Source organism: Segatella sinensis, assembly GCF_040095255.1.
GTDB classification, from domain to species: domain Bacteria; phylum Bacteroidota; class Bacteroidia; order Bacteroidales; family Bacteroidaceae; genus Prevotella; species Prevotella sinensis.
On the sequence record NZ_JBBNGE010000009.1, the window covers coordinates 1 to 57,671 of the forward strand.

51 protein-coding genes (1 of these 51 running past the window's edge) are annotated in these 57,671 nt (G+C 46.1%); 34 read left to right on the top strand and 17 right to left on the bottom strand.

Annotation, left to right across the window (positions count from 1 at the left end; translation table 11 throughout):
• Positions 1-140 precede the first annotated feature (140 nt).
• The 5 genes from AAAT87_RS03960 to AAAT87_RS03980 form a co-directional block, all read right to left on the bottom strand.
• Entirely contained in the window at positions 141-719 is a 579-nt protein-coding gene (locus tag AAAT87_RS03960; RefSeq protein WP_349225705.1) for a hypothetical protein, read from the bottom strand.
• A 5-nt stretch (positions 720-724) separates the two neighbouring features.
• Complete coding sequence (locus tag AAAT87_RS03965) at positions 725-1,138, bottom strand: protein-export chaperone SecB (protein ID WP_296972890.1); 414 nt, start codon at positions 1,136-1,138, stop codon at positions 725-727.
• 3 nt (positions 1,139-1,141) lie between these two features.
• The gene (locus AAAT87_RS03970) at positions 1,142-1,405 is read right to left on the bottom strand and encodes a recombinase (RefSeq protein WP_296972889.1); all 264 of its coding nucleotides are present in this window, start codon (positions 1,403-1,405) and stop codon (positions 1,142-1,144) included.
• Between the two features lie 925 nt (positions 1,406-2,330).
• Positions 2,331-2,558 carry a DUF4248 domain-containing protein gene (locus AAAT87_RS03975; protein WP_119250464.1) on the bottom strand — a complete coding sequence of 76 codons (228 nt, stop codon included), beginning with the start codon at positions 2,556-2,558 and terminating at the stop codon, positions 2,331-2,333.
• A gap of 13 nt (positions 2,559-2,571) precedes the next feature.
• A complete protein-coding gene (locus AAAT87_RS03980; RefSeq protein WP_349225706.1) occupies positions 2,572-3,561 on the bottom strand; it encodes a replication initiation protein in 990 nt (329 codons plus the stop codon).
• 1,154 nt (positions 3,562-4,715) lie between these two features.
• On the opposite strand from AAAT87_RS03980, the gene AAAT87_RS03985 reads away from it, so the two are divergent.
• The 4 genes from AAAT87_RS03985 to AAAT87_RS03995 all read left to right on the top strand — a co-directional run bounded on the left by AAAT87_RS03985 (position 4,716) and on the right by AAAT87_RS03995 (position 7,092).
• Positions 4,716-5,354 carry an HU family DNA-binding protein gene (locus AAAT87_RS03985; RefSeq protein WP_349225707.1) on the top strand — a complete coding sequence of 213 codons (639 nt, stop codon included), beginning with the start codon at positions 4,716-4,718 and terminating at the stop codon, positions 5,352-5,354.
• 72 nt (positions 5,355-5,426) lie between these two features.
• Positions 5,427-5,531 (top strand): smalltalk protein, encoded by a 105-nt coding sequence (locus AAAT87_RS15515; RefSeq protein WP_153096588.1) that lies wholly within the window; start codon positions 5,427-5,429, stop codon positions 5,529-5,531.
• Between the two features lie 15 nt (positions 5,532-5,546).
• Positions 5,547-5,972: an N-acetylmuramoyl-L-alanine amidase gene (locus tag AAAT87_RS03990; RefSeq protein WP_295025581.1), complete on the top strand. Its 426-nt coding sequence runs from the start codon at positions 5,547-5,549 to the stop codon at positions 5,970-5,972.
• 241 nt (positions 5,973-6,213) lie between these two features.
• On the top strand, positions 6,214-7,092 hold the full coding sequence (locus tag AAAT87_RS03995) for an Rpn family recombination-promoting nuclease/putative transposase (RefSeq protein WP_431996900.1): 879 nt from the start codon (positions 6,214-6,216) through the stop codon (positions 7,090-7,092).
• Between the two features lie 552 nt (positions 7,093-7,644).
• Here AAAT87_RS03995 and AAAT87_RS04000 read toward each other — a convergent pair.
• Entirely contained in the window at positions 7,645-8,955 is a 1,311-nt protein-coding gene (locus AAAT87_RS04000) for a serine hydrolase domain-containing protein (RefSeq protein WP_349225709.1), read from the bottom strand.
• A 23-nt stretch (positions 8,956-8,978) separates the two neighbouring features.
• The gene (locus AAAT87_RS04005) at positions 8,979-10,835 is read right to left on the bottom strand and encodes a DNA polymerase III subunit gamma/tau (RefSeq protein WP_298530012.1); all 1,857 of its coding nucleotides are present in this window, start codon (positions 10,833-10,835) and stop codon (positions 8,979-8,981) included.
• A 100-nt stretch (positions 10,836-10,935) separates the two neighbouring features.
• On the opposite strand from AAAT87_RS04005, the gene AAAT87_RS04010 reads away from it, so the two are divergent.
• The 10 genes from AAAT87_RS04010 to AAAT87_RS04055 all read left to right on the top strand — a co-directional run bounded on the left by AAAT87_RS04010 (position 10,936) and on the right by AAAT87_RS04055 (position 22,985).
• On the top strand, positions 10,936-11,292 hold the full coding sequence (locus AAAT87_RS04010; RefSeq protein ID WP_089542914.1) for an FtsB family cell division protein: 357 nt from the start codon (positions 10,936-10,938) through the stop codon (positions 11,290-11,292).
• A gap of 66 nt (positions 11,293-11,358) precedes the next feature.
• A complete protein-coding gene (locus AAAT87_RS04015; protein ID WP_295023664.1) occupies positions 11,359-11,784 on the top strand; it encodes a hypothetical protein in 426 nt (141 codons plus the stop codon).
• Between the two features lie 100 nt (positions 11,785-11,884).
• Positions 11,885-12,706, top strand: coding sequence for a DUF4369 domain-containing protein (locus AAAT87_RS04020; RefSeq protein ID WP_298530015.1), 822 nt, complete (start codon positions 11,885-11,887; stop codon positions 12,704-12,706).
• 27 nt (positions 12,707-12,733) lie between these two features.
• Positions 12,734-14,113, top strand: coding sequence for a dihydroorotase (locus AAAT87_RS04025; protein WP_349225710.1), 1,380 nt, complete (start codon positions 12,734-12,736; stop codon positions 14,111-14,113).
• Positions 14,100-14,930: a vitamin B12 dependent-methionine synthase activation domain-containing protein gene (locus AAAT87_RS04030; RefSeq protein WP_349225711.1), complete on the top strand. Its 831-nt coding sequence runs from the start codon at positions 14,100-14,102 to the stop codon at positions 14,928-14,930. Before AAAT87_RS04025 ends, AAAT87_RS04030 begins: the two co-directional genes overlap by 14 nt.
• Positions 14,931-14,992: 62 nt before the next feature.
• Positions 14,993-16,225: a metallophosphoesterase gene (locus AAAT87_RS04035; RefSeq protein WP_349225712.1), complete on the top strand. Its 1,233-nt coding sequence runs from the start codon at positions 14,993-14,995 to the stop codon at positions 16,223-16,225.
• A gap of 44 nt (positions 16,226-16,269) precedes the next feature.
• Entirely contained in the window at positions 16,270-17,028 is a 759-nt protein-coding gene (locus AAAT87_RS04040) for a lysophospholipid acyltransferase family protein (protein WP_295023669.1), read from the top strand.
• Positions 17,029-17,048: 20 nt separating this feature from the next.
• Positions 17,049-17,789, top strand: coding sequence for a polyprenol monophosphomannose synthase (locus AAAT87_RS04045; protein WP_293459894.1), 741 nt, complete (start codon positions 17,049-17,051; stop codon positions 17,787-17,789).
• A 2-nt stretch (positions 17,790-17,791) separates the two neighbouring features.
• Entirely contained in the window at positions 17,792-21,238 is a 3,447-nt protein-coding gene (gene mfd, locus AAAT87_RS04050) for a transcription-repair coupling factor (RefSeq protein WP_349225713.1), read from the top strand.
• Between the two features lie 385 nt (positions 21,239-21,623).
• Complete coding sequence (locus AAAT87_RS04055; protein ID WP_089542907.1) at positions 21,624-22,985, top strand: TrpB-like pyridoxal phosphate-dependent enzyme; 1,362 nt, start codon at positions 21,624-21,626, stop codon at positions 22,983-22,985.
• A gap of 54 nt (positions 22,986-23,039) precedes the next feature.
• Here AAAT87_RS04055 and AAAT87_RS04060 read toward each other — a convergent pair whose 3' ends face one another.
• Entirely contained in the window at positions 23,040-23,594 is a 555-nt protein-coding gene (locus AAAT87_RS04060; RefSeq protein WP_295023671.1) for a glutathione peroxidase, read from the bottom strand.
• 539 nt (positions 23,595-24,133) lie between these two features.
• Positions 24,134-28,189 carry a hybrid sensor histidine kinase/response regulator transcription factor gene (locus tag AAAT87_RS04065; protein WP_349225714.1) on the bottom strand — a complete coding sequence of 1,352 codons (4,056 nt, stop codon included), beginning with the start codon at positions 28,187-28,189 and terminating at the stop codon, positions 24,134-24,136.
• 247 nt (positions 28,190-28,436) lie between these two features.
• On the opposite strand from AAAT87_RS04065, the gene AAAT87_RS04070 reads away from it, so the two are divergent.
• The gene (locus tag AAAT87_RS04070; RefSeq protein ID WP_296972875.1) at positions 28,437-29,174 is read left to right on the top strand and encodes a hypothetical protein; all 738 of its coding nucleotides are present in this window, start codon (positions 28,437-28,439) and stop codon (positions 29,172-29,174) included.
• Positions 29,175-29,363: 189 nt separating this feature from the next.
• Here AAAT87_RS04070 and AAAT87_RS04075 read toward each other — a convergent pair whose 3' ends face one another.
• Positions 29,364-29,615, bottom strand: coding sequence for a type B 50S ribosomal protein L31 (locus AAAT87_RS04075; RefSeq protein WP_089542903.1), 252 nt, complete (start codon positions 29,613-29,615; stop codon positions 29,364-29,366).
• 385 nt (positions 29,616-30,000) lie between these two features.
• Between AAAT87_RS04075 and AAAT87_RS04080 the strand changes: the two genes are divergently transcribed.
• Genes AAAT87_RS04080 through udk form a run of 3 tightly spaced genes read left to right on the top strand, consistent with a single transcriptional unit; the run spans position 30,001 to position 32,272 of the window.
• Positions 30,001-31,065 carry an endonuclease/exonuclease/phosphatase family protein gene (locus AAAT87_RS04080; protein WP_349225715.1) on the top strand — a complete coding sequence of 355 codons (1,065 nt, stop codon included), beginning with the start codon at positions 30,001-30,003 and terminating at the stop codon, positions 31,063-31,065.
• A gap of 2 nt (positions 31,066-31,067) precedes the next feature.
• Positions 31,068-31,643 carry a uracil-DNA glycosylase family protein gene (locus AAAT87_RS04085; RefSeq protein WP_349225716.1) on the top strand — a complete coding sequence of 192 codons (576 nt, stop codon included), beginning with the start codon at positions 31,068-31,070 and terminating at the stop codon, positions 31,641-31,643.
• 5 nt (positions 31,644-31,648) lie between these two features.
• The gene (udk, locus tag AAAT87_RS04090) at positions 31,649-32,272 is read left to right on the top strand and encodes a uridine kinase (RefSeq protein WP_293465337.1); all 624 of its coding nucleotides are present in this window, start codon (positions 31,649-31,651) and stop codon (positions 32,270-32,272) included.
• Positions 32,273-32,329: 57 nt separating this feature from the next.
• Here udk and AAAT87_RS04095 read toward each other — a convergent pair whose 3' ends face one another.
• Entirely contained in the window at positions 32,330-32,935 is a 606-nt protein-coding gene (locus tag AAAT87_RS04095) for a DUF308 domain-containing protein (protein ID WP_295023676.1), read from the bottom strand.
• Positions 32,936-33,163: 228 nt separating this feature from the next.
• Between AAAT87_RS04095 and AAAT87_RS04100 the strand changes: the two genes are divergently transcribed.
• Positions 33,164-33,742, top strand: a complete 579-nt coding sequence (locus tag AAAT87_RS04100; protein WP_295023677.1) for a histidine phosphatase family protein — start codon at positions 33,164-33,166, stop codon at positions 33,740-33,742.
• A gap of 84 nt (positions 33,743-33,826) precedes the next feature.
• The gene (locus AAAT87_RS04105; protein WP_349225717.1) at positions 33,827-34,579 is read left to right on the top strand and encodes an SDR family NAD(P)-dependent oxidoreductase; all 753 of its coding nucleotides are present in this window, start codon (positions 33,827-33,829) and stop codon (positions 34,577-34,579) included.
• Positions 34,580-34,629: 50 nt separating this feature from the next.
• On the opposite strand, the gene AAAT87_RS04110 is transcribed toward AAAT87_RS04105, so the two are convergent.
• Positions 34,630-36,246 (bottom strand): DUF6377 domain-containing protein, encoded by a 1,617-nt coding sequence (locus tag AAAT87_RS04110; RefSeq protein WP_349225718.1) that lies wholly within the window; start codon positions 36,244-36,246, stop codon positions 34,630-34,632.
• 620 nt (positions 36,247-36,866) lie between these two features.
• Here AAAT87_RS04110 and rfbD point away from each other — a divergent pair.
• The 8 genes from rfbD to AAAT87_RS04150 all read left to right on the top strand — a co-directional run bounded on the left by rfbD (position 36,867) and on the right by AAAT87_RS04150 (position 47,200).
• Positions 36,867-37,739, top strand: a complete 873-nt coding sequence (gene rfbD, locus AAAT87_RS04115) for a dTDP-4-dehydrorhamnose reductase (protein WP_296972871.1) — start codon at positions 36,867-36,869, stop codon at positions 37,737-37,739.
• Between the two features lie 23 nt (positions 37,740-37,762).
• A complete protein-coding gene (locus tag AAAT87_RS04120) occupies positions 37,763-38,896 on the top strand; it encodes a dTDP-glucose 4,6-dehydratase (protein WP_153091067.1) in 1,134 nt (377 codons plus the stop codon).
• A 194-nt stretch (positions 38,897-39,090) separates the two neighbouring features.
• Positions 39,091-40,053 (top strand): PCMD domain-containing protein, encoded by a 963-nt coding sequence (locus AAAT87_RS04125; protein WP_349225719.1) that lies wholly within the window; start codon positions 39,091-39,093, stop codon positions 40,051-40,053.
• Positions 40,054-40,145: 92 nt separating this feature from the next.
• Complete coding sequence (locus AAAT87_RS04130; RefSeq protein ID WP_428848563.1) at positions 40,146-41,285, top strand: BamA/TamA family outer membrane protein; 1,140 nt, start codon at positions 40,146-40,148, stop codon at positions 41,283-41,285.
• Positions 41,286-41,377: 92 nt separating this feature from the next.
• Entirely contained in the window at positions 41,378-43,108 is a 1,731-nt protein-coding gene (locus AAAT87_RS04135; protein ID WP_349225721.1) for a phosphoethanolamine transferase family protein, read from the top strand.
• A gap of 144 nt (positions 43,109-43,252) precedes the next feature.
• Positions 43,253-44,782, top strand: a complete 1,530-nt coding sequence (locus AAAT87_RS04140; RefSeq protein WP_298531626.1) for a carbon-nitrogen hydrolase family protein — start codon at positions 43,253-43,255, stop codon at positions 44,780-44,782.
• 93 nt (positions 44,783-44,875) lie between these two features.
• Positions 44,876-46,003, top strand: a complete 1,128-nt coding sequence (locus AAAT87_RS04145) for an o-succinylbenzoate synthase (protein WP_349225722.1) — start codon at positions 44,876-44,878, stop codon at positions 46,001-46,003.
• Positions 46,004-46,111: 108 nt separating this feature from the next.
• A complete protein-coding gene (locus tag AAAT87_RS04150) occupies positions 46,112-47,200 on the top strand; it encodes an AMP-binding protein (protein WP_349225723.1) in 1,089 nt (362 codons plus the stop codon).
• Between the two features lie 39 nt (positions 47,201-47,239).
• Here AAAT87_RS04150 and aroB read toward each other — a convergent pair whose 3' ends face one another.
• A complete protein-coding gene (aroB, locus tag AAAT87_RS04155) occupies positions 47,240-48,286 on the bottom strand; it encodes a 3-dehydroquinate synthase (RefSeq protein WP_349225724.1) in 1,047 nt (348 codons plus the stop codon).
• A gap of 276 nt (positions 48,287-48,562) precedes the next feature.
• On the opposite strand from aroB, the gene AAAT87_RS04160 reads away from it, so the two are divergent.
• Positions 48,563-51,496, top strand: a complete 2,934-nt coding sequence (locus tag AAAT87_RS04160) for a TonB-dependent receptor (RefSeq protein WP_296972865.1) — start codon at positions 48,563-48,565, stop codon at positions 51,494-51,496.
• A gap of 115 nt (positions 51,497-51,611) precedes the next feature.
• On the opposite strand, the gene AAAT87_RS04165 is transcribed toward AAAT87_RS04160, so the two are convergent.
• Positions 51,612-52,178, bottom strand: coding sequence for a porin family protein (locus AAAT87_RS04165; RefSeq protein WP_296972864.1), 567 nt, complete (start codon positions 52,176-52,178; stop codon positions 51,612-51,614).
• A gap of 292 nt (positions 52,179-52,470) precedes the next feature.
• On the opposite strand from AAAT87_RS04165, the gene AAAT87_RS15520 reads away from it, so the two are divergent.
• Positions 52,471-52,641 carry a DUF6722 family protein gene (locus AAAT87_RS15520; protein ID WP_412458953.1) on the top strand — a complete coding sequence of 57 codons (171 nt, stop codon included), beginning with the start codon at positions 52,471-52,473 and terminating at the stop codon, positions 52,639-52,641.
• 196 nt (positions 52,642-52,837) lie between these two features.
• Here AAAT87_RS15520 and AAAT87_RS04170 read toward each other — a convergent pair whose 3' ends face one another.
• From AAAT87_RS04170 to AAAT87_RS04180, 3 genes are read right to left on the bottom strand one after another with little or no spacing between them, the layout of a single operon-like run.
• Positions 52,838-53,260: an RNA-binding S4 domain-containing protein gene (locus tag AAAT87_RS04170; protein WP_298531610.1), complete on the bottom strand. Its 423-nt coding sequence runs from the start codon at positions 53,258-53,260 to the stop codon at positions 52,838-52,840.
• A gap of 55 nt (positions 53,261-53,315) precedes the next feature.
• Positions 53,316-53,888: an aminoacyl-tRNA hydrolase gene (gene pth, locus AAAT87_RS04175; RefSeq protein ID WP_203040299.1), complete on the bottom strand. Its 573-nt coding sequence runs from the start codon at positions 53,886-53,888 to the stop codon at positions 53,316-53,318.
• 49 nt (positions 53,889-53,937) lie between these two features.
• Positions 53,938-54,543 carry a 50S ribosomal protein L25/general stress protein Ctc gene (locus AAAT87_RS04180; RefSeq protein ID WP_153097443.1) on the bottom strand — a complete coding sequence of 202 codons (606 nt, stop codon included), beginning with the start codon at positions 54,541-54,543 and terminating at the stop codon, positions 53,938-53,940.
• Positions 54,544-54,853: 310 nt separating this feature from the next.
• On the opposite strand from AAAT87_RS04180, the gene nusB reads away from it, so the two are divergent.
• The 4 genes from nusB to coaE form a co-directional block, all read left to right on the top strand.
• On the top strand, positions 54,854-55,852 hold the full coding sequence (gene nusB, locus AAAT87_RS04185) for a transcription antitermination factor NusB (RefSeq protein WP_295025209.1): 999 nt from the start codon (positions 54,854-54,856) through the stop codon (positions 55,850-55,852).
• 114 nt (positions 55,853-55,966) lie between these two features.
• Positions 55,967-56,281 carry a preprotein translocase subunit YajC gene (yajC, locus tag AAAT87_RS04190; RefSeq protein WP_153091055.1) on the top strand — a complete coding sequence of 105 codons (315 nt, stop codon included), beginning with the start codon at positions 55,967-55,969 and terminating at the stop codon, positions 56,279-56,281.
• Positions 56,282-56,302: 21 nt separating this feature from the next.
• Positions 56,303-57,271, top strand: coding sequence for a CdaR family protein (locus tag AAAT87_RS04195; RefSeq protein ID WP_349225725.1), 969 nt, complete (start codon positions 56,303-56,305; stop codon positions 57,269-57,271).
• Positions 57,272-57,304: 33 nt separating this feature from the next.
• Positions 57,305-57,671, top strand: partial view of a dephospho-CoA kinase gene (coaE, locus tag AAAT87_RS04200; protein WP_349225726.1) — the 5' portion only. 209 nt of this gene lie beyond the right edge of the window; the window shows 367 of its 576 coding nt (coding positions 1-367); it begins with the start codon at positions 57,305-57,307; its stop codon lies beyond the right edge, outside the window.

The window sequence follows — 57,671 nt, forward strand, 5'->3', positions numbered from 1 at the left end:
GAAAAGAAAATCCATGCTACACCCAAATCATACCTCAAAAAATCTGGATATTGGAAATCAGGGAGTTACATGACGGGTGACTGCAATGTGGGTTAAAAAGCGGGGTGGGGGATTTGGCCTGTTCAGCAGAATTGTTTCATTTAAATGGTCTGTTCCGCAGCAGAATTCTTTCTATATACAATTTTGTATGGGTTTATCAGTAGTTGCTTGTCGAAAAAACAGATCTGTATCTTTTCAGCTTTCCCAAGAAAAAGTTTGTTATCAGGAAACAACACTGATGTTTTATTGAGATAGTCAGGATGTGGCCAGACTCTGATTGCACTAAAGTTGAAGTTTCCTGTCTTCTTCAAGTATTTAAGCACAACAGGAAAACTCACCCGAGATAAATTTCTTTTTTCTTTTATCAAGTCCGCACATTTAATAAACTCATCGAACTGGTCAACATTGCCTACCAAATCATATAGCAGAGGCGAATGCTGGTCGTATGTAGTGTGACAAATGATATAACCATTCCGGTTATAAACATTATTCCCCCACCAATGAGCATCACAAATTCTAGTATCCCAAAAATAGTATCCGCTACCTAACCACGGCTGTTTACTACCCTTCTTCAGGATACCATTAGGATATGTAACAGAACAAAAATAGGGACCATGCTGCTCCACTTCCTCATAGTTCTGCCTATCCTCGAGCGTCTGGTATATTTTCGTGGTCTTCATATCATTTATTCTACAATAGTTGTTTTCTCCTTCAAGCTCTCTGTAAGCCCCATAAGATTAACAGTAGGCAAGACTACGGGTCTTACATTAGCTTGCAGAGAAAGCGTACTTACAAATGCTCTGATATACGGAAATACGATAGCAAGACAATTTGGGTAGAAGTATTCCGGTATTTCGGAAATCTTAATGCGATCCTCAAAAGAAAACAATGCTACACACGAAACACAGATTACCTCTGTACTTGTTTCCTTACATTCCACCTTAACATCAAAATCCAATTCATAGGTTGCCTCCTTCTGATTAAACATACCTCTAGGGTTGAATACGATATTCAACTCTGCCTTACTAGGTATATTGAAATCCAATGACGCCTTTGTAAAGTGATATTCTTCTAATTTAAAAGCTGGCTTATTCATCATATTTTATGCTGCAAAAAAATACAGAGCGTCTGCATCTATCCTCTCCATAGCAGAATCTACAGACACGTCAAACTTATGCGTATCCAATTTCTTATCAGAATCAGAATACAACACATCTACACCAAATAGTTCCTTCACATATCTGGCGTACTCAATGACATCGGGACCAATCTCATTGAGATTCTCTACTTCTTTCCAATCATTGTCGAGAACTCCCTTCGGGGTATTCTCGAAATAATCTTTAAGACTTTCAAAAAGATTTCCCATATTTTTCCTTAATTTATTATTTATTATTCTGTTGTTTCTTTGTTATATTGTATTTTTTCTCCGTTGCAAAGATAGTGATTTTCTGCGATATATCATCTTTTTTATCTTATTAGTTACTTAGTTATACCAATTTTTAACACAAAATATCATAGAAAAGTCATAAAGTGGTGTGTGACGAGTTTAAAACTAGTATTAAACTCGTTTAAACACTTTATATTCCTATAAGCCACAGGTAGTAGCAGTATCTTCTGTTAACTAGCTTGTCCGTAGCGTCGGATATGCCTTTTCCTCCGTTAGGCGTCCAGGCGGATTTGCAATCCGCCGTCAAACAATGACCTAACCTCTTTATGCTCTGGGGATAACATATTCCCTGCAATCAGACTGTAGCCGGCATATCGATGGGATAGGGGGCAAATCTCCCAGCCCGCAGTTTGCAGGTTGGGGGAATATCAAGGATACCGGAAAGTAAGAAGGGTCTATACGCCACCTTTTCATCGTGGCATATAGACCCTTGTTGTTTCTCCATGAGGTGCGGTAAAAGTCACTGTATTAAGGACTTATACAACATACTTTTCTTGTTCAGCAGCAAACGCCAGCATATAACTTATCTATTGGAAATATCAAATCCCAATTCTTTCCCCAAACGATATTACCAAACTCTATCTTGAACTTTTTGAATTTGTTTTCATTCAAGTAAGAGTTATATTGCGGATGTGGGTGATTTCTGATAAAAGCACCTACATCTATCGTCTTAATGGTATCATCATTAAAGTGTAATTCAACTTTTAATGGCGCCACATATTTTGCAGAAACGATACTTAAATAATCTCCCCATAAGCACAGGTTCTGCAGCCTGGCTTATAGGGAAATCTTGTATAATGCTCCTTTAATTTTTATTTGGCATTCAATGATCTAGCGGGAGGAGTCAGCTTTCGTCCGGCTCTCCCAGATATTCAAAGATTACAGCTACCTGTCGGGGCGAAAAATATTGGCAGCCAACCAGGTATCCCTGCTTCTTCAACTCATCCCATAAAGGAATGCAACGCTTGATCCAATCCATCAGATGGCGGCGAGCTGTCGCCTTGCTGGTGGCTTCCGGAAAAAAGAGCAAGCCCAATTCCGTCTTGCTATACATACGATTCGATATTTCCATAAGCAAACTTCATCTACGCATGATGATCCTTGAAAAAGCCATCCAAGGCCTTGGCTATATAGGCACCGGTTCTGATCTTTTTATGCTCCACTTCACATTTGTGCAGGTAATAATCCTTGCGGATAAACCAGTCGTTCAGCTCGCCTAGCATGTCGAGAGAAAGTCGGTTGCTCAACTTGACAGCACAGCTTTCTTCTACTTTGTAGCTGAGTATCAGTCTTATTTTCAGTTTGATGCGGGCTACTACCAACTCCTCCGGAATCTTGCCGCCATCCGTTGTGTCTCCAGTACTTCTGCGGTCGTGAAGCGTAAAGGTGATGTGATCCGGCATGTGATGATGCTTCTTTTCTCCCTCTTCACGGAAGAAGGCTTGGTAGGTGAGATAGAAGTCGATGATGTGGTGATTGTAGAGGCGCTTCAGGTCTTTGCAGGCAAAGCGGATCGTCTTACGTTCCAGTTCCGACCACGAAGCATAGTAGTCTTTTCTGCCATGCATCAGCGCCATCAGGTTTTCAGGCTTGATCATAGTGTAGCCTTTCATCGCCCAGCAGTTGGAAAGGAGATAGAGCTTGATGCTCGATGCACTTTTGCACTTCTGAACTACATTCAGATCAATCTTGCTGGCACCCTTGCTGAAGCTGTAGAAGAATCGGAGCTGATTGTTGCCGAAGATGAACTTCGCCATCCATCTGCCCTGGCGGTTCTTATATACCTCGCTCTCAAACAGGCAGTCGAAGAGGCGATAACCCGTCTGATTGCCCACCTTGAAAGGCAGTTCGATAGGTTTTCTCGGCATCTGGGTAATCACCTGTCGCAACTGGGCGCAGTGCTTGCCTCCGGTGATGTCCAGCTCGGAGAGCTTCATCTCCACAATGGTGTGACCTGCAGCCAGTTGCTCAGAAGTGAAATAGAATCCGTTGTGGCTCACACGCTTTGGGATGACGTAGTTGACAATCACCTTCTGTGCATGCTTGATGAGCTGCAACATAACTTTTAGTTCCACAATGGAATAATCATTGTGGGAAAGCCCTTGCACTCCTAAGAGTGTGATGATGTCCTTTTCTGCTGGTGCAGAAGGGAAAGGTTCGGCCGATAGGGTCGAGTCTGGTTTGAACTTAATACTCATTACTATCTTTACTTTAAGATTGTTAGCGACCTGTCCAGAACTGTGGGCGAATCGTAGTTGTTTATTATTAAAGACGGCATGGAGTCAAAGTGGGAAAATAATACTGACTGAAGAAAACATTGACCTTAATAATAAGGTAATTGGCGCGCTTCCTCAACTTTATCCAAATTTGCCTACTTCTCTTCCACGCCGTTGTTTCTGAATCGAAACAACAGGCATAGAATGCCCGGTAAGCATTTCAATTTGGATTCTCTAAAAAGGGGGCCAACCCTTTGTACTTAGAGTGTATTATTGAAGTTACTTACAAAAAGCTTTTCCAATACATTGTATCGGGATGAGAAACACGTTCTCTGAGCTTTACGAATGCAAAATTACAACTTTTTTCTGAAACGAACAAATTTTTTCTCAAAAAAAAGCAGAAAAATAATCCTCCTCACGCATTACGTATGATGTAGATAGATATAAAACGTATTCATTTCCCCTATATATGTATAATGTATAAGGAGAAAATTTTTCGTAACTTTTTGAACTGCAGAATGTTGTAATGCTAGATGTCGCTTTGGTAGTGGCTGGAATTCTTCCGTTATTCTGTAATTAGCCCTGAGGGTATTCCAAACTTGCTCTGATAGTGGTATTATTTTGCGGATTTGCCCTGATTGTGATATGCTCTCTTTTCAGATGTCCATCGTTTTTATCAGTGATGACAGTCGCTCCTATCAGCGATAGCCCTCGTTCCTATCAGCGGTGGCTGCCGCTCCTATCAGCGATACCCATCATTCCTATCAGCGTGGTCTGTCGCTCCTATGAGCGATACTCATCTTTCCTATGAACGACTCTCTTCTTTCCTACGAGCGATTGGCGTGCCTGATAAAAGAGTGCAAAAGTGAACATAAGAAGGCGAAAGAGTGCAGAAGACGACGGAAGCGGACAAAAGTGTGCAGATGCCCCCTCGCCGGTTTCGTAACTTTGCCATTGCATTCGGGAAGAGTCCGATGCACGAACATTCTATCACAATTTAAATTTTTAGTATTATGTCAGTTAGTTACAGTTTGGTAAAGTACGTTCCTAAGTTTGGAAAGAATGCAGGTAAGGGTAAGTTTTATGCCCGTGCCCAGGTGAACGAGAAGACTTCGCTCAAGAAGTTCTCTAAGATGATTGCGATGCAGACCACGGTTACCTACGCAGATGTCACCGCAGTATTGGTAAGTGCGGTAGAGAATCTGATACTGGAGCTTCAGCGTGGTAACCAGGTGGAGTTTGGCGACTTGGGCAAGTTCCGTCTGCAGATTGTCAGTGATGGTGCTGACAGTGCCGCTGATTTCAAGAGCGACATTCATATCAAGGGTGTCAACGTCCAGTATGCTCCAGGTCCGGAACTCTATTCTGTATTCCAGAATATGGAGTTTGTACAGGTAGCATCCCGTGCAGTACAGCGTGCCGCATTGAAGGCTGAGAAGGAGGGTGCCAAGACGATCGACATCGAGGAGGCAAAGAAGGCTGCCAGCAAGAAGCAGAATACTTCTGGAGACAGTTCTGCAGGTGGCGATTCTTCTACCGACGGCGAGCATACCTCTGGTGGCAGTACAACGGGTGGCAGTACAACGGGTGGCAGTACAACGGGCGGCAGTACTGATGGTGAAGGCTCTGATGGTGACAATGTAAGTTTGTAGAACCATTGCATCATGGCATCATGGTAAGTATCATTTAATTTTATTCATTTAAATCTTTAAAATCTTTAGCGTATGACAGAAAAGAAGAGACAGACACTGAACGAGGTCATCAAGTTTGTGGTGACAGTATTAACCGCCCTGCTTGGGGCACTGGGTGTATCATCGTGCACCCTATAGAGAGGAGGACGGCTTATGAGAAAGATTGATATGATTGTGGTGCATTGCAGCGGTAGCCGCTGCAATCACCGTTACACTCTGGAGCAGTTGCGCCACGACCATGTGGTGGTGAATGGTTGGCGCGACATCGGTTATCATTTTTACATCACCCAGGAAGGTGTGGTTTATCCCTGCCGTCCGGTGGAGCGGATGGGTGCTCATGCCTTGGGCTACAATGCTCATTCCATCGGTATCTGCTACGAAGGCGGTTTGTCGCCGAGCGGTTGCATTTCTGATACCCGCACGCCAGCCCAGAAGGAGGCGATGAAGCTTCTCATCCTCCGTCTTCACCGTGAGTTTCCGGCCATCAAGACCATTCTGGGTCACCGCGATTTGCCGGGCATGCAGAAAGCCTGTCCCTGCTTCGATGCCACGAAGCTTCAGCCTCTGCTGGCTTCATAGCATCTCATGAAATTCCCCCAACCTGTATGTTCTGGCAGGATGGGGAATTTAGTATTATTTGACCAATAATGATGTTAATTTCATTCAAATATTTGGCGTTATCAAGATTTTGCAGTATATTTGCATCCAAAAGAATTTAAATGTGAATCAAATGGTTAAGCAATTATTAAATTAGAAAATGTTTTATCATTCTTTTAACTAGAGTCGCCCTTTGCGGCATGGATTTTTAAAACAGATGATTATGAAGCAGGTAGAAGAAAGATACATCAGCTTGCTGACCGACTTCGGTTTCAAGCGAATTTTTGGAACAGCAATGAACAAGGATTTGCTCATTTGCTTCCTCAACAGCTTGTTTAATGGCAGACAGGTTGTGAAGGACGTATCGTATCTGAATCCAGAGCATGTGGGAGATGTATATACCGACCGCAGAGCCATCTTTGATGTATATTGCGAGGGCGAAAACGGCGAGAAGTTCATCGTTGAAATGCAGAATGCCTACCAGACGTATTTCAAGGACCGCGCCCTTTTCTACTCAACCTTCCCTATCCGTGAACAGGCACCAAAGGGGAGTGACTGGGATTTCAAACTCAATCATGTCTATACCGTAGCCCTGCTCAACTTCAGCATGAACGAGGATGCCTTCGACAAGGAGAAAATCCGCCATCATGTGCAGTTGTGCGACACAGCTACCCACAAAGTATTTTACGACAAACTCGAATATATTTATGTAGAGATTTCCAAGTTCAACAAACCCCTGGAAGAACTGGATACGCTCTACGAGAAGTGGCTCTATGCACTGAAGAACCTCTATAAGCTTACCCAGCGTCCGAAGGAGCTGTGCGACAAGGTTTTCGACCGCCTCTTCGAGGAAGCCGAGATAGCTAAGTTTACTCCGCAGGAAATGAGGGAGTACGAGACCAGCATGATGGCATATCGCGACATCAAGAATTCCGTAGACACAGCCAAGCGTGAAGGTCTTGCGGAGGGTATTGAAATCGGTATGAATCAGAAAGCTCAGGATATAGCAAAGAATATGCTGGCAATGGGAATTTCTGCCGAACAGGTTGCCAAAGCTACCCAGCTGTCTTTGGAAATCATTAAGAATCTGAGCAATTCATAAAAAACATAAAGCGGAGATGCAGATTACGAATGTATGTCCTTTCCTCCGTTAGGCGTTCCGGCGGATTTGCAATCCGCCGTCAAAAACTGACCTAACCTCTTTATGCTTTGGGGATATTTTATCCCCAGCCCTCAGGCAATAGTCGGCATATCGATGGGATAGGGGGATTACAAATCCCCCGGCTTAATAGGTCGAACCTTTTCTTACGACGGATTGCAAATCCGTCGGAACGTCTAGCGGGAATAATATTTGTTATTACGGCTATTTGCAAGCTATAAAAAAGTGCCGATAGGATTTCCTATCGGCACTTTGAATTATCAGTTAGGATAATATTTCCTGTATTTCCTCCTCTCCGATATTCAATGTCTTGGCTATTCGCTCGTCTTCCATCATATACTTGAAGACGGCATCGTAAAGTGGGTTGGCTACGTATATCATCATATTCTATCCTCCATAATTAATTAAACATATATGCAAAGATACGCTGAATATTTGTAACCTCCAAATTTTAAGCTGTTTTTTTGCTTTGAAGATTACATCCCTCTGTCCTTCTTACAGGAAGAGATCACGCTTAGGCATCTGCGGCATATATTTCTTGCGCAGCTTCTCGAAGAATGCCATGGTGTCGTTGCTGAAGCCATGACCCTTCCAGGTGGAGGTGTTGGTGATGAGAATCCAGCACTGACCGTCGGGATATTTCAGAATCAGCGCAGAGGTGCCGGCAAGGGAACCCGTGCGGATCCAAGGGCGGTTGCTCTTCGGCGTGTAGTTCCAGCCTATGGAGTACTGATGGTTAGGCTGTTCCTGCGTCATAAACTGCACACTCTTCCTGCTCAGGATATCCTTGACATGAGGTATGCCGTCGATGCTCGCAATGAATCTCGACAGCTCGGCTGCCGAACCGCACCAGGCTCCTGCTCCCGAAAGTCGGGGAAGATCGGTATCGCCATAGCACTTCTCTACCATCCTGCCGCTGTTGTTGTACTCATAAACCGGAATGCTGCCCTGATGCATGTAATACTTCGTCTCGTTAGGACGGCGGTCCTTGTAATAGGTGCCCGCTATGTGCATGTCGAAACAGCCGGCTGGCTGGAGCACATACTTCTGGATGAAGTTCTCGTATTTCATTCCGCTCTTCTTCTCCACGATCATCGAGAGAATCATATAGCCCAGATTGCTGTAGCATTTGCCCTCGCCCGGCGTATAACCCAGATGACGCTTCAGGAGAATCCTGAGCAGGGTAGGGTGGTCGGGAGGGGTGGTGAGGTGGTTCTGCATCATGATGTAACGGGTGGAGGATACCGGGTCGCCGGCATAGTTGTTGAAACCTGCCTGGTGGCGCAGCAGCTGCTCTACGGTGATGTTGTAGTAGCGCTGGTCCTTGATACTGTTGTTATAGGTGGTATCGCAGAGGATGCCCTTCTGTCCGAACACCTTGTCGCCCATGTGCAGCTTCTTCATCTCTACGAGCTTCATGATGCCGGCAGCCGTGATGAGCTTGGATACGGATGCAAAGCGCATCAGCATGTTGGGTTCCATGCGGATGCCCCTTTCCTTGTCTGCCCATCCGAATCCACGGGCATAGAGCAGGGAGTCGTTGCGGGTGATGACGAGCTGGGCACCGTTGATTTCCCATCTCTTGAGGTATCTCTCGATGACGGAATCCATCTCCTGGTATGCCTTTCCCTCGGTGAGGGCATTGGTGATGGAATCGTTGATATGTACCGTAGGCAGTGAATCTGCAGATTTCTCCTTGTCGGATGAGGTGCAGCGCGATACGCAGCTGTGGGTGGTCCATCCGATGAGGGCTGTAAACGTGAGCAGTATCACGGCTATACGCTTCTTTCTAAGTCTTCTTGCCATTATTGTCTTACTATTCTGTTTGTTTATGCCATGACTAACCGTAGATCCTGGGTCAGTTTGCCGATGGCAGGGTTTTCCTTTATCATATTCTCAAGTATCTCTCGCTTGGAAAGGATTCGGGTTACTTCATCCGTTTCTGCAAGACGGTAGTCGAGGGTTACCTGGCTGTTGTTCAAGCCGATTCTGAAGGTCTGCAGGATTCTGCCCTTGATCTTGACCACGTCGTCGAGCAGCAGCTTGTTGTCGATGACTACCTCGATATGCGGAAAGTCGGTGATGGTAGGTACGATCGGTTTCATGCGATTGGCAAGTCCGATGAAGTCCTTGATGCCTTGCATTCTCAGACACATGCTGATCCACTGGCCTTCTACCTGTTCCTGGGTGAAAGGCTGGTCGTGGTTGGCGGCAGCTCCGGTTGATGCCGGTGTTTCTTCCTTGAGCTGGTCGATAGGATTGTAGATGCGCTGGCTGTTCTGCTCCGTCTTCTCCAGGTTGGCGAAGCTCATGCCGATGCCTTTCAGCTTTACCTGAGCCGGCGACTTGAGAATGGTCTTTGCCTTCGGCGATGCTGCGGAAGCAGCCTCCTCTGGGCCGTTTTTCTCTGTTGATATAGGCGCAGCAGTAGCTGCAGCGACAGGCTGTGCTCCTGTAATGGGAGCCTTGCTGCCGCTCTCTTGCCCGGCACCTGCACCCTGAGAGGCAGGCTTAAGCTGGGCAACGATTTTCTGAAACAGGGATTTTAGTCTGTGGGGCGTACGCCCCGCACTAGGCACATCCTGGTCTTCCGGCTGGGTAATCTGACCAATCTGTATCAGGGTCAGCTCTACGAGCAGTCGCTTGTTGGAACTCTGTCGGTACTGTACATCGCAGTTGTTCATCAGCTGGAGTGCCTTATATAAGAAAGGTGTTGGGGCCTTCTTTGCCTGCTCCACGTATTTTGCCTTCTGCTCTTCGCTGGTTTCCAGCAGCGGCAGGGTCTGGGTATCCTTCGCCATCATCACGTTGCGTACGTGCTGGGCGAGTCCCTGAATCATGTTTCCGCCGTCGAATCCCTTGCCCAGGATATTGTCGAGCAGCAGCATCATCTGGCTCACCTTGTTCTCCAGGGCGAGGTCCACGAGCTTGAAGTAGTTGTCGCTGTCGAGCACGTTCAGGTCTTCTATCACCTTCTGGTAGGTGATGTCGCCCTGGCAGAAGCTGGCAGCCTGGTCGAAGATGGAGAGGGCATCTCGCATACCTCCGTCTGCCTTCTCGGCGATGACGGCAAGCGCCTGCTCCTCGTATTGGATGCCTTCCTTCTCTGCCACCATCTTGAGGTGGGCGATGGTGTTGGGCACGGTCATCCGCTCGAAGTCGTAGATCTGGCATCTACTCAGGATGGTAGGCAGAATCTTGTGCTTCTCGGTGGTGGCGAGGATGAAGATCACGTGCGATGGTGGCTCCTCCAGGGTCTTGAGAAAGGCATTGAAGGCGGCGGCACTGAGCATGTGGACCTCGTCGATGATGAACACCTTGTATTTGCCTACCTGAGGCGGGATGCGGGTCTGCTCCATCAGGGTCTTGATCTGATCGACACCATTGTTGCTGGCGGCATCCAGCTCGAAGATGTTGTAGGAGCGCTGCTCATTGAAAGCCTGGCAGCTCTCGCAGGTATTGCATGCCTCGCCGTCCTCGCGAGGGTGCTCGCAGTTGATTGCCTTGGCAAAGATGCGGGCACAGGTGGTCTTTCCCACACCTCTCGGACCGCAGAAAAGATAAGCGTGGGCAAGCTTGCCACTCTTCACTGCATTCTTCAATGTGGTAGTCAACGCACTCTGTCCAACCACCGAATCAAAGGTCATCGGACGGTATTTTCTAGCCGAAACTATGTATTCTTCCATTCTTTTTTGCTTGAATATACGTTCACTTACATTATTTTTTCTTAATTGTGATGCAAAGATAACAAAAAAATATTATCTTTGCAAACAAATTCGGAAATTAATGAGTCAAAAGTTAAGTATTATATGGAATTATCTCGCTCACTATAAATATCTTATAGTGATAATTGCGGGTGTTTTGATAGTGGGTGTCATTGACGACAATAGCATCCGCCAGCATATCAAGTATCAGATTGAGATAGCCACGCTGCGTTCTGAGATAGAAAAGTACAGAACGGAGTATGACCGGGATCTCCGCATCCTGAAGGAAATGCGCAAGGGACCGGAAGTCTTCGGCAAGATAGCACGCGAACGCTACTTCATGAAGGCTGACAATGAGGATATCTTCGTGCTGAGCACGGACCTGCCCGGTTCGGTGGAAATAGATGAAAACGAGGAGGACAAGGATTCCATCCGGTAACGCTATCTATATAGCGCTTTCTATATATAATAAGGTGTGAACGAACAGAAAAAGAAAGTAAGAAAGATGAAACAGTTGAATAAAATACAGAGTGCTTTGCTTTTGTTGGGCGGCGTGCTGATGGTTGTCGGTGCGTGCAGCTTTGTGCTGAAACAGATTTATCCTTGGCTGGTGGAAACCACGAGCTGGGTGTTCCTTCTGGGCACCGTGCTCTTCAGCGTGATCCAGTCGATGCAGACCTACGAGGGCAAGTCGCCTGTCATCCATCGCCTGAAGCGCATCCAGAATGTAGCCAACATCCTCTTTATCTTTGCCGGCATCTCGATGGTGGATACAGTCTATACCTTTACCGAGAAATGGCTGGGCAATCCGCAGCTCTTTTACTCCATCTTCTACGGCAAGTGGATCGTGGTGATGCTGGTGGCATCTATCCTGGAACTCTACACCACCTTCCGCATTTCGCACGAAATGAAGGGGGGAGAATGCAAATAAAACATAAATACTTGTAATATTCAATTAAATTGCATCAATTTATTTCGGTACTTCAAGAAATGATTGTACTTTTGTTCACTGAATGTGAATTATAAAGCTTATGAATAAGATATTTTACGCACTTATCACCTTGGTGGCGCTTACCTCATGCGCCAGTAGCTACGATATTTCGGGTACTTCCAACGTGAGTACCCTGGATGGCCGTATGCTCTACCTTCAAATCTTAAAGAATAACGAATTCAGCAAGATCGACTCCTGTGATGTGGTACATGGACAGTTCCATTTCCAGGGAACGGTAGATTCTGCAAGAATGGCAAATGTATTCATGGACGATGAGCCTGTTCTGCCGCTGGTGCTGGAGGCTGGAAGCATTACCGTGAAACTCGACGATGTACAGCAGGTAGTAAGTGGAACGCCACTCAACGACAAGCTCTTCGGATTCTTCAAGAAATACCAGCAGCTGCAGAGTCAGCAGCGGGAACTGGTGCATAAGCACGACCAGGCCATCATGAATGGAAGCGATATGCAGGCGGTGACTGCCCAACTGAATGCTGAGGCGATGAAACTCTCCGAGCAGGAGGACAAGCTGGTGACTACCTTCATTACCGACAACTTCGAGAATGTCTTGGGACCAGGCGTATTCTTCCTCGTAACCATGGGCAACCAGTATCCGATGCTTTCGCCATGGATAGAGGATATCATGAGCAAGGCTACAGAGCACTTCAAGAGCGATCCATACGTGAAGGATTACTACCAGAAAGCACAGGAAAACCAGGCTATCATGAACGGTACCCACGAAGCACAGATGGATCCAAGCATGCAGGCTGGACAGATGGAGGTTCCGCAGACCGATCCGAATGCGGCTCCTGCACCAACGCCTAACGAACTGGCGAAGCCAAGCATTCCTGAAGCAAAAGAGTAAATTCAAAGTTTAGAAAAAAGAAATACTATGTCTAAAATGTTAATTAAAGGCGGAACTATTGTCAATGAAGGTCGCTCATTCCTGGGTGATCTTCTTGTCGATGGTGAAGTGATATCTGATATATTTGAAGGCATGGCTCCCCGTGGCATCTACGATGAAGTAGTGGATGCTACGGGGTGTTTCGTTTTGCCGGGTGTCATAGATGACCATGTTCATTTCCGTGAGCCGGGACTTACCCGCAAGGCGGACATCGAGAGTGAGAGCCGTGCGGCTGCCTATGGCGGCGTGACTTCCTATATGGAAATGCCGAATACCGTGCCGCAGACTACCGAACTGCAGGTGTGGAATGACAAGAGAAAGCTGAGCGCAGAGAAGAGTCATGTAAACTACAGCTTCTTCTATGGTGCCACCAATGACAACGTGGATTCCTTTGCCCAGCTGGATATGCACCATGTGCCTGGCATCAAGCTCTTCATGGGTTCCAGCACCGGTAATATGCTGGTGGATAAGATGGAATCGCTGAAGCGCGTCTTCAAGACGGCTAAGGACCTGAACCTGCCGGTGATGACGCACTGCGAGGATACCGGAATCATCAACCGCAACATGGCAGAGGCTAAGGCTAAGTACGGAGAGGATCCTGCCGTGGAGCATCATCCGGAAATCCGCAGCGAAGAGGCATGCTATGAGAGCAGCAAGCTCGCTGTGGAATTAGCCCGCGAGTTTGGTACCCGTCTGCATATCGCCCATGTTACGACAGCCCGGGAGCTGGAGCTCTTCGCCCATCAGAACGGAATGGCGAATGAGCATTCCGGAGATGGCATCCCTCTTTCTCAGATTACCGGAGAGGCGGTGATTGCGCATCTCGTCTTCTCGGATGCCGACTATGCTACGAAGAAGGCACTCATCAAGTGCAATCCTGCCATCAAGACCCTGGCAGACCGTGATGCCTTGCGCAAGGCGCTCAGCGACGGAACCATTGCCACTATCGGTACCGACCATGCTCCACACGAGTGGAAGGATAAGCAGGGGGGATGTGCCAAGGCGGCTTCGGGTATGCCGATGGTGCAGTTCTCGCTCGTTTCCATGCTGGAACTTGTAGATGAAGGCGTGCTTACCATCGAACGGATGGTTGAGCTGATGGCACATCAGCCGGCTCTGCTCTTCCGGGTAGCCCAGCGTGGTTTCCTGCGCAAGGGTTATCAGGCAGATATCGTCATCGTGAAGCCTCATTCTCCATGGACCGTTACAAAGGATGTCATCCAGAGCAAGTGCAAGTGGAGTCCGATGGAGGGACATGAATATCAGTGGCAGGTGGAGCAGACCTTCTGCAATGGTCACCTGATCTACAACAAGGGTGCTTTTGATGCTGCTTATCGTGGTGAGGAGTTGACTTATGACAAAAGATAGAATCATTAGGCAATACAGAATATCAGAGCTGGTGCCCTATATCAACTGGCTCTATTTCTATCATGCCTGGGGATTGAGCGGAAAGCCACGCTGCGACAAGGAGAAGATGCAGCAGGAAGCGCTGGATATGCTTGCCTCCTGGGAGGACAGGTTTCACTGCCATGCCATCTTCCAGCTCTTCGATGCCAACAGCGATGGGGATGATATCCTGTTCCAGGATCAGCAGCTCCGTTTTCCGATGCTCCGCCAGCAGCATCCTTCTGCTCCGGGCGCACCGAATCTCTGTCTGGCTGATTTCATTCGCCCGCTGGCTCACGGGGAGAAAGACCAGATCGGGGTGTTCTGTTCTACGGTAGATGGAGAAATCATGGATGCCTACCGGCACGATGATTATTTCAACATGCTGGCACAGACCCTGAGCGACCGACTGGCAGAGGCTACTGCCGAGAAACTGCACGAAGAGGTAAGAAAGACCTACTGGGGCTATGCACCCGATGAACATCTTACCATCGAACAGCAGCATCGGGAGGAGTATCAGGGCATCCGACCAGCCATCGGCTATCCTTCGCTGCCGGATACGAGTGCAAATTTCCTCATCGACCAGCTTCTCGATATGAAGCTGGTGGGCATCCGACTCACGGAAAGCGGAATGATGACACCCCATGCCAGTGTGTCGGGACTGATGTTCGCCCATCCCATGGCTAGATATTTCGAACTGGGTAAGATTGGGGATGACCAGCTGAGGGATTATGCCCGCCGCAGGGGCGTTCCCGTGAAACTGATGAAAAGGTTCCTGCAGTCGAGCCTGCTGAAATAGAAGGTGAGAAGATGTTGTTAGTAATCAGAAGTTAGAGAAGATAAAAAAGATAGTTTTTAACAATGATAGCTAGATTATTGATTCCCGTGATTGTGCTCACGGTATTGCCCTATCTCTGGATAGACCGGAAATACCTGCATATTCCTAAGGGAAAACGAAAGATACTATATTGGTTGCCTGCTGCCATCGTGATAGGATACACTGCCTATCTCACCCTGGAGCCTGACTTCCTGCCTGCCAATCCGGTGTTCATAGACATCTGGTTTGTCATGATGGCACTGCTGGCTGTTCCGCAGTTTGTCTTTGCCTTCACCAGTTTTGTGGGATGGGAATGTATGAAGCTCTCCCGCCGCTTCAAGGCAAAAAAAGGGGATGGCAGGTTTGGAGGCAGTGTGCATCGGGCACGCAACTGGGGAAAACTGGTAGGAATCATCCTTGCCGTATGGGCTTTCTTCAGTTTCATCTATGGCTTTACGATGGGGGTACGACAGTTTCAGGTGAAGCATCTCACGGTCTATGTGCCCAATCTGCCTGAGGCATTTGAGGGTTACCGCATCGTGCATTTCAGCGATATCCATGTAGGTTCCTATTATGGATGGCGCAGACACATGCCTCAGCGGGATGTAGATAGCATCAATGCCCAGCATCCCGACCTGATCTGCTTTACGGGTGATCTGCAGAATGTGAGACCGGAGGAACTGGTTCCTTTCAAGAAGACATTGAGTGGTCTGAAGGCGAAGGATGGCGTGGTGAGCGTATTGGGCAATCACGATTACACCTATTATATGAATGTGGATGACGAGGCTGAAATCCGCAGGATAGAAGAAAAGGTGCAGCTGACGGAACGGGAGATGGGATGGCATCTGCTGATGAATGAGCACTTTGTGCTGCATCGCGGCAAGGATTCCATCTATGTAGCCGGTACCGAAAACTTCAAGAAGCCTTCGCGTGCAGAGGTGGCACAGGCACTCTATGGTATTCAGAAAGGACAGTTTGTGCTGATGCTCCAGCATATTCCGGAGATGTGGAAAGACATGACGCCTTCGCGTATCAACGAGATATATGGTTCGAAGGACAGCGTGCTGGTAGCTCCGCAGCTTACCCTGAGCGGACATACCCATGCCGGACAGGTTTCTGTTCTCGGCTTGCGCCCGTCTATGTTCTCGACTTTCGATTACGGACTCTATGAGCGCGAGGGATGCCAGCTCTATACCACAGCCGGATTGGGAGGAACCATTCCGATCCGCATCGGGGCAACTCCTGAAATAGTAGTCATCACATTGAAACGAAAATAAGATGACCAAGTCACGATCTTCCAATAATTCATGAAATTGCGATTATGAAATACTTATATCGATTATATCAGCTTTTGATATGTTTGCCGATTCTTGTTCTGGCGAGCATTCTGACCAGTCTTGCTACCGTGATAGGCTGCAGACTGGGCAATGGTCACTTCTGGGGATATTATCCCGGCAAGTGGTGGTCTATCCTGTGGATCCGTATCCTTCTGCTGCCGGTGAAGGTAGAGGGTAGGGAACATCTGAAGAAGAATCAGAGTTATGTGTTTGTAGCCAATCATCAGGGTGCTTTCGACATCTTCCTGATCTACGGCTTCCTGGGACGTAACTTCAAGTGGATGATGAAGAAGGGTATCCGCAAGATTCCTCTGGTAGGTTTGGCTTGTGAGTATGCTCATCATATCTTTATCGACAAGAGTGGACCTTCCAAGATCCGTGCTTCCTATGACAGGGCGCGCGAGGTATTGAAGGAGGGTATGTCGCTGGTGGTATTCCCTGAGGGTGCCCGCAGCTTTACCGGTCACATGGGCGTGTTCCGCCGAGGTGCCTTCATGCTTGCCGACGAATTGCAGTTGCCGGTATGTCCGCTTACCATCAATGGCAGTTTCGACGTCAAGCCCCGCATGAAGGATATCTACTGGGCATTCTGGCATCCGCTGAAGCTCACCATCCATGAACCGATTGATCCGATAGGCAAGGGTCCTGAGAATATCAAGAACCAGATGACCAAGAGCTATGATGCCATCATGGGTGGACTGGTGAAGGAATATCAGGGATTCGTGGAGAATCCTGACCAATAAATATATTAAATTAGAACATTATGAGTGACAGTATTGTAATCATTCCTACATACAACGAGAAGGAAAATATAGAGAAAATCATCCGTGCCGTTTTTGGCCTGGAGAAGAAATTCGACATCCTTGTTATCGATGACGGTAGTCCGGACGGAACAGCTGCCATCGTTAAGAAGCTGATTGCCGATGAGTTTGCCGACCGTCTCCATATCCTGGAGCGTTCGGGTAAGCTGGGCTTGGGCACTGCTTATATCATGGGCTTCAAATGGTCACTGAAGCAGGGTTATGACTTCATCTTCGAAATGGATGCCGACTTCAGCCACGATCCTAATGATCTGCCTCGCCTCTATGCGGCTACCCACGATGAGGGCTATGATGTAGCCATTGGTTCCCGTTATGTTTCGGGAGTCAACGTGGTGAACTGGCCTATCGGTCGCGTATTGATGAGCTATTTCGCTTCCAAGTACGTGCGTTTTGTTACCGGTTTTCAGGTACATGATACCACCGCAGGATTCGTCTGCTATCGCCGCAAGGTATTGGAGACCATCAATCTTGATGCCATCCGCTTCAAGGGCTATGGTTTCCAGATTGAGATGAAGTTCACTTCCTATAAGATTGGTTTCAAGATCAAGGAGGTGCCGGTTATCTTTGTGAATCGCCGTGAGGGAGTGAGCAAGATGAGTGGCGGTATCTTTGGAGAGGCTTTCTTCGGCGTGATGAGACTGCGTCTCGATGGATGGTTCAAAAAATATCCGAAATTGAAGTAAAAGTGACTTTACAGGAAATTGCAAAACTATACGGGCGTTCGCCACAGGCGAATGCCCTCTTTGATTTATTGAAGAAGAAGTCGGTTCATTCTGTCTTTCTTCAGGGATTGGTGTGCTCTTCTGCCTCGGTGTTCTTCGGTTCGCTGCAGGCTAAGATGAAGCGCACCGTGCTTTTCGTGCTCAATGATGCAGATGAAGCGGGGTATTTCTATCATGATCTTACGCAGATGCTGGGACAGGAGAGCGCCTTTTTCTTTCCTTCCAGCTACCGACGCGCCATCAAGTATGGTCAGCGGGATGCGGCTAACGAAATCCTGAGAACGGAAGTGCTGGCACGATTGTCGGCTGGCAAGCAAATCTATATAGTTTCTTATCCGGATGCCCTGGCAGAACTCGTGGTTTCCAAGCAGATTCTGGATGAGAGGATTCTCAAACTTGCTGTCGGACAACAGATTGCACAGGTAGATATCGTGCGTCAGTTGCGTGATTTCGGACTTCAGGAGACTGATTACGTCTATGAACCGGGTCAGTTTGCCGTTCGTGGAAGCATCCTCGACGTCTATTCCTACAGTTGCGAATATCCGTTCCGTATCGATTTCTTCGGTGATGAGATTGATACCATCCGCACCTTCAACATCGAAGACCAGCTTTCGAAGGATAAGCGTGATGCCATCGAAATCGTTCCGGAACTTGCTGCCGAACAGAGCGTGAAGCAGTGTTTTCTCCATTTCCTGAATGCGGATGCACTCGTGGTGATGAATGACTATACGCTGCTGCACGACCGCATAGAGCAGATTTACAAGGATGGTTTCTCTACCCAGAGTCTTACCGAACAGCTGGAAGGTGCCACCGAGATGGAGGCTGAGAAGATCAGAAGGGAGATGAAGGCTGAGCTGAATCTCGTTTCCGCTTCAGATTTTCAGCATGCGCTGGTTGAGCACGTGCGTATTGAATTCGGTAAGCAGTCTGAGGGTGATGTTGCCAGGAAGCAGGAGCATCTGTTGACAGCCAAGGGTGATAACCAGGCTCTCATCGCTTTTGATATGGCGCCGCAGCCGCTGTTCCACAAGAATTTCAATCTTCTCGCCCAGACTCTTGAAGATTATCAGCTCCAGGGCTATACCTTATATATATTGGCAGACAGCCAGAAGCAGCAGGAACGACTGAAGGATATCTTCGACAGTGAGGAGCTGAAAAGGTATCAGATCCGGTTTACCCCTGTAGAGAAAACCATCCACGAGGGATTCGTGGACCATGAGAAGCATGCCTGCTTCTTTACCGATCACCAGATCTTCGACCGATTCCATAAATACAACCTCCGTTCAGACTCGGCAAGAGCCGGAAAGATGGCGCTCACCATGAAGGAGTTGCAGGAGATGGATTATGGCGACTTCATCGTGCATGTGGATTATGGTATCGGAAAGTTCGGCGGACTGGTGCGTGTGCCTACCGGCGACAGCTATCAGGAGATGATCCGCATCGTGTATAAGAACAACGACAAGGTGGATGTGAGCATCCACTCGCTCTATAAGATCAGTAAATACCGCAGAAGCGATACCGGTGAACCACCACGCCTCTCTACCCTGGGAACAGGTGCCTGGGACCGGTTGAAGGAGAAGGCAAAGAAGCGAATCAAGGATATCGCCCGCGACCTGATCAAACTCTATGCGCAACGCCGGCGTGAAAAGGGATTTGCCTATAGTGCCGACAGTTATCTGCAGCATGAGCTGGAGGCTTCATTCCTTTATGAAGATACGCCCGACCAGAGCAAGGCTACGGCTGACGTGAAGAAAGACATGGAAAGCGGTAGGCCGATGGACCGTCTGGTGTGTGGAGATGTGGGATTCGGAAAGACGGAAGTTGCCATCCGTGCTGCCTTCAAGGCGGCTTGCGATGGAAAGCAGGTGGCTGTGCTGGTGCCTACCACGGTGCTTGCCTACCAGCATTACCAGACCTTCAAGCATCGACTGGAGGGACTTCCTGTTTCCCTGGAATATCTGAGCCGTGCCCGTACTGCCAAGGATACCAGGCGTATTCTGGAAGAACTGAAGGAGGGCAAGGTGGATATCCTGATTGGTACCCACAAACTGATCTCGAAATCTGTACAGTGGCACGACCTGGGACTGCTGATCATTGATGAGGAGCAGAAGTTTGGTGTATCTACCAAGGAAAAGCTTCGCCAGCTGAAGGTGAATGTGGATACCCTTACCATGAGTGCTACTCCGATTCCGAGAACCCTGCAGTTCTCGCTGATGGGAGCCCGCGATATGAGTATCATGCGTACACCGCCACCTAACCGTTATCCTATCCAGACCGAGGTAATCACCTTCGACAAGTCGGTGATTGCCGATGCCATCAATTTTGAGATGAGCCGTAACGGTCAGGTGTTCTTCGTCTGCGACCGTATCGCCAAACTGACCGAGCTGAAATTGCTCATCGAGAAACTGGTGCCAGACTGCCGCGTAGCCATCGGACATGGACAGATGAAGCCGGAGGAACTGGAGAAGATCATCATGGGATTCATCAATTATGACTATGATCTGCTTCTTTCTACTACCATCGTAGAGAACGGAATCGATATTTCCAATGCCAATACCATCATCGTGAATGATGCCCACCGATTCGGATTGAGCGACCTGCATCAGATGAGAGGTAGGGTAGGACGTAGCAACAAGAAGGCTTTCTGCTATCTGATAGCTCCGGCTAAGATCTATCTTTCTCAGGATTCCCGTCGCCGTCTGGAAGCACTGGAAACCTTCAGCGACCTGGGTAGCGGTTTTAATCTGGCTATGCAGGATTTGGATATTCGTGGTGCAGGCAATCTGCTGGGTTCTGAACAGAGTGGATTCATGGAAGACCTGGGTTATGAGACTTATCAGAAGATTCTCTCCCAGGCTGTCACCGAGTTGAAGAACGAGGAGTTCAACGACCTGTATCAGCAGGAGATGGATGAAGGAAAATTGCTCACGGGTGATGACTTCGTGGATGACTGTGCCGTGGAGAGTGATCTGGAGACCTATTTCCCAGATACCTACGTGCCGGGTAGTTCTGAGCGAATGCTGCTCTACCGCGAACTCGACCATCTGCAGAGTGAAGAGGAGGTGGCTGAATTCCGTAAGCGAATGATCGACCGTTTCGGTCCGGTTCCTAGGGAGGCGGATGAGCTGATGTGTGTGGTAGGTCTGCGCCGACTGGGCAAGTCGCTGGGTTGTGAGAAGATTATGCTCAAGCAGGGTACCATGCAGCTTCAGTTTGTGAGCAATGTGAACAGTCCGTTCTATCGCAGCGAGATGTTCTCCCGTGTACTCGCTTATGCCACTACCCATATCCAGGATTGTGCCTTGAAGGAAAAGAACAACAAGCGATTCCTTCGCATCCGTGATATGAAGAGTGTGGAACAGGCAAAGAATCTGCTGAGTTTCATTTCTCAGATCAAGGTGAATGACTAGAAGTGAAACTTCTGCAAGTTTTTCAGCGTGAACTGAAATCAATAAAAAAAGCATTGGAATTCTGATTCTCTTATCAGATATTCCGATGCTTTATATTTTTTGTATAAGTAAAAGATGATGAATAGCGTTTCACAACGCCTTTATTTTAACTGATGCAAAGGTACGAAGAAAATGAAAAACATAGGGGGAATAATTGTTGTTAGTAGGGGCGAAAACTGATAAAAGTACACTTATAAAACATTAAATAATCCTTATACGATAATAATTACTCCTATTTTATGCTCAAAATACATCAAATTCGTTAAAAAAACAGGGAATATTTCTGTATTTCATTTTTTATTTGTACTTTTGTGCCTAGAATTAACAATTTAATAAAAACATATACATGAGACAGAAAAAGTTTATTCTCCAGGAGCAGGATATCCCTACTCAGTGGTACAACATTCAGGCAGATATGCCTAATAAGCCTATGCCACCGTTGAACCCACAGACTCACAAGCCGCTCAGTGCAGACGACTTGTCTCACATCTTTAACAAGGAGTGCTCTAAGCAGGAGCTTGATACCGAGCACGCTTGGATTGACATTCCAGAGGATGTACAGGAAAAGTATGCGTTCTACCGTTCTACACCATTGGTTCGTGCCTACGGATTGGAGGAAGCATTGGGTACTACAGCACATATCTACTTCAAGAATGAAAGTGCAACACCATTGGGTTCACATAAGATCAACTCTGCCATTCCTCAGTGCTACTACTGCAAGCAGGAGGGGGATACCAATGTTACTACAGAGACGGGTGCCGGACAGTGGGGTTGTGCCCTTTCCTATGCTGCCAAGCTCTACGGACTGGAGGCTGCCGTTTATCAGGTAAAGATTACCATGCAGCAGAAGCCATACCGTTCCAGCATCATGCGTACCTTTGGTGCTACCGTTGAGGGTTCTCCTAGTATGAGTACACGCGCCGGTAAGAACATCATTACCCGCGATCCTCATCATCCAGGTTCTCTCGGTACAGCCATTTCTGAGGCTGTAGAGTTGGCTACCACCACTCCTGGCTGTAAATATACCTTGGGTTCTGTTTTGAATCACGTGGCTTTGCATCAGACTGTCATCGGTCTGGAGGCTGAAAAGCAGATGGAGATGGCGGGTGAGTATCCTGACAAGGTGATTGCTTGTTTTGGTGGCGGTAGTAACTTTGGTGGACTTGCCTTCCCATTCATGCGTCATAACCTGAAGGGTGAGAAGCATACTGAGTTCATCGCTGCAGAACCAGAGAGCTGTCCTAAGTTGACTCGTGGAAAGTTTGAATATGACTTTGGTGATGAGGCTGGATATACTCCGCTGTTGCCTATGTTTACCTTGGGTCATGACTTCAAGCCTGCCAACATCCATGCAGGTGGTCTCCGTTACCATGGTGCCGGCATGATTATCTCTCAGTTGGTTAAGGATGGTTATATGCATGGTGTAGATGTAGCCCAGACAGAAGCTTTCGAGGCAGGTATGCTCTTTGCCCGTGTAGAGGGTATCATTCCAGCTCCAGAGAGCTGTCATGCCATTGCTGCAACAATCCGTGAGGCAAAGAAGGCTACTGAAGAGGGTAAGAATACCGTGATTCTCTTCTGTCTTTCTGGTCATGGTCTCATTGATATGCCATCATACGAAAGCTATCTCAATGGAGATTTGCATGATTATAGGGTGAGTGATGAGGAAATCAATAAGTTCCTCCAGACTGTACCTCAGGTAGATTAAAGATTAAAAGAAATAAGAAAGCCAGCCTACAGGAATGTAAGCTGGCTTTTGTTTTTATGCTTGAAGCCACTCTTCGATGGCCTTTGCGATAACGTCAAAGCTGGTAGTAGGTTCGAAGCGAGCCACCACCTGACCTTTCTTGTTAACGAGGAACTTGGTGAAGTTCCACTTGATGTCTGCGCTTTCCTTGTAGTTAGGATCAGCCTCAGAGAGCATCTTGTCGAGAACAGGGTAGAGCGGATGAGTCTCGTCCCAGCCTGCGAAGCCTTTGCATTCCTTGAGGAATTTGAAGAGAGGAGCGGCATTATCACCATTTACCTTGATCTTCTTGTAGCGCTGAAATTCTGTGCCGTATGTAAGTTTGCAGAACTGATGGATGCTTTCATCAGTACCAGGAGCTTGCTGACCAAACTGATTGCATGGGAAGTCGAGTATCTCGAAGCCTTGCTGGTGGTATGTCTCATAGAGCTTTTCCAGCTCCTCATACTGAGGAGTAAAGCCACACTTGGTGGCTGTGTTAACGATGAGCAGTACTTCGTTAGCGTACTCTTTGAGGGAAACTTCCTTTCCCTTTCTGTCCTTAACGGAGAATTCGTAAACGGTTCTCATTTTTAATTTGTATCTAATTTTATGTTTATTTCTATCCCTTTTTCTTCGACTTTGGAGAAGTTCCTTTATCGCCGAATCATTATCATTGTGCAAAGGTACTATTTTTCTTTTAGAAATAGTAAATAGTTTGCATAAATTTTCTAAAAAAATAGCCTGAGTTATCATTTGTAAGGTGCATAGGGGGGATAAAGGTGGTTGGGTGAAATAAAAAGAGTCCGGGAATTTCACAATCCCCGGACTCTTTCGTCTTCTTTCCTAACTCAAAATATAAAATAGGAGAGAAGCCTTACGATTAATCTATCATTTAACTTTTCTAAGAACTTGGTGCAAAGATACACATTTTTTCTTTAAGTTGTATCATTAACAATATTAATTTTTATGTATTTCGTCTTAAAAAGTATTAAATGCCCTGTTTTTGTTCTCTTCTGCCATTTTTTTTGCGCTTTATACGCTTTTTTTTTTACCGAATAAACACAAAAATAGGCAGAACAAAAAGTTCTGCCTATTCTATAGATTTATAGAAGACAATTTCCAGTCTTTTATTCCTTGGTTCGTTCGCGATATTCGCTAGGAACAATACCCAGTTCTTTCTTGAATACCTTGGAGAAGTACTTAGGGTCGCTGAATCCTACTTCGAAAGCGATGCTGGTAAGCGGATCATTGGTCTGCTGCAGCAATTCGCAGGCTCTCATGATTCGGATATGGCGCACGAAGTCGATTGGTGTCATGCCTACAGCCTGCTTGATTTTGTTGTAGAGTACACTTCGACTCATACCGATGGCATCTGCGATGTCGTCTATCTTCAGGTCTGGACTGCCCATATTGTCGGTCACGTACTTCAGAATCCTACCCATGGTCTTGTCGTTGATCTGACTTTCCATGAATGCATAGCTCTTCAGTTCCGACTTTTTCTCCTCAGCCATTCTTTCCTTTTCCTGGATATCGAAGTTCAGCTCACTGAGCGTCTTTCTTGGCTCTGTAGCTGGTTGGAAGATTTCTGCTGCTTCGGCATTTCCTGAATTTTCATTCTTTCCAGCATATCCAACTTTTCCGTTCTGCTTCATCATCTTGGCTATGTCTGTCTGCGTAGCCTTGCGTTTGTTGATGGCAGCCTCGATACGTCCTATCAGGTAGGAGGTAGAGAATGGTTTCGTAAGATAGCCATCCACTCCCTGTTCGAATCCCTTCAACTGGTCTTCCACACTGGCTTTTGCCGAGAGGATGATGATAGGTAAATGCGAGATGGTACGGTCTTGCTTGATTTCACGTATCATCGTGATGCCATCCATCACAGGCATGGTTACATCGGTGAGGATAAAGTCTGGCATCTCTGTACGAGCCTTATAGAGACCCACCTTGCCGTTTTCTGCCAGGAGCACATTGTACTTTTCTTCGAGTACGCTGTTGAGATATAGGCGCAGGTCGGAGTTGTCTTCCACAACAAGAATGGTGAGGTTCTTGCTTGGTTTGTTAGAGGCTGTACCCTTCTGGTTTTCCTCCTCTTCGTGCTTTGCCTTTTCTTTTTTCTTTTCTTCTTCCAATTCCTTCAGGTACTTGGATACGGTGGTGTCGTCTATTTCGCCTTCAACTTTTTCCATCTCATTGCCTTCCTCATTGACGTTTTCGTTGAGTCCGCCGTTGACCAGGAAGTTGGCATTGTCGTCGAATCTCAGTACCTTGTTGAGCATATTCAGCATTTCTCTTGAGTTCTTCAGGGCAATGACGAGCATTTCCCTACTGTTTCGGGTGATGCCGTGCTCTGTTTCCAGGACGTGTTGCAGTGGTCCGCCAATCAGGGTCAGCGGGGTGCGCAACTTATGGCTGGCATCGCTGAAGAAGTCGTTCTTCATCAGACTCATTTCGTGCTCCAGCTTTTCACGCTGCTTCCTGTTATAGGAGTAGAATATACTTGCCACTACTGCAGCGAGCATTAGCAGCAGGGTGAATCTGCCCCATACACTTTCCCAGAAAGTAGGACGTACCTCGATAGGAAGTTCTGCAATGTACTTGCTCCATACACCATGGGAGTTGGTGGCTGATACCTTGAGAATATAGTCTCCCTGTGAGATTCGGTTGAAGCCGATAGTATTGCTGCTACCATTGTCAATCCATATTCCTGGAGGAGTTTGTCCCTCCAGTCGATAGCGGTATTTCATCTGATACTTACGTGAATAATCGAGCGAAGCGAAGCTGATGGTCAGGTTTCGCTTGTTGGCTGGAATCACGATCTTCTCGCTATGCAGGATAGGGATAGACTCGCTTTCGCCGGTAAAGTGCAGCGAAGTGAAGATGATATGAGCCTGGTATTGACTCTTCTTCAGGGTAGCTGGATTGAAGGTCAGCCATCCGAATGGAGTTCCTACGGAAATGTCGTTCGTGGCTGGATCATGGGTAGGGCGAGCCTCGGTGAAGGAGATGTTGTAATCGAAGTCGTTCGGACCGAAAACGGTGGTCTTTCCTGTCTTCAGATTACATTTGTCGATACTCGACTCACGGATTACCCATAGGTTGCCCTCGTTATCTTCTATCATGCTTTGCACGATACCCTCATTATAGTTGATGTTCTTGAAATACTTTGTTTTCAAGTTGTCCTGCAGCAGTTTCTTGTTGACGATGCTTTCCAGAATTCCTCCTAACTGAGAGAAGTAGGTCTTGCCATTGCTATGCTCTATGATAAAGTTGACATCGTTGGCTGCCAATGATGTGGTATCGTTGGGAATATAGCAGGTTTGATAGAACTTGATCTGTTGCGGATTCCTGAAGTTATCGCCGAATGTAATGAGACCGTCTGTGGTACCTACCAGAATTTCTCCTGTAGGGGTACAGAAAACGCATCGTATATTTGCAAAACTATTCTGAGGCCATGGCAAACCAAAGTTCCTGTTGTAGAAGAATAGACCAGTTTCGCCTTCTTGGGCAAGAGCCAGTCCGCCACCATAGGTGGCAACCCATATTCTGCCATGGCGGTCAGCTACTACATCATAAATGTCGTTGTGCGGTAACGATGCCTTGTTGGCTGGATTGTGCTCGTAATGGCTTACGCCTTCATGCGACCGGACATAGAGTCCGTCGCCTTTGGTTCCTATCCACATCCTGCCCCGTGTATCACAGAAGATTGAAAATACTGGATATGGACAGAATGGCACCTGGTTAGGTACAATCTGACCGCCTGGAGCCAGATAACCTACGGTTTGATACTTACTGTCAGTTACTTGCACGACACCATTCGCATAACCGGTCCAATGGTATCCTTCTGGAGTATTGCAGAGTGCACGTACTTCTGCTTCTCCATTCTCCAGTTTGTTTAAGCGATACGTATGGTTCTTGAAGGCTACCTGGGTAAGATCGTGAGTGCCTGCTATCCAGAGGATTCCCTGATCGGAAAGGAAATGCTTTCCGATCGTAGGCACACGGTAGTTGCCCGAAGAGTTGCTCCTCAGGAGATAAGGTACCAGTTTGCCGGCTTTGCGGTCGAAGTAGCTGAAGGTTCCTCCATTCGGCACAATCCATAGAGTCTTGTTTTCATCTTGGGTGATGAAGAAACTGTCGGAGGTGGTGCGGTCCATAGGATCCTGTTGGTCGGCAAACAGCCATTGCTTGGTTGAAGTCTTTGGATTTACCAGGGTTACACCCATACCATCCGTAAATACCCATACCATACCGAAATCATCCGTATAGATATTCTTTACCTCTGCTAATGGCTGGCCAGGGCTTTGTACGTTGATGATTTCTGTCTTGAAGGTGCGTGGATTGTAGATGATCATTCCCAGGTTAGTAGCTATCAGGAGCTGATAGCCAGTGTTCTTGAGCTGATTGATGCGGGTTACTCCGGCTGGGAGTGGTATCATATTCAGCTTGTTGTTCTCATCGAATACGGCGAGGCGTCCATCTTGGGTGGCAAGGAAGATATTATCGCCCACTTCTCTTACCCATTTGAAGGGGATGGGGGTGCTGAATTGATGGTGGTAGATGGTAGTTCCCTTGTCGGTGAGAATCCATTCGCGTTTTTTCTTATCTGCCCGGATATGCCATACGTTTCCGCTTCGGAGTCCGTCTTGTCCGACCTTGATGAGTTCTGGAATATTTCCCTCTCTCTGGAGTCCATTGATACGTATCAGATAATCGCCTGACTGGGTTGTTACCCAGGTGTTGCCTTGTTTGATTGGATAAATCTTATCTACGCGCAGATCGATGTTATATGTTTTATTGATGATGTCACCTACAGGAATAAAGGTACACAATATGGTCTCGTAGGCATAGAGGCGTCTGCTCGCAGTGATACACCACACGTTGTTTCTGGCTGTTGCATAGATGCCCATGAAGCGGTTGGTGGAAAGAAGATCGATATCGTCTGCCTCATCACGGAAGGTATGGAATGAATTTCCGTCATAATAGGAGATTCCATTCCATGTGCTGAACCACATCAGGCGGTCGGGTGTCTGGGTTATGCCGGAAATCGTGTTGGCGGCAAGTCCGTCGATGATGGAGAATTTGCGAACATCGCAGTAGGGGAGTCCCATAACCTTCAGTGAGGTTATGAGTATGAGGAGTATGCTATAAATGGCTCTCTTAATCATATTATCTGTTTTTGACATTCTGTTTGTTAGCCTTTGTTGGTAAATATGCATAAATATTGATGCAAAGATAGTGTATTTTTTTGAGAATGACAAGGTTTTGTAGGGAAAAACTGTTATATAATAGGGATTTTCCCCTAGATTATTCCTCTTTTCCCTTTGCTAGGTGTAAAAATTGCCTTATCTTTGCACCATCATTCAAGGAACCAGATCTGTTAAGGGTCTGAGTTCTGTACGGATATTAACAATAAAATAAAAATCTTACGATATGAGAAAAATGAGACTTTTCGTGATGCTGATGGCGATAGCTGCGGTATCCTTTACGTTTACCAGTTGTGATGATGATCCTTGGGATGATGATTATTGGGATGATCCTTATGGATGGTACGATGATTACAACCATGGTGGCTGGGGATGGAACCAGGATTATTGGTATGAAGGTTCGCAAGGATCACATGATGATGATCTGATCGATGAGGCGATGACCTTGGTTGGTGAGTGGTATGGTCCGGTGAAGTATTCCTATATCCAGGATGATGGTATGTCAAGAGGCTATGATGAGTTTTATGCCAATATGATATTCTATCAGAGCGGAAACCAGAGCGATGCCCTGAGTGGAAGTGGTGTGGAGATAGATGAGGTTTATGATAATCAGGGAAATGTTACCGATCAGGAGACCCTGAAATTCTCCTGGTATATCGATAACAATGGAGATATCTACCTGAAGTATGCCAGTGGTGCCACCTTCGTGTTGGATGCAGGTGCTAGCCAGTACGGTTTCCATCTCGGTGCCGAGAAAGGCAAGAATTATAATACCTTCTATGGTTATATGATTGGTACCGGTAAGGTGAAGGGGGATATCATCTACTTCGATTTATCTGAGGTTTCTACTACCGGTTATGCCAAGAAGCTTACACGTTCTGCATCAGCTGTAACTTCATTCGGCAGTGGAGTAACCATGAAGCCAATGGCTGGCACGGTGAAGCAATTGAACAAGAGAAGATAGTTTTACTGAAAGCTTTTATTTCACATAGTATGGAGAGTCAGGATGGGATAGTCCATCTTGGCTCTCTTTTTGTTTGAATACCTGATTGGTATAAACACAAAAAAGTGCATTCCTACGTATATGCAACTACGTTGGAATGCACTTTCTATCTTTCGATATTATATATCCTTATTAAAAAAGGTATATATATTACTTCTTCAACTTAGCGTAACGGCTCATGAAGCGGTCAACGCGACCAGCAGTATCAACGAGCTTGCTCTTACCTGTGTAGAATGGGTGAGAGGTGCTGGAAATTTCAATCTTAACAACTGGATAAGTCTCGCCCTCGAACTCTACAGTGTCGTTAGTCTTGCATGTTGACTGAGAGAGGAACATATCGCCGTTAGACATATCCTTAAATACTACAGGACGATAGTTCTCTGGATGAATACCTTTTTTCATTTTTCTTTTATTTATTATTAATTTGTTAAAAAATAGACGTTATGGGGATGCTTTCACATCATTTCATGTCCCTCTTCAGGGCATGCCCATTATAGCCTTTACCTAATTCAGGGTGCAAAGTTACTGCTTTTTCCTGAAATCACCAAATATTTCCTGGTGTTTTTTAGAAATATTGGGGATTTAGATGTCTGTGTGTATATAAATAAGGTGGAAAATGATCTTTTAGAGTGGTAAAAAGGGGGCTGGATGTGTTAAAAATGAATGAAAACTCAAAATTTTATTCCCATTTATGATGATAATTGTAATTAATGCGGTATCTTTGCATATTAGTTTGAGAACATCAGATGATGTATCATATAGTTATAACTTTAAAGCGAGAAAAAGAATGAAAAGACAAATGCTATTATTGGCAGCCCTGCTCATGGCTGGCTTGGGTGCTTGGGCGCAGAAAGCGGAGCAGAAATTCAACCTTAAAAAGTTCCAGGTTTATGCCGTTGGATTCTATAATCAGGAGAATCTCTTTGATACCTGTCATGATGCCGGCAAGAATGATGATGAGTATCAGCCTGCTAAGGGATGGAATAGCGAGAAATATACGAGTAAGTTGAAGAATATGTCTCGTGCCTTGGCTGATATGGGTACGGATGTGCTGCCTGATGCAGGTTGCGCCTTCATCGGTCTTGCCGAGGTTGAGAATGCCAATGTACTGAGAGACCTTACTGCCCAGCCGCCTTTGAAGGCTCGCAATATGCAGTTCTGCCATATCGAAGGTCCGGATAAGCGAGGCATCGACTGTGCACTGCTTTATAATCCGGCTCTTTTTACGGTGAAGAATGTGAAGCTGGTTCCTTATGTGCAGGAGTTGGCAAAGGATTCTGCCTTTTATACCCGTGGCTTTCTTACGGTGAGAGGTGAGATGGCGGGGGATGATGTGGCGGTCATCGTTTGTCACTGGCCAAGTCAGTTCTCCGGTTCTTTCTATCGTGAGAGTGGTGCCCGTCAGACCAAGGCTGTGAAAGACTCCCTGCTTCGCCTGAATCCTGAAATGAAGGTGTTTGTGATGGGAGATATGAATGATGATCCTACCAGCAAGAGCATGTATGAGGTTCTCCGTGCCAAGCCGGAAATCTCAGAAGTAGGTGAGGGGGATGTGTATAACCCTTGGTATAACATCCTGGCAAAGGAAGCAAAAGGAACTCTTTACTACAGGGGAAAATGGAATCTCTTCGATCAGATTGTGCTGACTCCTAATCTTCTGAACAAGGATGGAAAGAAGAAGGGCTATCGCAGTCTGAAGTACTGGAATCATCAGGTGTTCCGCAGAGATTATCTCATCCAGCAGGAGGGTCGTTATCAGGGAGCGCCGTTGCGTACCAAGGCTGGCGGTAAATGGCTGAATGGATATAGCGACCACTTGCCAGTAGTACTGTATCTGGTAAAAAAGAAGTAGAAATGTTAGAGTCTCATCCTTTTGAACCATGGTTGCCGGGCAATGCCAGGTTGCTGATGCTCGGAACCTTTCCGCCGGCAGAAAAGCGCTGGTGTATGCCCTGGTATTATCCTAATTTCCAGAATGATATGTGGCGAATCTTCGGTATCATCTACTTTGATGACAAGTTTCATTTCGTAGATGTGGAGCACAAGACTTATCGCCTGGATGCCATCAAGGAGTTCCTGATGCAGAAGGGGGTGGCTATCTATGATACTGCCCAGCAGGTGATCCGTACCAAGAATACGGCATCTGACAAAGACTTGCAGGTGGTTCAGCCTTCCGACCTGGACGGCATGCTCCGTTCCCTGCCTAATTGCACGGCGGTACTTACTGCTGGACAACTGGCAACCAAAGTCTTTTCCGATCACTTCGGTATCAGGGAAAAACCGGAGATGGGAGGATTTGTGGAGTTTGAATTCGAAAACCGTAAGTTCCGTCTCTATCGTATGCCTAGCAGCAGTAGGGCTTATCCGATGGCTGTAGAGAAGAAGGCGGAGTATTATCGGAAAATGTTTAATGATATATTGGAAAAATAAGAGATATGGCAGAAAATAAAGTAACAGTGATCGGTATCGCTGGTGGTACCGGATGCGGTAAGACTACCGTAGTCAAGAGATTGGTGGAAGCTTTGCCTCCTCATTTCGTGGCAGTTGTTCCTCTGGATTCTTATTATAATGATACAACCCACATGACTGAGGAAGAGCGTAGAGCCATCAACTTCGATCATCCAGATGCCTTCGATTGGAAGTTGCTTCATCAGCAGCTTGCCGACCTTCGTGCCGGTAAGGCAATCGAGCAGCCTACCTATAGTTATCTGAAGTGTAACCGCGAGAAGGAAACGATTCATGTAGAACCTAAGCCAGTGATAATCATAGAGGGAATCATGACTTTGGTGGATAAGGAATTACGTGATTTGATGGACTTGAAGGTGTTTGTGGATACAGATGCCGATGAGCGCCTGATCCGTAACATTCAGCGTGATACCATCGATCGGGGGCGTACGGTTTCCATGGTGGTAGATCGTTATCTGAAGGTGCTCAAACCAATGCACGAACAGTTTATCGAACCAACCAAGCGCTATGCAGACATCATCATTCCTCAGGGAGGAGAGAATGCTACCGGTATCGGTATTCTCTGCAGATATGTAGAGGGATTGGTAGATTAAAACCATAAAAGCTTCTATCATTCGGATATGAATCCCATGATGGAAGCTTTTTTCGTATTATCTCTTTTGTATTTCCTGTGTCTTCTGCCATCTGCGTCGGTTGTTGGAAACCTTCAGGGCATTGACGGCTTCTACTACGCCATATACCAGCATTGCCCATCCGATAACGAGTAATGGGGCAGAGGCAATGGATGATGGGCTGAAGAGGGTGAACAACCCCAACAGCAGCAGGAGTGTAGGCATCAACCAATATACAATGCCCACTCTGCCCATCTTGGCTGCAGATACCAGATTCGCCATTTGGGTAAGGGCGCCCATAATCAGTATTGTCGAGAGAATAAACATCAGCCAGGCAATGAATACATTTGGCATCAGTGCCAGTACCAGGCCGAAGATGAGAGAACCGAGTCCTACAAGAGGAAAGTTAGGGCGCATACCTATGATATGGTTGCCTTGTGCATCGTAGAGATACTGTCCCTTCATTTTCTCTGCATTTCGCTTGGCACTCATATAACTGAGTAATGAGAATACGCCTGAGAGGAAAAACAATACACCGATGGCAATGGTAATCCAGGTGACTGTCTGTTCTCTGTATTGTATGAGTAGAGCACCTACAATGATGGCGCATAAGGCTCGAAATAATGAACTTTGTATTACTTTCATATCAATTGATTTATAATGTTGTGTTGCAATATTGCGTTTCCTTTTCTTGAAAAGTATTTCCATTCTATTGCAAAAGTACGAAAGATTTTTGATACCACAAGTTTTTTCTCTCGCTTTTATATCATATTTAACGCAATTTATTCCTTCATTTCAATTATTATCAGTAATTTTGTAAGCAAAAATAAAATAGATGGGTGAATGGCCATCTGATGATGATCAATATTCAATATGACAAAGCTATATTTAGTTCGACATGGTGAGACCATGGATAATGCCGCCCAGATTATGCAGGGGCAGACTCCAGGAAGGCTGAATGACGTGGGCATTCAGCAGGCTGAAGAAGTGGCAAGGAAAATGGCAAATGACCACATTGACGTCTTCGTTTCGAGCGATCTTTATCGCAGCATGCAGACTTGTGCCATCATTGCCCGTCCCCATTTGGAGGCAGAAATGCACTTGAAGGGAACTGCAGATGCTTCTACATTCTTGACGGAAGACGATATTCTCCAGAGAATAGAGACGACTCCTTTAATCAGAGAACGTGACTGGGGAGATTTTACGGGTAAGTTCATTCCTTCTCTTCCCAAAGATCCGAAGGATTGGCCGGATAATGTCGAGACCCTGGAGCGGATGAAGTCGAGGGCACAGAACTTCCTCACTTGGTTGAAGGTGGCGTATCCAGATAAGACGATACTCGCAGTTGGTCATGGTATCATCAACAAGGCGATTCAGAGTGTGTATTACAAATGCCCGATGAATCAGATAGAGAAAATGGCGAATGCCGAAGTGAGAGTTCTCATCCTATAATGGAATCATAGAGAAATCAGGAAGATTTTGCTCCAGGCAAACTAATCATAAAGTTCAAAGTTCAAATATCAAAGTTCAAAGTATATGAAAATTGCTCTTATCACAGGTGCAACCAGCGGAATTGGCGAGGGTTGTGCACGCCGCTTTGCAAGAGGTGGCTACGATTTGATCATTACGGGTAGAAACACCGGAAAACTGGAAATTCTCAAGAAAGCGTTGGAGGCAGAGGGGGTACAGGTCCTTGCTCTGGCTTTTGATGTGCGTAACCGTGAAGCGGCAAGAAAGGCTGTGGATTATATTCCGCAGGGTTGGCGCAATATTGATGTGCTGATCAATAATGCAGGCTTGGCTCGTGGTCTGGAACCTGAGTATCAGGGTAGTTTCGAGGATTGGGATCAGATGATTGATACCAATATCAAGGGACTCCTCACCATGACTCGTCTGATTGTTCCTGGTATGGTGAGACGTAATCATGGACACATTATTAATATAGGTAGTGTGGCTGGTGATGCGGCTTACGCTGGTGGCAATGTATATTGTGCTACCAAGGCTGCCGTCAAGGCTATCACCGATGGCTTGCGTATTGATGTGGCTCATACCAAGGTGCGTGTTACCAATGTCAAGCCCGGCTTGGTGGAGACGAATTTCTCTAATGTCCGTTTCCATGGAGATAATCAGCGTGCTGCCAGTGTTTATCAGGGTATCGAACCCTTGAATGGTGATGATATTGCGGATGTGGCTTTCTATGCTGCCAGTGCTCCGGAACATGTGCAGATTGCAGAAGTCCTGGTTCTTGCTACCCATCAGGCTAACGGAACCGTTATCCATCGTGACTAATCTTTTATAAGTAAGTTCCGTACGCCCTCAGGGCGTGCGGAACTTACTTATTATATAATGTGGCAGAGTCGGTTGATATCCGACTCGAAGGTTTCCCTGTTGAGCGCCTTGGCTCTCATTCCCGACTTGTAATTGTAGATGGTCTGGGTAGAGTAGTACAGCAGGGTTGCTATTTCCTGGCTATCCGTTACGCCCAGTCTCATCAGGGCATAGATTCTTACTTCGGTTGTCAGCTCATTAGAAGGTGGCAGCACGATATGGTGCTCAGGCTTGAGAAGTGTATTCAGTTCCTCAACGAAATTCGGATACAGTTCCATGAAAGCCTTGTCGAAACGGATGTAGAACATAGACGATTCCTCTTCTGCCAGCTTGAAACTGTTGATGCTCTTCAGTAAGTCGTCTGTCTGCTTGGCTTTTACTTTTCTGCTCACCAGTTTTCTGTAGTCATCCAGTTTGCGGATATACAGGGCACTGATATCCATAAAGAGAGTCATGTAGGTTTCACGTCGCTTATTGGTATCCATCAGTCGCTTGTTGAGTTCAGCCAGCTGTTTGTTCTGTGCCGCAATCTCCTGTCGGTTTTTCTTCAAACTGTTTTTCTGTTTGGTGTTGGCTATCGTAAGACTCAGAATGATGGTTAAGATGATGCAGGCACAGATGAGTCCAATCTCCATTCGGGTACGGGAACGTTCTGCAGCCTGCTGGTTGCTTGTAGTAATCACTGGCAGGATGTTTGAAATCTCTATCATACGGAGGCGGTTGTTGAAAAACTGGGCATCCTCCATGGAATGCTGAATATATCGGGTGGCACGCTTGCTGTTGTCTTTGTCCGTTTCGTAGAGAAAATAGGCAAGTTTTTGAAGGGCTATTGTCTCCTTGAGTTGGCAAATCCCATCAGACTCTATAGCCTCTACCAGATACTTCAAATACAGATCATACCGTTCGAGGCCTTTGTAGTAACGTGCTATGCCGTATGCAGACATAGGATGCAGTCGGTCATTTTTAGCCGTCTTCTTGAAAGCATTGAGATAGTGGTCTAAGACGCTTTTGTGGGTAGGAGAGCTGAGAAAGATATATTCTCCCTTCAGATACTGGTAATAAGCCGACTTCTTGCCTTTTTCATTGAAGTTATCAAGCAAAATTCTCATATAATACTTCTTCTTGGCTTTGAAATCGTTTGCAAATTCCGATTTGGCAGCGTAAGATTCCCAGTAATTGAACAGCCAGGCATAGGTGAAGTAGTAATACAGCTTTTGTTCGTAGGGCATTTGTTTAGGGTCGAGTGTTTTCAGAATGTTTTCCGCCTTGGCATAGAATCCTCCCACCGAGAGTGCGGATGCCCGGTGTATCTTAAAGCAAGTAATATAAAAGGTGTTATGGGTAGCTTCTGCCAGTTGGAGTCCTTTACTCACATAGGCACATGACGAGTCGTAGCGATAGTTACTATAGGCTCGATAGAGACTGTCGAGGTAGCATAACCTTTCCTCGTCAGTGATTGCATCGCCTGCCAGTCGTCTCAGTCGTTTGAGCTCCTTCTCTTTCTGTTGCTTGTAGTGGCTGTCCATTTCTATGGCGTGGTCAACCCGCTCCAATAGCTTTTCCTCATCGGTCTTGCCATAGGAGAGAAGTGGTATCATGATGAATAATAAAAGTATGTACTGCTTCATTTTTTATCCTTTTGTACGATTTTTGTTGTTTACGCTGCAAAGATATAGAAAAGATTTCTAATAAAAGCATTTACTTTGATAAAAATACTTAAATGGGTTAAAATACTGATAATCGGTAGGTTATATATCTAGCAAATCTATATTTTATTTACTATACGCCTACTAGGGTGTACAGATAGCCAAAAAAGTACGTATCTTTGCAGCGGAATTCAAAAAAGCAGTAAAAATAACTTTGGTTTAAAAACCACTTCAAGTCTTCTAAAGTTTAAAGGTATATAAATATTCCTTTTGTTGATTTAGTATGTTGATTTAAATAACAGTATTAGTTTCTTAGGGGAAAGATTGATTGAAATAGGAAGCCTGCTTGATTGAATCTATTTGCTTTCAAAAAAGCAGCAATGCTTTACTATTATGTTTAGGAAAGACTCGTCGTTTTCTTGTGAAAGAAGGCGGCGGGCTTTTTGTTTTTATAGGGTTGTACTTCCTTAAAGTATAATTTATGTTACTATGAATCTTTTTGTCTTCATAAAAGTTGTGTAGCTCGGAATAATTCATTATCTTTGCCACATATTTTATATATATATATAATGTATTATCATTAACTAGTATCACAGCAAAATATGAATATATTAGTTACAGGTGCTAATGGTCAGCTCGGTCATGAGATGCAGATTTGCGCCAAAAACAGCAATCACAAGTTTGTCTTCACCGATGTGGCTGAAGGCTATGAGAAATTGGATATTACTAACCTTGACGCTATCCGCGAAAAGGTGAAGGAAAATGATATCCAGGTTATTGTTAACTGTGCTGCCTATACCAACGTGGATAAGGCGGAGAGCGACTTCGATCTCGCCAACCTGCTCAACAATACGGCAGCAGGCAACTTGGCTCAGGCGATGAAGGAAGTGGAGGGAACCCTGATTCATGTGAGCACAGACTATGTGTTCCAGGGCGACAAGAACATTCCTTGCAAGGAAGACTGGGAAACCAATCCGCTCGGCGTATATGGCAAGACCAAGCTCGCCGGAGAAAAGAGCATCGAGGCTACTGGCTGCAAGCACATCATCATCCGTACGGCTTGGCTCTACTCTCAGTGGGGTAAGAATTTCGTGAAGACAATGCAGAACCTCACGGCTAGTCACGACTCCCTGAAGGTGGTATTCGACCAGGTGGGTACTCCTACCTATGCCGGCGACCTGGCTGCTGTCATCTCTCACATCATCGAGACCAACCAACTCGACAAGACTGGCATCTATCATTTCTCTAACGAGGGTGTATGCTCTTGGTTCGATTTTGCCAAGATTATCTGCGAACTCAGCGGCAATACCTGCGATATCCAGCCTTGCTACAGCGAGGAGTTCCCAAGCCCAGTGAAGCGTCCTCACTTCTCAGTGCTCGACAAGAGCAAGCTGAAGCAGACCTTCGGTTTCAAGGTGCCATACTGGACAGACAGTTTGAAGAAATGTATCGCCGAATTGGCGGAAGCAAAATAATTATAATATAAAAAAGAATTGAAATGAAGAATATCATTATCACGGGCGGTGCTGGTTTCATCGGCTCACACGTAGTAAGACTTTTCGTGAACAAATATCCTGAGTATCACATCATCAACCTCGATAAGTTGACATACGCAGGTAACCTGGCTAACCTCAAGGACATTGAGGACAAGCCTAACTATACTTTTGTTAAGGGTGATATCTGTGATTTCGACCTGATGTTGAAGCTGATGCAGGACTACAAGGTGGATGGCATCATCCATCTCGCTGCCGAGAGCCATGTAGATAGAAGTATCAAGGATCCATTCACTTTTGCTCAGACCAACGTGATGGGTACCCTGTCTCTGCTCCAGGCGGCAAAGATTTACTGGGAGAGTCTTCCAGAGGGTTACGAGGGCAAGCGTTTCTACCACATCTCTACCGATGAGGTGTATGGTGCATTGCAGATGACTCATCCTGAAGGCGTTCCTGCTCCTTTCACCACCAAGGCATCCAGCGGTAAGAACCACGAGGCTTACGGCGAGGAGTTCTTCCTGGAGACAACCAAGTACAATCCTCACTCTCCATACTCTGCATCCAAGGCAAGCTCAGACCACTTCGTGCGTGCTTTCCACGATACATACGGTATGCCAACCATCGTGACCAACTGCTCTAACAACTACGGTCCATACCAGTTCCCTGAGAAGTTGATTCCGCTGTTCATTAACAACATCCGTCATCGCAAGCCATTGCCAGTATATGGTAAGGGTGAGAATGTCCGTGACTGGTTGTATGTAGTAGATCATGCCCGTGCCATCGATATGATTTTCCACAAGGGTAAGATTGCCGAGACTTACAACATCGGTGGTTTCAACGAGTGGAAGAACATCGATATCATCAAGGTGGTTATCAAGACCGTTGACCGTCTGCTCGGCAGAAAGGAAGGCGAGGATATGGATCTCATCACTTACGTAACAGACAGAAAGGGTCACGATATGCGTTATGCCATCGACTCTCGCAAGCTTCAGAAGGAACTCGGTTGGGAGCCATCACTCCAGTTTGAGGAGGGTATCGAGGAGACCGTAAAATGGTATCTCGATAACCAGGAATGGATGGACAACGTAACCTCTGGTGATTACCAGAAGTACTACGACAACATGTATTCTAACCGTTAATAGACACCTGTAAGAGCAAAAGCTTTCACTATCCCAAGCTTTTGCTCTTGCGGGGCTTTTTTTGTTTTTCATCGATTAAAATCCCCTAAATATATTATTATTTCTTAATATTTCATTTTTTAGTACTTTGAAAACCCGAAAGTACGAAAAGTTTTTCTATCTTTGCAGCATCTAGAAAGATAAAAGTAATAGATATGAAAAAACAGGTAATTTTCGGCATAGCATTAGCGCTTGCTATTTTGTTATGCCTTCCTATGCAGGGACAGGAAAAAGTGGTTCCTCTGAAATATGGAAACATGGACCACTGGGTAATCAGAAATATCAAAGAGTCGGCTATCATTGGTGGTAATCAGAAAACCATTTATGCCGTAGGACCTAATATGACTATCCATGGCAATACTCCATATACCAATAAGGGTGGGTCTCCTTGGGGCTCATCCAATGTTCTTGCGCATGTTTCCGGCATTTACAAGACCAATAATTCGGTTTATCGCGACAGGCACGGCAGTGGCTATTGCGCCAAACTGGAGACTCATATAGAAAAGGTAAAGGTGTTGGGACTTATCAATATCAAGGTACTTGCAGCTGGTTCCCTTTTCCTGGGAGATGTTCGTGAACCGATCACCAGTACCAAGGATGGTCCAAAGGCTATCAACTGGGGTATTCCGTTTACGGCTCGTCCTAAGGCTTTGCGTTTCGATTACAAGACCTCTCTTCCTAATGTTGCCAACCGTATCAAACAGAATGGATTCAGTGGTGCCTCTACTGTGGCTGGAAGAGACCATGCCATCGTGGTGCTCTATCTTCAGAAGCGTCACGAGGATGCCAAGGGTAATATCACAGCCAAGCGAGTGGGTACGATGGTGGTACGATACGGCAAGAGTACGAATGGATGGGTGGAAGATGCAACCTATACCATCCACTATGGTGATATTCGTCACATGGCTGGCTACCATGCCGCAACGATGGGACTCCGTTCTACCGATTATGCCCGCAACAGCAAGGGTAAGAGTGTGCCCGTAAGAGAAGTGGGATGGGCTGCTGCCGATGAAACGCCTACTCATCTCATTCTCCAGTTCTCTTCTTCGGATGGCGGTGCCTATATCGGAACACCAGGCAACACCTTGTGGATAGATAATGTGTCACTGGTATATTAATGATGTATCACAGGTTTATTAGTAAATGACGAAAAAAGAATCAACAGGAAAATATTGACTTTATGAAGCATATTCTAACCATACTTTTTGCGATGATGGCATTAAGCAGCTATGCCTCGGATCCAATTTCTTCAGATACTCTCTCTTCAGAGAAGGTGGATACAGCCCAGCAGGTCAAGAAATCGTGGATGACGCGATTCCTAGACTACTTCAATGATGCCAACAAGAACAAGCAGCATAAGCGGTTCGACTTCAGCGTAATTGGAGGTCCTCACTATGCTTCTGATACCAAGTTTGGTCTGGGAATGGTGGCTGCAGGACTTTACCGCACCGATCCTAACGATAGCATTTTGCCGCCTTCCAATGTATCGCTTTTCGGTGATGTCAGTTCGGTGGGCTTCTATATGTTGGGTGTTCGGGGCAATCATATAGCTCCTGCCGGTCGTTACCGCATTGATTATCATCTCTATTTCTATTCCTTCCCTTCCGATTTCTGGGGAATCGGTTACGAGATGGGCGATAACGATGACAACAAGAGTGATATGAAGCGTTGGCAGGCTCAGGCAGAAGCCAGTTTTCTGTTCAGGGTAGCCGATAACTTCTATGTGGGACCGATGGCAGCTTACGACTATGTGATAGGCAAGCAGATAGAGTGCCCGGAATTGCTGCAGGGGATGGATAAGCATACCTGGAATGTAGGAGTGGGCGTATCTTTGGTTTATGACAACCGAGATAATCTTACCAATCCGCACCGGGGTATCTATCTGAATCTGAAGCAGATGTTCCGGCCAGAATTTATGGGTAACGATTATGCCTTTAGTACGACTCATTTCCGTTTTGATGCCTATCAGCGACTGGGCAAGGGAACGATTCTTGCCGAGGATTTCGGAGCCAATCTCAATTTCGGCAATCCTTCATGGGGTATGATGGCGGAACTGGGAGGTACCAGTTCGATGCGTGGCTATTACGAGGGCCGCTATCGCGACAAGCATTCCCTGGAGGCTACCGTGGAGTTGCGCCAGCATGTCTGGAAGCGAAATGGTATTGTGGTCTGGGCTGGAGCAGGTACAGTTTTCCCTAAGTTCTCTGCGTTGCGAAGCAGACTGATTCTGCCGAATGCGGGAGTAGGCTATCGCTGGGAGTTCAAGAAGAATGTGAATGTACGATTGGATTATGGATTTGGAAAGTCGGGACAGTCTGGCTTCCTCTTCAATATCAACGAGGCATTTTGATGAGACTTTTTCATGATGCATTCACGATGCTTTCACGATATGCTCATGAATTCTTTTCACGATTTGCTCTATATATATAAAAGGTGTAGTCTATGAATCATTCTATATGTAATACTATATATAATAAGGTGTCTTCGGGCACCTTCCTTTACTGGTATGCGGTGGTGGCATTGCTGCTGCCCAACATCGCCCTGTGCTTTACCGAAAGATTGTCTTTCTGGGCGGGCGCAGCCAATGTGCTGTTGCCTCTGGCTCTGTATATGTGGTTCTTTTCCGTAGCCAGATGTCCGGGCAAGATGGTATGGTGGGCATTTCTCTTTGTCTTTTTCGCAGCCTTCCAGCTGGTGTTGCTCTATCTCTTCGGTACAGGAGTGATAGCGGTGGATATGTTCCTGAATCTCGTGACTACCAATCCAGGAGAGGTGATGGAACTGCTGGACAATCTGGTACCTGCCGTGGTAGGTGTTTTTGTGATTTATCTTCCCTTGCTCATTCTGGCTGTCATCCATATCAGGAAGAAGCGTCAGTTATCTGTCTCTTTTCAGCATCACGTTCGCAAATGGCTGATGGAGGTGGGGGCTATCGGTCTCTTCTGTCTGCTGGCATGCTATGTGGTGGTGGATGATTACCGGATGCGCAATCAGCTCTATCCTGTCAACGTCTGCTACAATCTCTATCTGGCTTTCGAGCGCAATGCGGCATCGGAGAATTACAGGGAGGTAAGCCGTAACTTCCGGTTTGATGCCCGGAGTGGGCACGATGTGGAAGCTCCTGAGGTGTATGTGATGGTAGTGGGAGAGACGGCACGAGCCCATAACTTCAGTCTCTATGGTTATCCTCGGAATACCAATCCTCTGCTTTCCAAAACGCAGGGTATTATGGCTTTCCCTGATGCAACCACGCAGAGCAACACCACCCACAAGAGTGTACCGATGCTTCTGTCGGCTGCTTCGGCAGAGGATTTTGAGCGCCTTTTTCATGAGAAAGGCATCTTGGTGGCCTTTAAGGAAGCCGGATTCCATACTGTGTTTATCAGCAACCAGTTGCCCAATCATTCGTTTATCGATTTTTTGGGAGAACAGGCTGATGAACATTATTTTCTGAAGAAAGAGGATGCTTTGCAAGGTAATCATTATGATGAGGATTTGTTGCAGAAACTGGATGAGATATTGCCCAAGGCTGATGCTTCCTCGTCTGCCCATTACCGTTATCGCAAGCTCTTTGTCGTTCTTCATACCTATGGTTCTCACTTCAATTATCAGGAGCGTTATCCCCGTAGTTTCGCTTATTTCAAGCCCGATAGCAGGAGTGAGGCAAAGTCGGAGAATCGGCGTGACCTCCTGAATGCCTATGATAATACCATCCGATATACAGATTATATCCTGCATGGTATCATTGAACGTCTGCAGAAATGGGAGGGGATACAGACTAAGACGGATGGGGTATATGGTCAGCCTATATCAGCGATGCTCTATACCAGCGATCATGGAGAGAATATTTTCGATGATGAGCGCTGCCTCTTCCTTCATGCTGCTCCGAAGGCTTCGGATTACGAACTGCATGTGCCTTTCATCATCTGGACTTCTGAAGGATTCAGTAAACAATATCCGGATATATTGAAGGCATTGGGAGAAAATCGGTCAAAACAGGTACAGAGTAGTCTTTCGGCTTTTCATACCATGTTGGGCATCGGTGGCATTCAGACCCATTATCGTCAGGATGAATATTCGGTGGCAAGTGATAAATATCATCCGGTAAAGTTGCTCTATCTCGATGATCATGACGAGGCAATACCGCAGGAAGATGCCAAGTTTTTGCGTTAAATTCTAAGCCAAAAGGCTTTCTTACAGCAAAATATATGAAAAGAGTTTTCGTAAATATCAATTATTTGCGAAAACTCTTTGTCGTATCTATAATTTGCTGTATCTTTGCACCCGGATTTAGATAATAATAAAAATACAGTTGTTATGGAGCCAACTCGAAAAATCGAAAAGGTGAGCATGCGCAACCTCCACATGGAGGATTATGACCAGCTCGCCAAGTCGTTTAAGCGTATTTACGCAGACTCAGATGTATTCTGGACAAAAGAACAGATTAAGAAACTCATTACTATCTTCCCTGAGGGACAGGTGGTTATCATCGTGGATGATAAGATTGTGGGCTGTGCGCTCTCTATCATCGTCAACTATAATATGGTGAAAGGCGACCATACCTATGCTCAGGTGACAGGTAATGAAACCTTCAATACCCACGATCCTAATGGAAACATCCTTTATGGTATTGAGGTATTTATCCACCCAGACTATCGTGGCTTGCGATTGGCTCGCCGTATGTATGAGTATCGCAAGGAACTCTGCGAGAAGCTCAACCTGAAGGCTATCATGTTTGGAGGTCGTATTCCAAACTATCATAAGTATGCCGACAAGATGCGCCCTAAGGAGTACATCGAGCACGTAAGAAACCGTGAAATCTATGACCCGGTTCTTACCTTCCAGCTTTCCAACGACTTCCACGTTCGCCGTGTCATCCGCAACTATCTTCCTAGTGATGAGGAGAGCGAACACTGCGCAACCCTCTTGCAGTGGGATAACATCTACTATCAGCCAACTACGGATTCTTATGTAGATAGAAAGCCAACCGTGAGAATCGGCTTGGTACAGTGGCAGATGCGTCCATACGCTTCGGTAGACGACCTTTTTGAGCAGGTAGAGTTCTTCGTGGATTCCGTGAGCGACTATAAGAGCGATTTCATCCTCTTCCCAGAGTATTTCAATGCGCCATTGATGGCGAGATTCAACGATTTGGGTGAGGCACAGAGCATCCGCATGATGGCTCAATATACTGATGAAATCCGTGACCGATTCCGTGAGTTGGCCATCAGTTACAACATCAACATCATCACGGGTAGTATGCCTTATCTCAAGGATGATTCCCTCTACAATGTCGGTTTCCTTTGCCGTAGAGATGGTAGCGTGGATATGTACGAGAAGATTCACGTAACTCCTGATGAGCAGAAGTGCTGGGGATTGAGCGGCGGTAGCCATATCCAGACCTTTGATACTGATTGTGGTAAGATTGGTATCGTGATCTGCTATGATGTGGAGTTCCCTGAACTTTCCCGTCTGATGGCAGAGGATGGTATGCAGATCCTCTTCGTTCCATTTATGACCGATACGCAGAATGCTTACTCTAGAGTGAGAGTCTGTGCCCAGGCACGTGCCATTGAGAACGAATGCTATGTAGCCATTGCAGGTAGTGTGGGTAACCTGCCACGTGTTCACAATATGGATATCCAGTATGCCCAGAGTGCCGTATTCACTCCTTGCGACTTCGCCTTCCCTAACGATGGCAAGCGTTCGGAGGCAACACCGAATACCGAGATGATTCTCGTATCAGATGTTGACTTGAATCTCCTGAATGAGCTTCATACCTACGGTGCCGTTCGAAATCTTCGTGACCGTCGCAAGGATCTCTACGAATTGAAACAGAAGAAGTAGGTTAAGTGAAGAGCACTTCTTTTTAGTGAAGAATGAAAAGTGAAGAACGAAGAGTGAAGAATTCGATAGTATTGATATATAGATATATAAAGAATGTATAAGATAGACATCTCGGAGCGCACGCTCCACTTCAAGCAGCCGGCAGGCACGTCTCGTGGCGTATATACCACGAGACACAGTTATTATCTCACCCTTACATCGGATGAATTGCCGGGAGTGGAGGGAGTGGGTGAGTGTGCTACGCTCCCTGATCTCAGTTGCGATGCCAAACCGGAATATGCTGTCACCCTTCGACAGGTATGTCAGATGGTGGAGCAGATGGGACGCATCCCATACGATATGATTCGTGCTTACCCTAGCATCACCTTCGGCTTGGAAACTGCCTTCGCTTCGTTCTTCGATGCGGCGAAGAAGTTTTTGGAGATTGTTCCTGCTGAAGGAGCATCTTCTTCTTCAGAAATGTTGAAGCAGAAAGGGGTCTCTGTTCCTGTAGGAATGGAGAACCTGGTAGATCTCTTCGACTCTCCTTTCGGAAAAGGAGAAGAGGGTATCACCATCAACGGACTGGTATGGATGGGTACTTACGAGGAGATGCTGGCACGACTGGAGGAGAAGCTCCAGGCGGGTTTCCATTGTGTGAAACTGAAGATTGGTGCCATTGATTTCTTCAAGGAACTCGATCTCATCAAGCGCATTCGTGATGTCTATACCCAGGAACAGGTAGAACTGAGAGTGGATGCCAATGGTGGTTTTCTGCCAGAGAATGCCATGAGTCAGTTGGAGGCTTTGGCTAAGTATGATATTCATTCCATCGAGCAGCCTATCAGGCAGCATCAGTGGCCTAAAATGGCGCAGCTCTGTAGGGAAACTCCGCTCCCCATCGCCTTGGATGAGGAGTTGATTGGCGTGAATGTGAGAAGCATGAAGGAGGCTTTGCTCGATACCATTCGTCCACAGTATATCATCCTGAAGCCTTCGCTCCATGGTGGAATCTATGGTTGCAACGAGTGGATCCAGTTGGCCAGTCAGCGTGGTATTGGCAGTTGGATTACCTCGGCATTGGAGAGTAACATCGGGCTGAATGCCATCGCCCATTATGCAGCCAAGGTATATGGTCCGAATGTAGAGATGCCTCAGGGCTTAGGCACCGGTCAGCTCTTTACTGATAACATCCCAATGCCATTGGAAATCCGGGGGGATAAACTCTTTATTGTAAAATAATATAATATAGTATTTTACCCCTATTTGTTTCGGCGGATTTGCAATCCGCCGCATCATTGGGTAACTATTGCGGATTTGTAATCCGCTAAGCAGGGTATAATTTAAATTATGACTTTAGAAGATTTCTTTTCTGAATGGAATAACGATAGCGACCGGGTACTGGTGCATACCAGTGGCTCCACGGGAAAGCCCAAGCCGATGATGGTGGAGAAGAAGCGAATGCTCAACTCCGCCCGCATTACTTGTGATTTCCTGGGATTGAAGCCTGGTGATAGCGCTTTGCTCTGTATGTCGCTTGATTATATCGCAGGTAAGATGGTGGTGGTGCGCAGTATCGAGCGTCATCTCCATCTTATTTCTGTTTCTCCTAGTGGTCATCCGCTGAAGAATATAGATTTGAAAGATGTAAATGGAAAAGATGTAAATGGGGAAATCACTTTTGCCGCCATGGTTCCGATGCAGGTGTATAATACCCTGCAGGTCCCTGAGGAGCGGGAGCGACTTACTCACGTACGCCATCTGATTATCGGAGGTGGAGCCATCGATGCATCCTTGGAAAAGGAACTCCAGGCTCTTCCTGGCAATATCGCTATCTGGAGCACCTACGGCATGACCGAAACCTTATCTCATATCGCCTTGCGAAGAATCAATGGCGCTGAGGCTAGCGAATGGTATCAGCCTTTTGATAGCGTGAAAATCAGTCAGACCGAAGAAGGCTGTCTCGTCATCGATGCCCCTCTTGTTTGTGCCGAAACCCTGGTAACGAATGATATTGTGGAAATAGAATCCTATATATATAATAAGGTGGAAAAACATGATGAGGTGGAAAAAAATGAAGTGGTGGAAAAACTTCGTTTCCGAATCAAGGGCAGAAAGGATAATGTTATCTGCAGCGGTGGTATCAAGATTCAGATAGAAGAAGTGGAGGCTCTCTTGAAGCCTCATCTTGAAAAACCTTTCATGATAGCCAAGAAGAAAGATGAGAAGTTTGGAGAAATCGCCGTTCTCCTGACAGAGGATGAGGATCTCAAAAAAGTAGAGGCGACTATCCGCCGCCTCTTATCTGGTAAATCAGATGATTCAAACAAATCATCTGAATCTAAATGTCATAAATATTGGATTCCAAGGGAATACCGATATGTAGAGCATCTTCCGCTTACCGAAACCGGAAAGCCGAAGCGCTGCTGTTTGGCATAAAGATACAATAATGGCGGGTTGATAGCCCGCCATATTATATTATCCTTCTCTGAAGAAGTCGAGTGCTTCCTTGATTTCTTCTGTTGTAGCCGTCTGGTTGATGCGGATGTCTCCGATGGCTCCCAGCATGGTGAAGTTGATGATACCATTCTGGTTCTTCTTGTCGTGATGCATCAGCTCAATCAGCTCATCGTAGTCATCGCAGGTGATGTTCAGCGTACCGTAGTTCTCCTTGATGAAGTTCACGGTCTGTCGCATCTTCTCGGTTGGGAATCCTGTCTTTGCCACACTGAGATAAAGCTCTGGGATGAGACCGAATGCCACGGCATAACCATGAAGGATTGGCTTGCGCTTCAGCGCCCAGCTCTCGAAGGCATGACCGAAGGTATGTCCCAGATTCAAAGCCTTGCGGATGCCCTTCTCATGAGGATCCTGTTCCACGATGCGCTCCTTTACCTTCACGCTGTCGCCCACCATTCGCTGCAACTGCTTCAGGTCTGGGGTGGCAAGGTCGAAGCTTACCAGCTCTTCCCACATCGCCTCGGTAGAAATCAAGCCGTGCTTCAGCATTTCGGCATAGCCCGAACAGATATTCTCGGCATCCAGGGTCTTCAGGAACTCGGTGTCGAGAATCACGAACTTAGAATCGTTGAAAACACCCACCTCATTCTTCAAACCTCCGAAGTTGATGCCGGTCTTTCCACCCACAGATGCATCTACCATCGCCAGCAGGGTAGTAGGAATATTGATGAAGTTGATGCCGCGCTTGAAGGTGCTCGCAGCAAAACCGCCGAGGTCGGTTACCATACCTCCTCCGAGGTTGATCATGCAAGAGTGACGTGAAGCGCTGCCTTCCTGCAGTCCCTTCCATACCATCATCAGGCTTTCGATGTCCTTATGACTGTCGCTAGCCGGAATCGTTATCACCTTAGCTTCCTTCATGCAGTAGAATTTCTGCAAAACCGGAAGGCACATTTCCTGTGTGGTAGTATCTGTAAGCACAAACAGCTTGTCGTGCTCGCATTCTGAGAGAGCGCTTACCAGTTCGTTCTCCAGATGGGTTGATATGATTACTCTCTGATTCATAACATATATACTTTTAAAAGAAACTGACTTTCAGAGTCACCTTTTGTGGGCAACTCATCGTAAATTCGCTTGCAAAGGTACGTTAAATCAGAGACAAAACAAAATAAAAAGCACTTTTTTATCTATAAAAGTTTAAACCTTGATATATTTTATGCGTCAAAAGAAGCAGAATGCCCCAAAAAGAGCAGCTGTTTTTTACAATTGCGCTTTTATAGGGTCTAATCATGTAAGTAAGTCAAATATATAAGTAAGAAATAATAATAACGTTTATAATTAATGAAAAGATCTATTCTGATGATGCTTCTGGTGTTCGTAACCATGGCATCTTTTGCTCAGGATCGCTTGATTACCGGTGTGATTACCGACCGTGATACCAAGGATCCCGTAGAACAGGTAACGATTCAGTTACTCAAGACCGACAGTACCTATGTGTCGGGTGCCATTAGCAACGAGAAGGGACTCTTCCATCTCAATGCACCTGCCAATGGCAAGTATTTACTCAAGATTTCGAGTGTGGGTTACAAGACTACCGTGAAGCGTGTGCAGATTGCCGACGATAAGAATCTGGCAATGGGCAATGTGGTTCTCGGTGCAGATGCCATCATGCTGAAGGGTGCCGTGGTTACTGCCATGGCGCAGAAGGTGAACCTGAAGGAGGATACCTTCGTCTATAACTCGGCTGCCTACCGTACACCGGAAGGTTCGGTGGTAGAGGAACTGGTGAAGCGCCTGCCGGGTGCTGAGGTAAGCGACGATGGTACCATCAAGATTAATGGTAAGGAAGTGAAGAAGATTCTCGTGGATGGCAAGGAGTTTATGACGGGCGATACCAAGACTGCCCTGAAAAACCTGCCTACCAGCATCATCGACAAAATCAAGGCATACGATGAGAAGAGCGATCTCTCTAAGGTAACCGGTATCGATGACGGTGAGGAACAGACCGTGCTCGACTTCGGTGTGAAGAAGGGTATGAACAAGGGTTTGATTTCCAATATCGACCTGGGTGTGGGCAACGAGAGCCGTTACAGTATGCGTGGTATGGGTGGTTACTTCAATAATAACAACCGGTTCATGCTCTTTGCCAATGCCAATAATACCAGCGACCGTGGATTCGGTGGCGGTGGACTAGGCAGAGGTTTCGGTGGTGCCAATGGCTTGAATGCCAGCAAGATGATAGGTGCCAACTACAACTATGAGTTGAAGAACAAGTTCAAGTTCAATACTTCCCTCCGCTGGAACCATAGCGATGGCGATGTATGGAGCAGTCGTTCCAGCGAGAACTTCATGGGAAGCAGCAGCTCTTTCAGCAATAGCCTGAGCCAGAGTTTCTCCCGCAGTAACAGCTGGAATGGCAACATCCGATTGGAGTGGATGCCTGATTCCATGACCAATATCCTCTTCCGTCCTTCCATCTCCTGGAGTACCAGCGATGGATTGAGTGGCAGCCAGTCGGCTTCTTACAACAAGGATCCTTATACCATTACCTCCAAAGACCCTCTTTCTGAGGAAGGTATTGAGGAGTTGGATAAGGCTGAGGCTATGGTGAACAGTCAGTTGACTAACGGAATCACCTATTCTGATAATAACAACATCAATGGTATGTTGCAGATCAACCGCAAGTTGGGCAACAAGGGACGTAACATCACCTTCCGTGTGGATGCCAAATATACTGATAATGACAGCAAGAGCATCTCGCTCAACAATGCCAAGCTCTATCTCGTACAGACGGCAGAGGGTAAGGATTCTACTTATCAGACCAACCGCTACAACCTGACTCCTTCGAAGAATTACAGTTATGCGGGACAGTTGACCTATAGTGAGCCACTCTGGAAGGCTACCTTCCTGCAGTTCAGCTATAAGTTTACTTACAGCTACTCTAAGAGCGACCGCAGCACCTACGATTTCAGCAAGTATGCGATGAGTGGTAATCAGGAGTACCGTGGTTGGGACAGCTATCTGAATCCGTTTGCCGGTCATCTCGAAGATTACAAGGATGATAATCAGAGCCGTTTCTCTGAGTATCGCAATTACAATCATGATATACAGGTGATGATGCGATTCATCCGTCAGAAGTACAACCTGAACTTCGGTGTGATGGTTCAGCCACAGCAGTCTAAGTATATCCAGGATTATCAGGGAGTTCATGTAGATACCGTTCGCAATGTGGTGAATATGAGTCCAACGCTCGATTTCCGCTATCGCTTCTCAAAGATGAGCAACCTGCGTGTGAACTATCGTGGTACCACATCTCAGCCAAGCATCTCGCAGTTGCTTGATATCACCGACAACAGTGACCCGCTGAACATCTCGAAGGGTAACCCTGGCTTGAAGCCATCGTTTACTCAGAACTTCCGATTGTTCTACAACAACTTCGTGCAGAGCCACAACAAGGGTGTTATGACCTTCATCAACTTCTCAACCACCAGCAATAGCATCAGCAATAAGGTGACCTACGATGAGAAGACTGGTGGAAGAATCACCCGTCCGGAGAATATCAATGGTAATTGGAATGTGATGGGAGCCTTCATGTTCAACTGCTCTATCGATAGTGCCGGTGTGTGGAACTTGAATACCGACACCAACTTGGGTTACAACAACTACGTGAGCTATCTGAGTCTCGACAAGCAGTCTGATTCCCAGAAGAATACCACCCGCAGCACCACTTGGAGAGAACGCCTCTCATTCAGTTATCGCAACAACTGGCTGGAGCTTTCGCTTGATGGAACATTGAATTATAACCATGCCAAGAATAAGTTGCAGCCTAACAGCAACCTCGATACTTGGCAGTTCTCTTATGGTCCTAGCATGACGCTTACAGCTCCTTGGGGAACCAGCTTGAACTCAAGCCTCTCTATCAGCAGTCGCCGTGGATATAATGATAGCAGCATGAACACCGATGAGTTTGTATGGAATGCGCAGCTCTCTCAGAGTTTCCTGAAGGGCAAGCCATTGACCATCATGCTCCAGTTCTACGATATCCTTCGTCAGCAGAGCACTTTCTCTCGTGCCATTTCTGCTACATCCCGTACGGATACGGAGTATAATGCCATCAACAGCTATGCGATGCTCCATGTGGTATATCGCTTGAATCTCTTCGGAGGCAAGCAGGCTCGTCAGGGTGGTTCTGATGGCCCTGGAGGACCTGGTGGTCGTCCTGATTTCAGTGGTCGTCCATTCAATGGTGGTCGTCCTGGTGGAAGAATGTTCTAAGTGAAGTTTAAATAGATATGACAAAAAGAAATCCCCGCTCTTCATGATGAGGAGCGGGGATTATTCTTTTCTATGTTAAATAGCGAGGGGGGAATCGCTATCTTCATTTCCCTGATTAGAGAGCGAACTTGTAACCTACAGTAATCTGGATTACGTTGTTGTAGTGATCGTAGTTATCTGCAAGCTTAGTTACACCGATGTTGTAACGAGCATCGAAAACGATACCCTGGTACTCGTAAGAGAGACCTACTGGGATAGAGAGATCTACGGTCTTTGCATCGTCCATATCATCCTTATTTACCAAGAAGCCTGGCTGCAAACCTGCCTTGAGTGCAAGACCAGCTACTGGGTAGTAGTTCAAAGTGATAGGCACATTGATGTAGCCTGGATTCCACTTAAAGTCATTCTTGATAGTTCCGCTTCCGATAGGAGTGTCAATATCTACATCCTTGCCCTTGAAGCCCTGTACAGAATAGAGGGCACCTACTGCGATACCGAAGTTGTCTGCAGCCTGATACTGCAATTCTGCACCAGCTGCGAAACCAGCCTTCCAGTCGTTATCTCCGATTGTAGCAACATTCAAACCTACCTTAGGCTGGAGAGTTGTTGTACCTGCAGCCTGCTGTGCGAAAGCACCTACTGAAGACAGCACCATAGCTGCCATAACAAATAATTTTTTCATAATCTCTAAATTCTAAAATTAATAGTATGTTAATTCTCACGATGGAGTAAGATGGTAATCAGCTTATACTCTGATACCATAAATAACCGATTGCAAAGATATAGGTTTTCTCTATTCGCTCCAAATTTTTTAAGCTTTATTTTCCATCATATTACAAAATGTAGCATACTTGTTCCCATATCGTATGTTTTTAGAAATTATTATCCCCTTTTTCTTGCATTGTATCATAAAAAGTTGTATCTTTGCAGAGATAAAAGTATAGCGTATGGGACTAGAATTTGGAAAATGATTAATGGACGTTGCCAAATATATACTGACGGCGCTCTTGCTTGCGACTTTCTTGGGGGATATGAATTCCGCAGGTACTATTATAGCCTCTATAGTTTTGATGTTAGGAATGCTTGGCATCGGATTGTGGCTGGTTAAGAAATCAAGTAATAATAATAAAAAGAAAGGAAAATAAAAATGGATGCTCATGAACTTAATACTTGGCTTATATTAGGAACCCTTTTCTTGCTTTGTTTGGTAGGATTAGGAATAGGTATCTATGATACAATGAAGCAAAAGAAAGAAAAAAGCCTTTCGGCTTAAAGGAAAATAATTATGACTACACAAGAAAACTCCCCCTATACTCTTTGAAGTGTAGGGGGAGTTTTTGTTTATTCTTCATCTTCGTCCCAGTCTTCTTCATCGAATCCAAACATGGCTGGATCAACGAAGGCATCCAGGGCACGGCGTTCTTTCTTGGTTGGGCGACCAGTGCCTCTTGCTCTATCTACGAATCCGCTGATGCGACTCATCTCCAGCAGTTCATACTGCTTAGGATCAGTCACGTTCTTATAGACTCCGAAGAGCATTTTGGCTCCTACACGCTGCTCTATGCAGTCGAGTACCTCAAAAGAGTAGGTAATCGGGGCTTTCTTCACGCTCACCACGTCGCCACGTTTAATGATGAAGGAGGGTTTGCGGGTTACGCCGCCTACAGTTACTCTGCCATTCTTGCAGGCATCGGCAGCAATGCTGCGAGTCTTGTAAATGCGGGCTGCCCAAAGCCACTTGTCTATTCTTGCTGATTCTTTCATGATTTCTAATGCTTATAGAGATTAATCACTAATCATTAATAATTAATCACTATAATTATTTCTTTCCTAGCTTGTTGTATTGGTTCATGGTGATGTCGATACCAGCCAATACGAAGCTCTTGATAATCTCCACACCCAGGTCGATGGCAGGCTGAAGCTGCTTCATGTCTTCCTCAGTGTATTTACCCAGTACCCAGTCTATCTGTCCGCCACGTGGATAATCGTTGCCGATACCCATGCGCAGGCGGGCGTAGTTCTGACCGATAAGCTGCTGGATATGGCCCAGTCCGTTGTGACCACCATTGCTTCCGTTAGCCTTCAGGCGGAAAGCGCCGAGAGGCAGGGCTAGCTCATCGCTGATTACCAGGAGTCGGCTCTGGTCAATCTTTTCCTGATTCAGCCAATATCTCACGGCATTACCACTCAGGTTCATGAAGGTGGTAGGCTTCAGCAGGATAATCTTTCTTCCCTTGAGCGTGGTCTCGGCAATGAAGCCATATCGCTTATCCTCAAAATGAATATTGGACGCTTTAGCAAAAGCGTCCAATACCATAAATCCTGTGTTGTGCCTGGTATCAGCGTATTCATCGCCAGGGTTACCAAGCCCACAAATCAAATATTTATCCAATGTTTGATAATGCTTTACTCAGGTTCGTAAAATCTTTGATGACTATCGATTAAGCCTCCTCCTCAGCAGCAGCCTGTGCAGCGAGCTGAGCGTTACGTGTCATCTTGATAGAGCAAACTACAACAGCCTTGCTTGTAGCCAACTCGAGACCCTCGAATGAGAGGTCACCTACCTTGATGCTCTTACCAATCTTCAACTCTGTAACGTCGATATCGAGGTGCTCAGGAATAACCTGATAAGGAGCTGTAACGTTGATCTTACGGATAGAGAGGTTCATACGACCACCATCACGTACACCCTGTGCAAGACCTACCAACTTAACTGGGATACCGATAGTGATAGGCTTCTGGTCGTTCACCTCGTAGAAGTCAACGTGCAGAGGAGCATCTGTTGTTGGGTGGAACTGGATCTCCTTCATGATAGCTGTGTGGCTCTCACCGTCGATGATGAGGTTGATTACATATACATGAGGAGTGTAGATGATCTTACGCAACTCAGTGAATGGAACTGCGAATGACATAGCCTCAGGAGCACCGTTTGCATCCTTCTTCTCACCATAAAGGTTACATGGGATGAAACCTTCCTTACGCAATGACTTAGAAGCTTTCTTGCCAAGGTCTGTACGCTTCTGACCTGTTACATTAATCTCTTTCATTTGTGTTACTCTAAATTAAGTTGTTAAAATAATAATTTTGCCTTAACTCGCCATCACACGGATTAGCTTTGTTTGAAGCATGCCTCGCGAGTGTTTCTCGTAAAGCGGGTGCAAAATTACTACTTTTATTTGGAATATGCAAATTTCTGGGCGATATTTTCTCCAAAATGCCCGTTAAATATCTAAAACTCATCACCTAACCTTAAAAAAATAGAAATTATTGCCCCTTTTCTTGCATATTATATATTAAATATGTAAATTTGCATTGTTTTAGGTAATTATATAAATAAATCTTTTAAATTATTAGAGAATGATTAATAGGGATTTGATAAGACGTAAGATTGTGCAGTTAACCTACGCATACTATCAGAACAGCAATCATAATATTGATAATGCTGAAAAGGAGCTGTTGTTTGCTCTTTCTAAGTCGTATGACTTGTACAACTATATGTTGCAACTCATTGTAGCTCTTACCCAGGAGGCACAGAAGCGCTATGAGGTAGAGGTAGCTCGTGCTCAGCGTGAGGGTGCTCCAGAGCCTTCTTCAAGATTCGCATACAATAGATTTGCTGTGCAGTTGGAAGAGAACAAGATGCTCGCCGACTGGGCTGATGTGAAGAAGTCTTCTTGGGAAGAGGATATCGAAACAGTACGCAAGATTTATACTGCCATCGTCTCCAGCGATCTCTATGCCAGCTATATTGACGGTTCCATGACCAAGGATCATGAGGAGGAACTTACCGATTATGCATACGACCGCGAGTTCTGGCGCCGTGCTTACAAGACTTTCATTCTGAACAATGATGAACTCGATGCTTTGCTCGAGGAGAAGAGCCTCTACTGGAATGATGACAAGGATATCATCGATACCTTCGTGCTGAAGACCATCAAGCGCTTCGAGCCAACCAGCAAGGCTGATCAGGAATTGCTTCCGGAATATAAGGATGAAGAGGACCGCGACTTTGCCCGCAAGCTCTTCCGTGCTACATTGCTCAACTGCGATGCTTATCAGCACTATATCGGTGATGCTTGCCGCAACTGGGATTTCAACCGCCTGGCTTATATGGATGTAGTAGTCATGCAGATTGCCATTGCCGAGCTGATGACTTTCCCTGGCATTCCTGCTACGGTTACCATCAATGAGTATGTAGATCTTGCCAAGCTCTATAGTACTCCTCGCAGTGGTGGCTATGTAAACGGCATGCTCGATACCATCGCCCGCTTCCTCATCTCTCGTGGCTTGATCCAGAAGGAGTTGCCTGAGCGCAAGGGTGGTCATCATGGACCTCATGGACATAAGGAAGGCTAATATGTAGAGAGTATATATATATTAATGTACGCGCGTACATTATATATATGAATACTTTCGATCATATATAGTGATATTCAAGAATAAACAACATTAATCAATTAGAATAAAGACATGACAAATTTAGTATTGCAGGCTGCTGCTGGTGGTAGCAGCATGAGTTTCCTCATTATGATGGTAGCTATCTTCGCTATCATGTGGTTCTTCATGATTCGTCCTCAGCAGAAGAAACAGAAAGAGATACGTAAGTTCCAGAATTCTTTGGCAGAGGGTACAAAGGTGGTTACTGGCGGTGGTGTGTATGGCACAGTTAAACGCATAGATCTTCAGGCTAATACAGTAGATGTAGAGATTGCACGCGGTGTTGTCATCACTGTAGCTAAGGGTTACGTTTTCGCAGACGCAGCTAGCCAGACTCCTAACGCATAGTAGTCTATTCATAGGATTCTGATGCATAGTATTGGAAACATATTGAAGGCTGTCAGAAACTTCCTGTTCAGTGGCCTGAATAAGGAGTTTCTGATTTTTTTGTTCTTTCTCGCTCTCAGTGGCGCCTTCTGGTTGATGATGACGCTCAATGAGACCATGGAGAGGGAATATAAGATTCCTATGCGCCTGGTGGGAACACCACGTAATGCCGTGATAACAGGAGATTTGCCTGATACAGTGCGTATTACGGTGCGTGATAAGGGATTCACCCTGATAACCTATGCTTTCCGTCCGCTTAATTTCAAGTTTAACAACTATGCAGATGAAACAGAGGGACAGGGTGTGATTCCGGTAGCTGATGTCCAGAAGCAGATTCTCTCGCAACTCTATGGTTCGAGCAAACTCCTGCAGGTAAAGCCGAGCAAGTTTGATTTCTACTTCACCTATGGTGCTTCCAAGAAGGTGCCGGTGGTGTTCAGGGGAAAGATTACGACCAGCAAGAGATATTATCTGGCGCATACCGAGTTTTTCCCTTCTACGGTTACCGTATATGCCAACAACCGACAGCTCGATGAGATCCAGTCTGTAGAGATCGTACCTTTCTATTACCGCAATCTCCAGGATACCATCCGGGAAAATGTACGCATCAAGAAGATTCGAGGCGTGAAGGTAATGCCTGATATGGTTCGATTGGCTGTATATCCGGATGTCCTGACCGAGGAAATGGTGGATGTTCCGATTACGGCTATCAATATGCCGCCTGATAAGGTACTCAGAACTTTCCCGTCCAAGGTGTCGGTGAAGTTCACCATCGGAGCTAGTCTCTTCAGAACCATCAAGCCTAGCCAGTTTACTGTGGTAGTGGATTATAATGAAATCGCTGACAATCCTTCAGATAAGTGTACCCTGCAGTTGCGTAGTGTGCCTCGTTCGGTAAGCAAGGCATCGCTGGAAATGGAAACGGTGGATTATCTGCTGGAACAGCAATGATGATTGATAATTGATAATTTACAATTCATTGTTATGAAGATAGCTATAACGGGGGGCATAGGTAGCGGAAAGAGCTATGTGTGCAGAATCCTGGAGAAGCATGGCATCAGGGTTTACGACTGCGATGCCGGGGCTAAGCGGTTGATGAGGCAGGATGCTGACTTGCAGGCGGGCTTGAAGAAGTTGGTCGGCGAGGAGGTGTACAGTGCCGACGGTATCTTGCAGAAACCGATGCTTGCCCAGTTTATCCTGACAGGCGAGGCAAACAAGCAGGCGGTAAACGATGTGGTGCATCCCGCAGTGGCACGTGATTTCGAGCAGAGCGACTGTGAGTGGATGGAGAGTGCCATCCTCTTTGATAGTGGGTTCCATCGTCGTACCCATTTCGATAAGGTGGTAT

Coding starts and splice junctions, on each gene's coding strand:
- AAAT87_RS03960 (WP_349225705.1), bottom strand. CDS start 719: ATGAAGACCACGAAAATATACCAGACGCTCGAGGATAGGCAGAACTAT.
- AAAT87_RS03965 (WP_296972890.1), bottom strand. CDS start 1,138: ATGATGAATAAGCCAGCTTTTAAATTAGAAGAATATCACTTTACAAAG.
- AAAT87_RS03970 (WP_296972889.1), bottom strand. CDS start 1,405: ATGGGAAATCTTTTTGAAAGTCTTAAAGATTATTTCGAGAATACCCCG.
- AAAT87_RS03975 (WP_119250464.1), bottom strand. CDS start 2,558: ATGGAAATATCGAATCGTATGTATAGCAAGACGGAATTGGGCTTGCTC.
- AAAT87_RS03985 (WP_349225707.1), top strand. CDS start 4,716: ATGTCAGTTAGTTACAGTTTGGTAAAGTACGTTCCTAAGTTTGGAAAG.
- AAAT87_RS15515 (WP_153096588.1), top strand. CDS start 5,427: ATGACAGAAAAGAAGAGACAGACACTGAACGAGGTCATCAAGTTTGTG.
- AAAT87_RS03990 (WP_295025581.1), top strand. CDS start 5,547: ATGAGAAAGATTGATATGATTGTGGTGCATTGCAGCGGTAGCCGCTGC.
- AAAT87_RS03995 (WP_431996900.1), top strand. CDS start 6,214: ATGAAGCAGGTAGAAGAAAGATACATCAGCTTGCTGACCGACTTCGGT.
- AAAT87_RS04000 (WP_349225709.1), bottom strand. CDS start 8,955: ATGGCAAGAAGACTTAGAAAGAAGCGTATAGCCGTGATACTGCTCACG.
- AAAT87_RS04005 (WP_298530012.1), bottom strand. CDS start 10,835: ATGGAAGAATACATAGTTTCGGCTAGAAAATACCGTCCGATGACCTTT.
- AAAT87_RS04010 (WP_089542914.1), top strand. CDS start 10,936: ATGAGTCAAAAGTTAAGTATTATATGGAATTATCTCGCTCACTATAAA.
- AAAT87_RS04015 (WP_295023664.1), top strand. CDS start 11,359: ATGAAACAGTTGAATAAAATACAGAGTGCTTTGCTTTTGTTGGGCGGC.
- AAAT87_RS04020 (WP_298530015.1), top strand. CDS start 11,885: ATGAATAAGATATTTTACGCACTTATCACCTTGGTGGCGCTTACCTCA.
- AAAT87_RS04025 (WP_349225710.1), top strand. CDS start 12,734: ATGTCTAAAATGTTAATTAAAGGCGGAACTATTGTCAATGAAGGTCGC.
- AAAT87_RS04030 (WP_349225711.1), top strand. CDS start 14,100: ATGACAAAAGATAGAATCATTAGGCAATACAGAATATCAGAGCTGGTG.
- AAAT87_RS04035 (WP_349225712.1), top strand. CDS start 14,993: ATGATAGCTAGATTATTGATTCCCGTGATTGTGCTCACGGTATTGCCC.
- AAAT87_RS04040 (WP_295023669.1), top strand. CDS start 16,270: ATGAAATACTTATATCGATTATATCAGCTTTTGATATGTTTGCCGATT.
- AAAT87_RS04045 (WP_293459894.1), top strand. CDS start 17,049: ATGAGTGACAGTATTGTAATCATTCCTACATACAACGAGAAGGAAAAT.
- AAAT87_RS04055 (WP_089542907.1), top strand. CDS start 21,624: ATGAGACAGAAAAAGTTTATTCTCCAGGAGCAGGATATCCCTACTCAG.
- AAAT87_RS04060 (WP_295023671.1), bottom strand. CDS start 23,594: ATGAGAACCGTTTACGAATTCTCCGTTAAGGACAGAAAGGGAAAGGAA.
- AAAT87_RS04065 (WP_349225714.1), bottom strand. CDS start 28,189: ATGTCAAAAACAGATAATATGATTAAGAGAGCCATTTATAGCATACTC.
- AAAT87_RS04070 (WP_296972875.1), top strand. CDS start 28,437: ATGAGAAAAATGAGACTTTTCGTGATGCTGATGGCGATAGCTGCGGTA.
- AAAT87_RS04075 (WP_089542903.1), bottom strand. CDS start 29,615: ATGAAAAAAGGTATTCATCCAGAGAACTATCGTCCTGTAGTATTTAAG.
- AAAT87_RS04080 (WP_349225715.1), top strand. CDS start 30,001: ATGAAAAGACAAATGCTATTATTGGCAGCCCTGCTCATGGCTGGCTTG.
- AAAT87_RS04085 (WP_349225716.1), top strand. CDS start 31,068: ATGTTAGAGTCTCATCCTTTTGAACCATGGTTGCCGGGCAATGCCAGG.
- udk (WP_293465337.1), top strand. CDS start 31,649: ATGGCAGAAAATAAAGTAACAGTGATCGGTATCGCTGGTGGTACCGGA.
- AAAT87_RS04095 (WP_295023676.1), bottom strand. CDS start 32,935: ATGAAAGTAATACAAAGTTCATTATTTCGAGCCTTATGCGCCATCATT.
- AAAT87_RS04100 (WP_295023677.1), top strand. CDS start 33,164: ATGACAAAGCTATATTTAGTTCGACATGGTGAGACCATGGATAATGCC.
- AAAT87_RS04105 (WP_349225717.1), top strand. CDS start 33,827: ATGAAAATTGCTCTTATCACAGGTGCAACCAGCGGAATTGGCGAGGGT.
- AAAT87_RS04110 (WP_349225718.1), bottom strand. CDS start 36,246: ATGAAGCAGTACATACTTTTATTATTCATCATGATACCACTTCTCTCC.
- rfbD (WP_296972871.1), top strand. CDS start 36,867: ATGAATATATTAGTTACAGGTGCTAATGGTCAGCTCGGTCATGAGATG.
- AAAT87_RS04120 (WP_153091067.1), top strand. CDS start 37,763: ATGAAGAATATCATTATCACGGGCGGTGCTGGTTTCATCGGCTCACAC.
- AAAT87_RS04125 (WP_349225719.1), top strand. CDS start 39,091: ATGAAAAAACAGGTAATTTTCGGCATAGCATTAGCGCTTGCTATTTTG.
- AAAT87_RS04130 (WP_428848563.1), top strand. CDS start 40,146: ATGATGGCATTAAGCAGCTATGCCTCGGATCCAATTTCTTCAGATACT.
- AAAT87_RS04135 (WP_349225721.1), top strand. CDS start 41,378: ATGAATCATTCTATATGTAATACTATATATAATAAGGTGTCTTCGGGC.
- AAAT87_RS04140 (WP_298531626.1), top strand. CDS start 43,253: ATGGAGCCAACTCGAAAAATCGAAAAGGTGAGCATGCGCAACCTCCAC.
- AAAT87_RS04145 (WP_349225722.1), top strand. CDS start 44,876: ATGTATAAGATAGACATCTCGGAGCGCACGCTCCACTTCAAGCAGCCG.
- AAAT87_RS04150 (WP_349225723.1), top strand. CDS start 46,112: ATGACTTTAGAAGATTTCTTTTCTGAATGGAATAACGATAGCGACCGG.
- aroB (WP_349225724.1), bottom strand. CDS start 48,286: ATGAATCAGAGAGTAATCATATCAACCCATCTGGAGAACGAACTGGTA.
- AAAT87_RS04160 (WP_296972865.1), top strand. CDS start 48,563: ATGAAAAGATCTATTCTGATGATGCTTCTGGTGTTCGTAACCATGGCA.
- AAAT87_RS04165 (WP_296972864.1), bottom strand. CDS start 52,178: ATGAAAAAATTATTTGTTATGGCAGCTATGGTGCTGTCTTCAGTAGGT.
- AAAT87_RS15520 (WP_412458953.1), top strand. CDS start 52,471: ATGGACGTTGCCAAATATATACTGACGGCGCTCTTGCTTGCGACTTTC.
- AAAT87_RS04170 (WP_298531610.1), bottom strand. CDS start 53,260: ATGAAAGAATCAGCAAGAATAGACAAGTGGCTTTGGGCAGCCCGCATT.
- AAAT87_RS04180 (WP_153097443.1), bottom strand. CDS start 54,543: ATGAAAGAGATTAATGTAACAGGTCAGAAGCGTACAGACCTTGGCAAG.
- nusB (WP_295025209.1), top strand. CDS start 54,854: ATGATTAATAGGGATTTGATAAGACGTAAGATTGTGCAGTTAACCTAC.
- yajC (WP_153091055.1), top strand. CDS start 55,967: ATGACAAATTTAGTATTGCAGGCTGCTGCTGGTGGTAGCAGCATGAGT.
- AAAT87_RS04195 (WP_349225725.1), top strand. CDS start 56,303: ATGCATAGTATTGGAAACATATTGAAGGCTGTCAGAAACTTCCTGTTC.